This is a genomic window from Nocardioides sp. NPDC000445, from assembly GCF_040300245.1.
GTDB lineage: Bacteria > Actinomycetota > Actinomycetes > Propionibacteriales > Nocardioidaceae > Nocardioides.
On sequence record NZ_JBEPDH010000023.1, the window covers coordinates 1 to 56,074 of the forward strand.

General features: G+C 68.3%; 60 protein-coding genes and 1 tRNA gene (1 of these 61 cut by a window edge). 46 read left to right on the plus strand and 15 right to left on the minus strand.

Going from position 1 to position 56,074, the window contains the following annotated elements:
* Positions 1-88 precede the first annotated feature (88 nt).
* Genes mshC through ABT304_RS25455 form a run of 4 tightly spaced genes read right to left on the minus strand, consistent with a single transcriptional unit; the run spans position 89 to position 3,489 of the window.
* Entirely contained in the window at positions 89-1,321 is a 1,233-nt protein-coding gene (mshC, locus tag ABT304_RS25440; protein ID WP_350719478.1) for a cysteine--1-D-myo-inosityl 2-amino-2-deoxy-alpha-D-glucopyranoside ligase, read from the minus strand.
* Positions 1,322-1,353: 32 nt separating this feature from the next.
* Entirely contained in the window at positions 1,354-2,157 is an 804-nt protein-coding gene (locus tag ABT304_RS25445; RefSeq protein ID WP_350719479.1) for an SCO1664 family protein, read from the minus strand.
* The gene (locus ABT304_RS25450) at positions 2,144-2,749 is read right to left on the minus strand and encodes a DUF3090 domain-containing protein (protein WP_160023889.1); all 606 of its coding nucleotides are present in this window, start codon (positions 2,747-2,749) and stop codon (positions 2,144-2,146) included. Before ABT304_RS25450 ends, ABT304_RS25445 begins: the two co-directional genes overlap by 14 nt.
* Before the next feature lie 2 nt (positions 2,750-2,751).
* Positions 2,752-3,489 carry a histidine phosphatase family protein gene (locus ABT304_RS25455; protein ID WP_350719481.1) on the minus strand — a complete coding sequence of 246 codons (738 nt, stop codon included), beginning with the start codon at positions 3,487-3,489 and terminating at the stop codon, positions 2,752-2,754.
* Between the two features lie 69 nt (positions 3,490-3,558).
* Here ABT304_RS25455 and corA point away from each other — a divergent pair, with 69 nt between their 5' ends.
* Positions 3,559-4,539 (plus strand): magnesium/cobalt transporter CorA, encoded by a 981-nt coding sequence (gene corA, locus ABT304_RS25460; RefSeq protein WP_350719483.1) that lies wholly within the window; start codon positions 3,559-3,561, stop codon positions 4,537-4,539.
* A gap of 9 nt (positions 4,540-4,548) precedes the next feature.
* Here corA and ABT304_RS25465 read toward each other — a convergent pair whose 3' ends face one another.
* The 4 genes from ABT304_RS25465 to ABT304_RS25480 form a co-directional block, all read right to left on the minus strand.
* On the minus strand, positions 4,549-4,770 hold the full coding sequence (locus ABT304_RS25465) for a hypothetical protein (protein ID WP_350719485.1): 222 nt from the start codon (positions 4,768-4,770) through the stop codon (positions 4,549-4,551).
* A gap of 76 nt (positions 4,771-4,846) precedes the next feature.
* A complete protein-coding gene (locus ABT304_RS25470; RefSeq protein WP_350719487.1) occupies positions 4,847-6,028 on the minus strand; it encodes a hypothetical protein in 1,182 nt (393 codons plus the stop codon).
* A 5-nt stretch (positions 6,029-6,033) separates the two neighbouring features.
* Positions 6,034-7,290 (minus strand): threonine ammonia-lyase IlvA, encoded by a 1,257-nt coding sequence (ilvA, locus tag ABT304_RS25475; RefSeq protein WP_350719489.1) that lies wholly within the window; start codon positions 7,288-7,290, stop codon positions 6,034-6,036.
* Between the two features lie 19 nt (positions 7,291-7,309).
* Complete coding sequence (locus ABT304_RS25480; RefSeq protein WP_160023895.1) at positions 7,310-8,134, minus strand: undecaprenyl-diphosphate phosphatase; 825 nt, start codon at positions 8,132-8,134, stop codon at positions 7,310-7,312.
* A gap of 123 nt (positions 8,135-8,257) precedes the next feature.
* Here ABT304_RS25480 and ABT304_RS25485 point away from each other — a divergent pair, with 123 nt between their 5' ends.
* Complete coding sequence (locus tag ABT304_RS25485; protein ID WP_350719491.1) at positions 8,258-9,208, plus strand: aldo/keto reductase; 951 nt, start codon at positions 8,258-8,260, stop codon at positions 9,206-9,208.
* 17 nt (positions 9,209-9,225) lie between these two features.
* Here the strand turns inward: ABT304_RS25485 and ABT304_RS25490 are convergent, their stop codons facing one another.
* The gene (locus ABT304_RS25490; protein WP_350719493.1) at positions 9,226-10,356 is read right to left on the minus strand and encodes an RsbRD N-terminal domain-containing protein; all 1,131 of its coding nucleotides are present in this window, start codon (positions 10,354-10,356) and stop codon (positions 9,226-9,228) included.
* 153 nt (positions 10,357-10,509) lie between these two features.
* Between ABT304_RS25490 and ABT304_RS25495 the strand changes: the two genes are divergently transcribed.
* The 6 genes from ABT304_RS25495 (at position 10,510) to ABT304_RS25520 (ending at position 15,916) form a co-directional block, all read left to right on the plus strand.
* Complete coding sequence (locus ABT304_RS25495; protein WP_350719495.1) at positions 10,510-11,904, plus strand: flavin-containing monooxygenase; 1,395 nt, start codon at positions 10,510-10,512, stop codon at positions 11,902-11,904.
* The gene (locus ABT304_RS25500) at positions 11,901-12,731 is read left to right on the plus strand and encodes an SDR family NAD(P)-dependent oxidoreductase (RefSeq protein WP_350719497.1); all 831 of its coding nucleotides are present in this window, start codon (positions 11,901-11,903) and stop codon (positions 12,729-12,731) included. The genes ABT304_RS25495 and ABT304_RS25500 overlap by 4 nt, the downstream gene beginning before the upstream one ends.
* Complete coding sequence (locus ABT304_RS25505) at positions 12,728-14,140, plus strand: MFS transporter (protein ID WP_350719498.1); 1,413 nt, start codon at positions 12,728-12,730, stop codon at positions 14,138-14,140. Before ABT304_RS25500 ends, ABT304_RS25505 begins: the two co-directional genes overlap by 4 nt.
* 60 nt (positions 14,141-14,200) lie before the next feature.
* Positions 14,201-14,380, plus strand: a complete 180-nt coding sequence (locus ABT304_RS25510) for a DUF5703 family protein (protein WP_160028907.1) — start codon at positions 14,201-14,203, stop codon at positions 14,378-14,380.
* A gap of 46 nt (positions 14,381-14,426) precedes the next feature.
* The gene (locus tag ABT304_RS25515) at positions 14,427-14,984 is read left to right on the plus strand and encodes a histidine phosphatase family protein (protein ID WP_350719500.1); all 558 of its coding nucleotides are present in this window, start codon (positions 14,427-14,429) and stop codon (positions 14,982-14,984) included.
* An 89-nt stretch (positions 14,985-15,073) separates the two neighbouring features.
* Positions 15,074-15,916, plus strand: a complete 843-nt coding sequence (locus ABT304_RS25520; RefSeq protein WP_350719502.1) for a phosphotransferase family protein — start codon at positions 15,074-15,076, stop codon at positions 15,914-15,916.
* Positions 15,917-15,973: 57 nt separating this feature from the next.
* On the opposite strand, the gene ABT304_RS25525 is transcribed toward ABT304_RS25520, so the two are convergent.
* Complete coding sequence (locus ABT304_RS25525; RefSeq protein WP_350719504.1) at positions 15,974-17,302, minus strand: M20/M25/M40 family metallo-hydrolase; 1,329 nt, start codon at positions 17,300-17,302, stop codon at positions 15,974-15,976.
* A gap of 102 nt (positions 17,303-17,404) precedes the next feature.
* Here ABT304_RS25525 and ABT304_RS25530 point away from each other — a divergent pair, with 102 nt between their 5' ends.
* A complete protein-coding gene (locus ABT304_RS25530; protein WP_350719506.1) occupies positions 17,405-18,172 on the plus strand; it encodes a glycerophosphodiester phosphodiesterase in 768 nt (255 codons plus the stop codon).
* A 24-nt stretch (positions 18,173-18,196) separates the two neighbouring features.
* On the opposite strand, the gene ABT304_RS25535 is transcribed toward ABT304_RS25530, so the two are convergent.
* Positions 18,197-18,481, minus strand: coding sequence for a hypothetical protein (locus ABT304_RS25535; protein ID WP_350719508.1), 285 nt, complete (start codon positions 18,479-18,481; stop codon positions 18,197-18,199).
* Positions 18,482-18,678: 197 nt separating this feature from the next.
* Between ABT304_RS25535 and ABT304_RS25540 the strand changes: the two genes are divergently transcribed.
* The 3 genes from ABT304_RS25540 to ABT304_RS25550 all read left to right on the plus strand — a co-directional run bounded on the left by ABT304_RS25540 (position 18,679) and on the right by ABT304_RS25550 (position 21,081).
* A tRNA-Leu gene (locus tag ABT304_RS25540) sits at positions 18,679-18,764 on the plus strand.
* 425 nt (positions 18,765-19,189) lie between these two features.
* A complete protein-coding gene (locus ABT304_RS25545; RefSeq protein ID WP_350719510.1) occupies positions 19,190-20,134 on the plus strand; it encodes a DUF4326 domain-containing protein in 945 nt (314 codons plus the stop codon).
* Positions 20,135-20,136: 2 nt separating this feature from the next.
* Positions 20,137-21,081 carry an HNH endonuclease gene (locus tag ABT304_RS25550; RefSeq protein ID WP_350719512.1) on the plus strand — a complete coding sequence of 315 codons (945 nt, stop codon included), beginning with the start codon at positions 20,137-20,139 and terminating at the stop codon, positions 21,079-21,081.
* Between the two features lie 213 nt (positions 21,082-21,294).
* Here ABT304_RS25550 and ABT304_RS25555 read toward each other — a convergent pair whose 3' ends face one another.
* Positions 21,295-21,612, minus strand: a complete 318-nt coding sequence (locus ABT304_RS25555) for a hypothetical protein (RefSeq protein ID WP_350719514.1) — start codon at positions 21,610-21,612, stop codon at positions 21,295-21,297.
* A 95-nt stretch (positions 21,613-21,707) separates the two neighbouring features.
* Positions 21,708-25,250 carry a MobF family relaxase gene (gene mobF / locus ABT304_RS25560; protein WP_350719516.1) on the minus strand — a complete coding sequence of 1,181 codons (3,543 nt, stop codon included), beginning with the start codon at positions 25,248-25,250 and terminating at the stop codon, positions 21,708-21,710.
* Between the two features lie 317 nt (positions 25,251-25,567).
* Between mobF and ABT304_RS25565 the strand changes: the two genes are divergently transcribed.
* From ABT304_RS25565 to ABT304_RS25660, 20 genes are all read left to right on the plus strand, one after another.
* Positions 25,568-26,182 (plus strand): hypothetical protein, encoded by a 615-nt coding sequence (locus ABT304_RS25565; protein WP_350719517.1) that lies wholly within the window; start codon positions 25,568-25,570, stop codon positions 26,180-26,182.
* A gap of 500 nt (positions 26,183-26,682) precedes the next feature.
* The gene (locus ABT304_RS25570; protein ID WP_350719519.1) at positions 26,683-27,150 is read left to right on the plus strand and encodes a hypothetical protein; all 468 of its coding nucleotides are present in this window, start codon (positions 26,683-26,685) and stop codon (positions 27,148-27,150) included.
* A gap of 27 nt (positions 27,151-27,177) precedes the next feature.
* Positions 27,178-27,837, plus strand: coding sequence for an SAF domain-containing protein (locus tag ABT304_RS25575; protein WP_141780769.1), 660 nt, complete (start codon positions 27,178-27,180; stop codon positions 27,835-27,837).
* Positions 27,838-28,058: 221 nt separating this feature from the next.
* Positions 28,059-28,604, plus strand: coding sequence for a hypothetical protein (locus ABT304_RS25580; protein ID WP_350719521.1), 546 nt, complete (start codon positions 28,059-28,061; stop codon positions 28,602-28,604).
* Positions 28,605-28,681: 77 nt separating this feature from the next.
* On the plus strand, positions 28,682-30,118 hold the full coding sequence (locus ABT304_RS25585; protein ID WP_350719523.1) for a TadA family conjugal transfer-associated ATPase: 1,437 nt from the start codon (positions 28,682-28,684) through the stop codon (positions 30,116-30,118).
* Positions 30,115-30,987 carry a type II secretion system F family protein gene (locus ABT304_RS25590; protein WP_350719525.1) on the plus strand — a complete coding sequence of 291 codons (873 nt, stop codon included), beginning with the start codon at positions 30,115-30,117 and terminating at the stop codon, positions 30,985-30,987. The genes ABT304_RS25585 and ABT304_RS25590 overlap by 4 nt, the downstream gene beginning before the upstream one ends.
* Positions 30,984-31,880 (plus strand): type II secretion system F family protein, encoded by an 897-nt coding sequence (locus tag ABT304_RS25595; protein ID WP_350719526.1) that lies wholly within the window; start codon positions 30,984-30,986, stop codon positions 31,878-31,880. Before ABT304_RS25590 ends, ABT304_RS25595 begins: the two co-directional genes overlap by 4 nt.
* Positions 31,881-31,925: 45 nt before the next feature.
* Entirely contained in the window at positions 31,926-32,135 is a 210-nt protein-coding gene (locus tag ABT304_RS25600) for a hypothetical protein (RefSeq protein ID WP_218861830.1), read from the plus strand.
* Positions 32,113-32,517: a TadE family protein gene (locus tag ABT304_RS25605; protein ID WP_350719529.1), complete on the plus strand. Its 405-nt coding sequence runs from the start codon at positions 32,113-32,115 to the stop codon at positions 32,515-32,517. The genes ABT304_RS25600 and ABT304_RS25605 overlap by 23 nt, the downstream gene beginning before the upstream one ends.
* Positions 32,514-32,951, plus strand: coding sequence for a TadE/TadG family type IV pilus assembly protein (locus ABT304_RS25610; RefSeq protein WP_350719531.1), 438 nt, complete (start codon positions 32,514-32,516; stop codon positions 32,949-32,951). Before ABT304_RS25605 ends, ABT304_RS25610 begins: the two co-directional genes overlap by 4 nt.
* A complete protein-coding gene (locus ABT304_RS25615; RefSeq protein ID WP_350719532.1) occupies positions 32,948-33,370 on the plus strand; it encodes a pilus assembly protein TadG-related protein in 423 nt (140 codons plus the stop codon). Before ABT304_RS25610 ends, ABT304_RS25615 begins: the two co-directional genes overlap by 4 nt.
* A complete protein-coding gene (locus ABT304_RS25620) occupies positions 33,367-36,549 on the plus strand; it encodes an AfsR/SARP family transcriptional regulator (protein WP_350719534.1) in 3,183 nt (1,060 codons plus the stop codon). The genes ABT304_RS25615 and ABT304_RS25620 overlap by 4 nt, the downstream gene beginning before the upstream one ends.
* Before the next feature lie 67 nt (positions 36,550-36,616).
* Positions 36,617-36,916 (plus strand): hypothetical protein, encoded by a 300-nt coding sequence (locus ABT304_RS25625; RefSeq protein ID WP_350719536.1) that lies wholly within the window; start codon positions 36,617-36,619, stop codon positions 36,914-36,916.
* Between the two features lie 216 nt (positions 36,917-37,132).
* A complete protein-coding gene (locus ABT304_RS25630; RefSeq protein WP_350719538.1) occupies positions 37,133-38,572 on the plus strand; it encodes a helix-turn-helix domain-containing protein in 1,440 nt (479 codons plus the stop codon).
* Positions 38,573-38,582: 10 nt separating this feature from the next.
* Complete coding sequence (locus tag ABT304_RS25635; protein WP_350719540.1) at positions 38,583-39,515, plus strand: phosphotransferase; 933 nt, start codon at positions 38,583-38,585, stop codon at positions 39,513-39,515.
* Positions 39,516-39,603: 88 nt separating this feature from the next.
* Entirely contained in the window at positions 39,604-39,816 is a 213-nt protein-coding gene (locus ABT304_RS25640; RefSeq protein WP_350719541.1) for an albusnodin family lasso peptide, read from the plus strand.
* Positions 39,817-39,905: 89 nt separating this feature from the next.
* Positions 39,906-41,780: an albusnodin/ikarugamycin family macrolactam cyclase gene (locus ABT304_RS25645; RefSeq protein ID WP_350719543.1), complete on the plus strand. Its 1,875-nt coding sequence runs from the start codon at positions 39,906-39,908 to the stop codon at positions 41,778-41,780.
* Positions 41,777-42,520, plus strand: coding sequence for a lasso peptide biosynthesis B2 protein (locus ABT304_RS25650; RefSeq protein WP_350719545.1), 744 nt, complete (start codon positions 41,777-41,779; stop codon positions 42,518-42,520). Before ABT304_RS25645 ends, ABT304_RS25650 begins: the two co-directional genes overlap by 4 nt.
* Positions 42,507-43,097, plus strand: a complete 591-nt coding sequence (locus ABT304_RS25655) for a GNAT family N-acetyltransferase (protein ID WP_350719547.1) — start codon at positions 42,507-42,509, stop codon at positions 43,095-43,097. The genes ABT304_RS25650 and ABT304_RS25655 overlap by 14 nt, the downstream gene beginning before the upstream one ends.
* Positions 43,098-43,420: 323 nt before the next feature.
* Positions 43,421-44,338: a bifunctional DNA primase/polymerase gene (locus tag ABT304_RS25660; RefSeq protein ID WP_350719548.1), complete on the plus strand. Its 918-nt coding sequence runs from the start codon at positions 43,421-43,423 to the stop codon at positions 44,336-44,338.
* A 22-nt stretch (positions 44,339-44,360) separates the two neighbouring features.
* Here the strand turns inward: ABT304_RS25660 and ABT304_RS25665 are convergent, their stop codons facing one another.
* A complete protein-coding gene (locus ABT304_RS25665) occupies positions 44,361-44,516 on the minus strand; it encodes a hypothetical protein (RefSeq protein ID WP_350719550.1) in 156 nt (51 codons plus the stop codon).
* A gap of 159 nt (positions 44,517-44,675) precedes the next feature.
* Here ABT304_RS25665 and ABT304_RS25670 point away from each other — a divergent pair, with 159 nt between their 5' ends.
* The 7 genes from ABT304_RS25670 to ABT304_RS25700 all read left to right on the plus strand — a co-directional run bounded on the left by ABT304_RS25670 (position 44,676) and on the right by ABT304_RS25700 (position 49,803).
* Positions 44,676-45,635 carry a serine/arginine repetitive matrix protein 2 gene (locus ABT304_RS25670; RefSeq protein ID WP_350719552.1) on the plus strand — a complete coding sequence of 320 codons (960 nt, stop codon included), beginning with the start codon at positions 44,676-44,678 and terminating at the stop codon, positions 45,633-45,635.
* On the plus strand, positions 45,628-46,605 hold the full coding sequence (locus ABT304_RS25675) for a ParB N-terminal domain-containing protein (RefSeq protein WP_350719554.1): 978 nt from the start codon (positions 45,628-45,630) through the stop codon (positions 46,603-46,605). The genes ABT304_RS25670 and ABT304_RS25675 overlap by 8 nt, the downstream gene beginning before the upstream one ends.
* A gap of 113 nt (positions 46,606-46,718) precedes the next feature.
* The gene (locus ABT304_RS25680; protein WP_350719556.1) at positions 46,719-47,051 is read left to right on the plus strand and encodes a hypothetical protein; all 333 of its coding nucleotides are present in this window, start codon (positions 46,719-46,721) and stop codon (positions 47,049-47,051) included.
* 39 nt (positions 47,052-47,090) lie between these two features.
* Entirely contained in the window at positions 47,091-47,525 is a 435-nt protein-coding gene (locus ABT304_RS25685; protein WP_350719557.1) for a hypothetical protein, read from the plus strand.
* Between the two features lie 293 nt (positions 47,526-47,818).
* Positions 47,819-48,244 (plus strand): hypothetical protein, encoded by a 426-nt coding sequence (locus ABT304_RS25690; RefSeq protein ID WP_350719559.1) that lies wholly within the window; start codon positions 47,819-47,821, stop codon positions 48,242-48,244.
* 13 nt (positions 48,245-48,257) lie between these two features.
* Positions 48,258-49,415, plus strand: a complete 1,158-nt coding sequence (locus tag ABT304_RS25695; protein ID WP_350719561.1) for a M23 family metallopeptidase — start codon at positions 48,258-48,260, stop codon at positions 49,413-49,415.
* Between the two features lie 100 nt (positions 49,416-49,515).
* Positions 49,516-49,803: a DUF6112 family protein gene (locus tag ABT304_RS25700; protein ID WP_350719562.1), complete on the plus strand. Its 288-nt coding sequence runs from the start codon at positions 49,516-49,518 to the stop codon at positions 49,801-49,803.
* Positions 49,804-49,806: 3 nt separating this feature from the next.
* On the opposite strand, the gene ABT304_RS25705 is transcribed toward ABT304_RS25700, so the two are convergent.
* A complete protein-coding gene (locus ABT304_RS25705) occupies positions 49,807-50,295 on the minus strand; it encodes a DUF6933 domain-containing protein (protein ID WP_350719563.1) in 489 nt (162 codons plus the stop codon).
* 236 nt (positions 50,296-50,531) lie between these two features.
* Between ABT304_RS25705 and ABT304_RS25710 the strand changes: the two genes are divergently transcribed.
* The 7 genes from ABT304_RS25710 to ABT304_RS25740 form a co-directional block, all read left to right on the plus strand.
* The gene (locus tag ABT304_RS25710) at positions 50,532-50,840 is read left to right on the plus strand and encodes a DUF6112 family protein (protein WP_179657653.1); all 309 of its coding nucleotides are present in this window, start codon (positions 50,532-50,534) and stop codon (positions 50,838-50,840) included.
* Between the two features lie 17 nt (positions 50,841-50,857).
* Positions 50,858-52,156: a conjugal transfer protein TrbL gene (locus ABT304_RS25715; protein ID WP_350719565.1), complete on the plus strand. Its 1,299-nt coding sequence runs from the start codon at positions 50,858-50,860 to the stop codon at positions 52,154-52,156.
* Entirely contained in the window at positions 52,153-53,598 is a 1,446-nt protein-coding gene (locus ABT304_RS25720) for an SCO6880 family protein (protein ID WP_350719567.1), read from the plus strand. Before ABT304_RS25715 ends, ABT304_RS25720 begins: the two co-directional genes overlap by 4 nt.
* Before the next feature lie 188 nt (positions 53,599-53,786).
* A complete protein-coding gene (locus tag ABT304_RS25725) occupies positions 53,787-54,602 on the plus strand; it encodes a hypothetical protein (protein ID WP_350719569.1) in 816 nt (271 codons plus the stop codon).
* A 204-nt stretch (positions 54,603-54,806) separates the two neighbouring features.
* On the plus strand, positions 54,807-54,947 hold the full coding sequence (locus ABT304_RS25730) for a P-loop NTPase family protein (protein ID WP_350719570.1): 141 nt from the start codon (positions 54,807-54,809) through the stop codon (positions 54,945-54,947).
* Positions 54,948-55,141: 194 nt separating this feature from the next.
* Positions 55,142-55,549 carry a hypothetical protein gene (locus tag ABT304_RS25735; RefSeq protein WP_350719572.1) on the plus strand — a complete coding sequence of 136 codons (408 nt, stop codon included), beginning with the start codon at positions 55,142-55,144 and terminating at the stop codon, positions 55,547-55,549.
* Positions 55,550-55,707: 158 nt separating this feature from the next.
* On the plus strand, positions 55,708-56,074 hold the 5' portion of the coding sequence (locus ABT304_RS25740; RefSeq protein ID WP_350719574.1) for a putative type IV secretion/conjugal transfer ATPase. Its footprint extends 938 nt past the window's final position; 367 of the gene's 1,305 nt are visible here — the first part of the coding sequence; its start codon is at positions 55,708-55,710; its stop codon lies off the right edge, out of view.

Below are 56,074 nucleotides of genomic sequence, written 5' to 3' on the forward strand. Positions count from 1 at the left end.
TGCGCACCCCCGGCGGGCCGCCGTTCAAACACCCTCCCCCTCTCGGCCGACGTACGTGACGCCTCGACCGACCGGGGTGACGTCTCGGCTAGAGCTTGATGCCCAGCGCCGCGTCGACGACCTTCGCGATCGTCTCGCCGGCGAGAGCGTCGGAGGTCTCGGCGAGACCGCCCTCACCGAGGGTGGCGGCGACCCAGGCGTCGACGGCCTCGACCGCACGCGGGGCGTCGAGGTCGTCGGCCAGAGCGCCGAGGACCGTCTCGACGACCGGGGCCGCGGGAGCGCCACGACCGAGGGCTGCGGCCTTGCGCCACTCGGCGATCTTGTCGACGGCGTCGAAGAGCTTGGCGTCGGTCCACTCCCAGTCGTCGCGGTAGTGGTGGCCCAGCAGCACCAGCCGGATCGCCATCGGGTCGATCTCGGAGTTGCGCAGGGCGGAGACGAAGACCAGGTTGCCGCGCGACTTGGACATCTTGTGGCCGTCGTAGGCCACCATCCCGCCGTGGGTGTAGATCTCGGCGAAGTCCTTGCCGGCCGACCGCGCGTGAGAGCCGGACATCTCGTGGTGCGGGAAGACCAGGTCGGAGCCGCCGGCCTGGACGGTGAACCCGGCACCGAGGTGCTCCAGGGCGATCGCGGTGCACTCGATGTGCCAGCCGGGACGGCCGGGACCGTACGGCGAGGGCCAGGCCGGCTCGCCGGGACGCTCGGCACGCCACAGCAGCGGGTCGAGCGGGTCCTTCTTGCCGGCCCGCTCGGGGTCGCCGCCACGCTCACCGAAGAGCTCCAGCATCTCCGTACGCGACATCCGGGACTCGGCGCCGAACTCCTCGTCGACGGCCACCGAGGCGTAGACGTCCTCGTCGACCTTGTAGATCGCACCGGCCTCCTCGAGCTCACCGATCAGCGAGAGCACCAGCGGGATCGACTCGACCGCGCCGATGTAGTGCTGCGGCGGTACGACCCGCAGCGCCTCCATGTCCTGTCGGAACAGCTCGGTCTCGCGCTCGGCGAGCGCCTCCCACTCGATCCCGACCTTGTCGGCGCGCTCGAGCAGCGGGTCGTCGACGTCGGTGACGTTCTGGGTGTAGCCGACCTCGTAGCCGGCGTTGAGCCACGCCCGGTGGAGCAGGTCGAAGGCGACGTAGGTGTTGGCGTGGCCGATGTGGGTCGCGTCGTAGGGCGTGATGCCACAGACGTACAGCGAACGCCGCCCCTGACCCTCCGTCGGGACGACCGCGTCCCGCTGATGGTCATAGAGCTGCACCTCGGGCCCTTTGACGGACAGTTCTGGGACTTCGGGTGCAGACCATGCGCGCATGGGTGCAGCCTACTTGGCGGGGACCACCAGTCTCAGAAGGGCGGCCACGGGATGACATGGCGGTCGTACTCGGGCCGCGGGAAGACCCCCTCGGCGAGCAGGGTCTCGCAGCGCCGGCCGAGCGCGTCGACCTCCCGACCCGTCAAGTACGCAGCCAGCTCCCGCCCCAGCGCACCGTCGAGCCCCGAGTGGACCGCCCGGATGCCGGCGAGCTCCTCGTCGGCGAAGCCCTGCCCCCGCCATCCCCACAGGATGGTGCGCAGCTTCGGCTCCTCGTGGAAGGTCAGCCCGTGGTCGCAGCCGTATCGGCGCCCACCGGAGACCGGCAGGACGTGGCCGCCCTTGCGGTCGGCGTTGTTGGTGATCGCGTCGAAGACCGCCATCCGTCGCAGCCCGGGCGTGTCCTCGTGAGCCAGGGTGACGACCCGGTCCCGATCGTCGAAGCCGTCGAAGACCCGGAGGTAGCCGTCCGGCACCTCCCCCTCCGGCACGATGGTGACCGGCTCGACGCTCTCGTCGGCGTGGACCCAGCGCTGGATCATCCCCGGGCCGTGCGGCCCGTCGCCGAGCCAGGTCTCGGGGACCACCGACCATCCCAGCGTCTGCGAGACGAGGTACGCGGCGACCTCGCGGTGCGCGAGCTGCCCGTCGGGAAAGTCCCACAGCGGCCGCTCCCCCGCGATCGGCTTGTAGACCACCTCGGACTCGCCGAGCGTGGCCAGGAACGTCGCGTTGGAGGCCGTGGTCAGCCGCCCGACGAGCTCCAGCGTCCCCTCGTTCTCGGGGGCACTGCGAGCGATCTCCGGAGCCGGATCCACAGGCTCAGACCGGGTCACGCCGCTTGAACCCGTTCGCCCGGACACACAGGTGTCCCTCGGGGTCGATCGGGCTGCCGCAGAACGGGCAGTTGGGGCGTCCGGCGCCCAGCACCGCCTCGGCCCGCTTGACGAAGGCACGGGCGTTGCGCGGAGCGATCCGCACCAGGAGCACCTCGTCGGGCTCCGGCTCCTCCAGCTCGATCGCCGCCACCGCGTCCTCGTCGACCAGCTGGCCCGACTCATCGACCTCGGCGATGATCTCGGTCTCGCTGATCGGAAAGACCTCGAGGACGACCTTGTCCTCGTCGGGGTCCCAGGCCAGCGTCATCGTGCCGGCCCGGAACTCCTCCTCGATCGGCTGCTCCAGCGGGCCGTTGTCGTCGAGGTCGTAGGGAGCGATCGCCGGCACCACGGCGGGCGCCGACTTCATCACCTCGTCGAGGAGCTCGTCGAGCCGCTCGGCGAGCACCGTGACCTGCTGCTTCTCCAGGGCCACGGAGACGACTCGCGCTCCCTCACGCGCCTGGAGGAAGAACGTACGCGCCCCGGGCTCGCCGACGGTGCCGACGACGAATCGCTCGGGCGGGTCGAAGGCGTGCATCACAGGCATGGTCAAACCTTATCCAGACCAGCCTCAGGACCCGAGCCACCGCCCACGACCGCATCGTCGCTGCGACGGCGCGACGACTTGCGCCCCTTCTTCGCGGGCGGCTTCGGGGCCAGCCAGGACAGGTCGCCGGCATGCGTGTTCGTGGCCAGGACGGAGGGTCGCCCCTCGCCGTAGCGGACGACCGAGATCGAGGCCGGGTCGACGTGCAGCCGCTGGAAGAGGTCCAGGTGCATCCCGAGCGCATCGGCCAGGATCGACTTGATCAGGTCGCCGTGGCTCACGCACAGCCAGACCGCCGCGTCGCCGTGCGCGGCCGTGACGGCGGCGTCGTGGCGGCGTACGGCCTCGACCCCTCGGGCCTGCATGGCGGCCATCGACTCGCCGCCGGGGAAGGTGACCGCGGAGGGCTGGGTCTGGACCGTCTTCCACAGCTTGCGACGCGCCAGCGTGGTGATCTTCTCTCCCTGCCACTCGCCGTAGTCGCACTCGGAGACGCCGTCCTCGACGACGACGGTGGGCTGCTCGGCGCGACCCTCCAGGATCACCGACAGGGTCTGCTGGCAGCGCTCCATCGGGCTGGTCACCGCGAGCGCCAGGGGGACCGGCGCGATCCGCTCGGCCGCTCTGCCAGCCTGCTCCACGCCACGCTCGTCCAGCCTCACCCCAGGAAGCCGGCCGGCCAGGGTGCCGGATGCGTTCGCCGTCGTACGGCCGTGTCTCACCAGGATCATCGTCGCCACGACTGGCGACCCTATCCACACCGGTGAAGCCGTCCCACAATGCCGCGCAGCATGCCCTAACCTGACAACGTGATCGTCGACAGCGCTCTCTACCGCGGCGGTGCGCGCGACAGGATCGACTGCGCACCGCACGACTACGCCACGCTGCGCGGCGGCGTGAAGGACGAGGGCGACTTCGTCTGGCTCGGGCTCTACCAGCCCAGCCAGTACGAGCTCGAGGAGGTCGCGGAGGCCTTCGGGCTGCATCCGCTCGCCGTCGAGGACGCGCTGACCGCCCACCAGCGGCCCAAGCTGGAGCGCTACGAGGGCGGGATGTTCCTGGTTGTGAAGACGCTCTGGTACGTCGACTCCGAGGACGCCGTCGAGACGGGCGAGGTCGCCTTCTTCATCGGCCCCGACTACGTGATCACGGTCCGCCACGGTCGCGGAACCCGGCTCGCGCCGGCCCGTGAGCTGCTGGAGAACAGCGACGAGCAGCTCCTCAGCGAGGGTCCCTACTCCGCGGTCCACGCGGTGGTCGACTACATCGTGGACGGCTACGTGGACGTCGCCACCGAGCTCACCAAGGACGTCGACGAGGTCGAGACCTCGGTCTTCTCCGACCAGCGCACCCACGACTCGGCCCGGATCTACCGGCTCCGCCGGGAGATCGCCGAGGTACGCCGCGCGGTGATGCCGCTGCGCGAGCCGGTGCGCCGCTTCGCCAACGGCGAGGGCGGGATCGACCCCGACCTGCGCCCCTACTTCCGCGACGTCCTCGACCATCTCGCCTCGATCGTGGAGTCGATCGAGAATCTCGAGACGTTGCTGTCCTCCGCCTTCGAGGCCCACCTGGCGCAACTCTCGCTGCAGCAGAACGACGACATGCGCAAGATCTCGGCGGGCGCGGCGATGATCGTGGTGCCGACCCTCATCGCCGGGATCTACGGGATGAACTTCACCCACATGCCCGAGCTCGACTGGAGGTTCGGCTACCCGTTCGCGCTGCTGCTGATGGCTGGCGTGATCACCGGGATGTGGATCTTCTTCCGCAAATCCGGCTGGTTCTGACCCGCGTCGCTACCCTCTGCGCCACCAGCCGCGCTGCCGGTGCTCTGCCGCCTCGCGTGCACACTCCCGGAGCTCGTAGGCCACGGCTCGATACACGGTGGCCCACTGCTCCCCCGTGAGCCCGCCGACCTGAAGGTCGCTGCTCCGCGCGCTCAAGAAGACCTGTGCGTCTTCGACGTACTTCTCGGCTTTCGCTTCGAGCCACGCTACGTGGTGCGGGGTGGTACTCATTGCAGCCAGTCTTCCACGTTTGACCGTCCTGGCGCCGCGTGTCCGCCCTGCAATCCCGGTTTACGCCGTTTCGCGCCTAGTCGAGCTGCTTGACCGGACGGGCCTCGAGATGCTCCCGGTCGCACCACAGAGAGAGGTCGTCGGCGAACTCCGACTCGGCCTCGCCACCCTGCGAGTCGAGCTGCTCGCCCTGGTTCCACTCGGTGAGCATCGCCGCGTCGTCGTAGCCGGCCGGCATCCGCGGGCCCTGGTAGCGGACCGCGACGACCTCCTTCTCGCGCACCGAGATCATCCAGGCCCAGCCCGCGTCGTCGCCCTCGGCCGGCTGCCAGGCGAAGACCAGCGGGCCCCGTTCGCCCTTCGTGGTGACGCAGTGCTTACGCAACGCCGGCGCGGAGCAGGGCTCGCGGGTCATCCAGGCGGGCGGTGACGGCGCGGCGAGGACGTCGATGTCGGCATCCGGCATGCCCGTGAAGTCAGGTGAGGAGCGCTGCAGCAGCCGCCCTCCGATGGCGCCGGGGCCGAACCGCTCGCGCAGCGGGGACCGGATGACGCCCTGGTAGTAGCCGTAGCCACCCCGGCCGCCGACATAGGCCTGGGCGATGCCGTGGTCGGTGTTGGGCACCAGCTCGTACGCCTCGGGGTCGGGCTCGCCGCCCTCCCAGTCGTCGAGCTCCTCACCGAGGGCGAGGGTCGAGGAGGTCGCCTGGTAGCGGAGCCGTGGGTCCTCGACGACGGCGACCAACTTCTCGACGCTGATCGGCATGTCGAGCTCGCGGGGGTCGCCGGTGATCGTGGGCCCGGAGTAGCCGATCGAGGCGGTCTCGCCGCCGTCGCGCAGCAGCACGATCCCGACATTGCCGGGGTCCTCCTCGGGCTCCTCCTCGGTCCAGCGCAGCTGCATCTCGGCGTTCTTCACCTCGGTCGGCAGGTCGACGCAGTGCTGCCCTAGCTCGCGCCGGCATGCACCCTCCGCGGGCGGCTGAGCCGAGACGGCGACGCTGACCAGGTCGCCGTCGTACTCGCCGTCGGCGCCGTAGCGAAGGTCGACCGAGACCTGCTCGGACGGCGTGGACTCGTCGGTGTAGGAAGCGGCCCGGCTGGAGGTGTCGGTCGGCAGGTGCTCGAGCGCGACCGCTGCGACGGCGCGGTGAGTGATCCGGCCAGGATCGCCACCGGCGTCGACAGCCTCGCCGGAGCACGCCGAGACGATCACGGCGCCGACGACGGCGAGAGCCCCCAAGACCTTGGCTGACACGGGCATCAGTGCAGGAACGTGAACAGCGGTGAGTCGGGCTCGATCCGCTCGATGAGCAGGTCGCTGGCGCCCATCCGCTCGAGCAGCCCGTCGAGACCGTCGGCGGAGTCGAGGTCGATGCCGATCAGCGCGGGACCGTGCTCGCGGTTGGACTTCTTGACGTACTCGAAGACGACGATGTCCTCGCCGTCGGCCAGCACGTCGTCGAGGAAGCCGCGCAGGGCGCCGGGGGCCTGCGGGAAGGAGACCAGGAAGTAGTGGCGCAGGCCCTGGTGGATCAGCGCCCGCTCGAGCACGTCGGAGTAGCGGGAGACGTCGTTGTTGCCGCCGGAGAGGACGGCGCCGACACGCGAGGCGCCGCGCAGGTCGATCTGGCTCAGGGCCGCCACCGCGAGCGCGCCGGCGGGCTCGGCGATGATCCCCTCGGTCTGGTAGAGCTCGAGCATCTCCACGCAGATCGCGCCGACGGGCACGGAGACGAGCTCGTCGACGTACTCCTTGACGATCGGGTACGTCACCTTCCCCGCGGTCGCGACCGCGGCGCCGTCCACGAACGTGTCGAGCGTGTCCAGCCGAACGGGCCCACCGGCCTCGATCGCAGCCGCCATCGAGGCGGCGCCCGCGGGCTCGACCCCGATGATCCGGGTCTGCGGCCAGACCTCGCGCACCCAGGTCGCAACTCCCGAGGCGAGCCCACCACCACCGACCGGCAGCAGCAGCACGTCCAGCGGCTCGCCGATCTGGGAGGTCAGCTCGTAGCCGACCGTGCCCTGCCCGGCGATCGTGCGCGGGTCGTCGAAGGCGGAGACATAGGTGGCACCGAGCCCGCGGCCGAGCTCGTAGGCGAAGGCCGAGGCCTCGTCGTAGGTCGAGCCGTGCAGGGTGAGCGTCACATGCGGGCCGCCGAGGGCGGTGATCCGGTCGCGCTTCTGCTTGGGCGTGTTGGTCGGCACCACGATGTGGCCGGGCACGCCGAGGCGGGCGCAGGAGATCGCGACGCCCTGGGCGTGGTTCCCGGCGGAGGCACAGACGACACCTCGGGAGAGCTCCTCGGGCGTCAGCGAGCTCATCAGGTTGTAGGCGCCCCGGACCTTGTAGGAGCGCCCGAGCTGGAGGTCCTCCCGCTTGAGCAGGACGTCGGCGGCGTACCTCTCCGAGAGTCTGACCGAGCGTTCGACCGCCGTGCGCGTGGCGATCGTGCGCGCGGCGGCCTCCTCGATGGCAGCGGGTGTTACGGCAGGCTTCGAGCCGGACTCAGACACATCCGTGAGTTTGTCACGATCACCACTCGGTGAGCACACCCGCGCCGAGGAGTCCCAGAACCACGAGACCGAGGACGACCCGGTAGATCACGAACGGGGTGTAGGTGTTGTGGGAGAGGTACTTCAGCAGCCACGCGATCACGGCGTAGCCGAGGACGAACGAGACGATCGTGGCGACGATCGTCGGGCCCCAGCCGTAGAGGTTGGCGCCGTGGGTGATCTCGCCCATCTCGAACAGACCGGCACCGAAGACCGCAGGCAGCGCCAGCAGGAAGGCGTAGCGGGTCACGGTGGCTCGCTCGTAGCCGAGCGCGCGGCCCATCGAGATGGTCGCCCCCGAGCGCGAGACGCCGGGGATCAGCGCGCAGGCCTGGGCGCAGCCCATCAGGATCGCGTCGCGCCAGGACAGGTCGTCGAACTGCTTGCGGTTCGCGCCGATGCGGTCGGCGATGCCGAGGACGATGCCCATCACCACGAGCATCGTGCCGACGACGTACAGGCTGCGCAGGTCGTGCTCGATGATGTCCTTCATCACGAATCCGATCACCACGATCGGGATCGAGCCGACGATGATGAACCAGCCCATCCGGGCATCGGTGTGGCTGCGCAGCTCGGCGTTGAAGAGGCTCCGGAACCAGGTCACGATGATGTCGCGAATGTTGCGCCACATGTAGAAGACGACGGCCAGCTCGGTGCCGATCTGGATCACGGCGGTGAAGGCAGCGCCGGGGTCTCCCCAGCCGAGCAGCTCGGGGAAGATGCGCAGGTGCGCGCTGGATGAGATGGGCAGGAACTCGGTGAGTGCCTGAAGAATGCCCAGTGCGATCGCCTGCAGATAATCCACGGGCGGAAACTCTAAGGGGCATGTACGCAGCACCCGACCGCTGCCTCCCTCTCGGAGTGTCCGCCGTCACAGCACAGCGTGTCCGGCCCGGGCACGGCGGACGGCCCGGATAGATTGGGTCTCATGCAGAGCCGACTCCTCGGAGCCACTGGGCTGCGAGTCTCGTCTCTCGCCCTGGGCACCATGACCTGGGGCAGCGTGACCGACGAGCACGAGGCCCGTGAGCAGCTGGCCGGTTTCACCGAGGCCGGCGGCACGCTGGTCGACACCGCCGCGGGCTATGGCGACGGTGCCTCGGAGGCGCTGCTCGGCTCGCTCCTCGAGGAGCGTGTCGTGGGCCGGGACGACGTCGTGCTGGCGACCAAGGGCGGGATCACCTGGCGCGGCGGCAACCGGGGCGTGGACACCTCCCGCGGTGGCCTACTGACCGGCCTCGACGCCTCGCTGAAGCGGCTCGGCGTCGACCACGTCGACCTGTGGCAGGTGCACGTCTGGTCCCCCGAGGTGCCGCTCGAGGAGACGCTCACGGCGCTGGACATGGCGCTGAGCAGCGGCCGGGCCGCCTACGTCGGTGTCTCCAACTACAGCGGATGGCAGACCGCCCAGGCCGCGACGTGGCAGCGGGCCGTCCCGGGGCGAGCGACGCTGGCCTCGACGCAGGTGGAGTACTCGCTGCTGGCCCGCGACATCGAGTACGAGGTGCTGCCGGCCACCGAGGCGCTGGGAATGGGCCTGCTGGCCTGGTCCCCGCTGGCGGGTGGCGTGCTCACCGGCAAGTACCGCACCGGCATCCCGTCGCACTCCCGTGGCGCCGACCCGAACTTCTCCGCCCGGGTGGACGCCTACGACGACGAGCGCTCCCGCGGGATCGTCACCGCCGTCGCCAAGGCCGCCGAAGGCTTGGAGTGGACGCCGCTGCAGGTCTCGCTGGCCTGGGTACGCGATCGGCCCGGCGTCACCGCGCCCATCCTCGGGGCACGCACCGCGGCTCAGCTCAAGGAAGCGCTGCAGGTCGCCGACCTCACCCTCCCGCCCGAGATCGCGCTCGCTCTCGACGACGTCTCCGCGGTCTGACTCGTCGCCCAGAACAGCTAGGAGTCGCCCGCCCAGGCGCGGCACAGCCACCAAGCGGTGATCCCGCCGAAGGTGCTGTGCGGGTCGATCCCGGTGACGGCCGCGAACCGCTGGACGCGGTTGCGGACGGTGTTCTCGTGGACGTAGCGCGCGCGGGCCACCACCGAGGCATCGCGATCGGCTTCCAGCCAGGCGCGGACGGTGTGGGCCACCGCGTCGGCCGCGGCTCCGAGATCCTCGCGCGCCGACCGATGACGGGCCACGAGCGCAGCGGCGAGATCGGCACGCGAGAGCAGCGCGGCCACCGGAGCCACATCGCTGATGTGAGCCGGCCCGGACAGGCCGGTCGCCTCGGCCGCCGGGACGGCGGCCACGGCCAGCCGGTGCGCGACGCTGAGCTCCTCCGCCCCTACCGGGCCGGCGATCCCGACGACCAGGCCGGCCCCTCCGGAACGGAACGTCGGCAGGCTCGGCAGGACTGCGACCAAGGTGTCGCCGACCGTCGCGGCGAGGCCCGGCCCGCTGCCGTCGGTCAGCCGTCGCACCGCCGTGGTGGCTGCGGCGTCACCGGGCCGGGTGACCAGCACCCACAGCCCGGCCCCGGGGGTGAAGCCTCGCTCGGCGGCGGTCAGCGCGGCCACCGAACCACCCTCGAGGAGGCGCCGCATCGACTCCGCGTCGCGGTCCCAGGCGTCCTGGGGTCGAGGTGCCTCCCGGTGGGCGCGAATCAGTCGGGTACGCACGGCGTCGGCCCAGTCGTCGTACAGCTCCCGGGCGTCCAGCAGCCTGTCGGCGGGGATCCCGGCATCCTCGGCGAGCTCGCGGGTACGTGCCCAGATGGCGCGCTCCGAGATCCGCACCGAGCCGAGCACCACGTCGATCGGGATGCCCTGACGTGCCCGGTTGACGGCGAGCTGCTCGACGACGGTCAGCTCCGCCTCGGTCGGTGCGCGCCGGCCGGCCACGGCACGCCCGGCTGCCGTGAGGAGCACCCGGGTGTGACCGGTGATGTCCGAGACGGGCAGGGTGGCCGACTCCTCGACATGGCTTCGCACGGCGCTGAAGACCGCGGGGAGGAGATCGTCGTCGGCCAGCACCCGCTCGATGAGGTCGACGATCACCTCCCAGTCGCGCTGTTGGGTTCTCACGCCTCGATCTTCGCCCGAATTGTGGGTGGCCACAACATTGCTCCTCAGATCAGTGATCAGAGCCAGATGATTCGGCATTGACGCACCCTAAGGTTGTGGCGATCACCACATCGGACGTTTCGTCCGACAGGTTCGAACGAGGAGAACGTACGGATGAGGAAGACCGCCCGCGTCGCCGTCATCGGCGCCGGCGCCGCCGGCTTGGCGACGACCAAGGCGCTGCTCGACGTCGGGGCCGACGTCGTGACGTACGAGAAGGGCGACCGGCCGGGCGGTCTGTGGAACCAGCACAACAGCAGCGGTCTGTCGGCCGCCTACCGCTCGCTCCACCTCAACACCAGCAAGGGCCGGACCGAGTTCGCCGATCATCCGATGCCGTCGGACTGGGTGGACTACCCCTCCGCCGACCTGATGGCCGTCTACCTCGCCGACTACGCCGACACCTTCGGGGTGAGCGAGCGGATCCGGTACGGCTCGACGGTCACCCGTGTCGAACGCCAGGAGTCCGGTCCGCGACCCGGCACCTGGTCGGTGACCTGCGAGGACGGGGCGACCGAGCGGTACGACGCGGTGGTCGTCGCCAACGGCCACAACTGGGATCCACGTCGGCCCGAGCCCGGTTACCCCGGCACGTTCTCCGGCGTGCAGATGCATGCCCACGACTACCGCGACGCCGAGGTCTTCCGCGACCGTCGCGTACTGGTCGTCGGGATGGGCAACTCGGCGATGGACATCGCCGTCGACGCGTCCTACGTCGCCGCCTCGCCGGTGCTGCTCTCGGCCCGGCGCGGCGTCCACATCGTCCCGAAATACCTCTTCGGCCGCCCCGCCGACGCCACCGGAGGCGCCCTCGCAGGTCTCCCGTGGCGGGTGCGTCAGCGCCTCGCCGAAGCGATGTTGCGCATGGCCGTGGGCCGCCCCGAGGACTACGGTCTGCCGGCTCCGGCAGGTGGGCTGTTCCAGAACCACCCGACGATCAGCGACACGATCCTGCACCGACTCACCCATGGCGAGGTCGTCGCCCGCCCCGGCATCGAGCGGCTCGACGGCGGCCACGTGGTCTTCGCCGACGGACGCACCGACCAGGTCGACACGATCGTGTGGGCCACCGGCTACCGCGTGACGATCCCGTTCCTCTCCGAGCGCTGGCTCGGCCCGAGCGCCGAGAAGATGCAGCTGCACCACCGCGTCTTCCATCTCGACGACCCGAGCCTGGCGTTCGTCGGCCTCATGCAGTCCACCGGCGCCGCGCTGCCGGTCGTCGAAGCGCAGGCCAAGCTCGTCGCCGCGCATATCGGAGGTACGTACGCGCTGCCGGTGGATGCCGAGCGTCGCCGCATCGCGGACAGGGCACTGCGCGAGGCGCAGGCGCGCTGGGGCGAGAAGCGGCCGGCGATGCGCATCGACTTCGACGCCTACCTCGCCTCGGTGCCGGGCGAGCTGAGAGCCGGCCGGAGACGGCTCGATGCCGGCTCGGCGCCTTTCGAGCCGCGGCTGACCACACGCACCACCCCTGCCGCTCCTGTCACCGGCGAGGTTTCGTCATGAACCTGCGTGATGCCGCCGGTCTCCGCGTACTGATCACCGGTGCGTCCGGCACCTTCGGCAGGTCGATCGCCCAGGAGCTGACCTCGCGAGGGGCGCACGTCGTCGGGCTCGACGTGGCACCCCGCGACGACGACCCGATCCCCGTCATCGCCTGCGACCTGACCGACGACGACGCGGTTCCCACCGCCGTCGCCACCGCGCTGGGGCGGCTCGGCGGCCTGGATCTGCTGATCAACAACGCCGGGATCGGCGGTCCGGCGCCGGCCGAGCTGGCTCCGGGCGCGGAGGTCCGTCGTCAGCTCGACATCAACCTGCTCGGCACCTGGCGGGTCAGCGCCGCCTGCGTACCGGCCCTGGTCGCCTCGCGCGGCCGGGTGGTCATGGTGGCCTCACGGATGGCCGTGATGCAGCTGCCGCTCGCCGCGGCGTACGGCGCCTCCAAGCGCGCCATGGTCGCCTACGCCGACGCGCTCCGCCTCGAGCTCGGCACCCATGTCGGCGTCACCTGCGTCTATCCGTCGGCCGTACGCAGCCCCATCCACGACGCCACCGCCGCGGCCGGCCTCTCACTGGAGGGGATGAGCTCCTACGAGCCGCTCGAGGGCGTCGTAGCCACCGTGCTGCGCGCTGCCCTGTCCCGACGAGTCCGACGGGACCTGCCCACCACCCGGCGCGGCGCGGCCGAGTTCTTCCTCGCGCGCCATCTCCCCGCGCTCACCGATCGCATCGTGGCGCGCACCTTCTCCTCCCGGATCCGGTCAGGAGCGTTCGGCGCCGCCGATCTCGCTGCCGCGGCGGTCGAGCGCCACGCCGAGGTCGACGCGTGACCGTGACCGAGGAGGAGTCGCGGCACGCCGGGCGCGGTCCGCTGGTCCAGTACGCCACGGGTTCGCTCGGGATGGGCGCCTGGGTGACCGTCCCGGGACTGCTGCTGCTCTATTTCCTCACGAACACTCTCGGCGTCACGCCGCTGGTCGCGGGGCTGGCGCTGCTGGTGCCGAAGGTCATCGACGCGGTCATCCACCCACTGTTCGGGACCCTCTCGGACCGGGAGGCCCGCCGCCACGGCCACCGTCGCGGCATGATGCGCTTCGGCCTGCTCCTCGGGCTCGCCATGGTCGCGATGTTCACCGTCCCCGGAGGCATCCACGGCACACCGGCGGCGCTGTGGGTCGCGGGCTGGTACGTGGTCGGCAACGTCTGTTTCGCGGCGTTCCAGGTCCCCTACCTGACCACGCCCTCGGACCTCCGGGTCGGCTACCACGAGCGGACTCGCGTCTTCATGGTCCGGATGGTGCTGCTCACCGTGGGTCTGCTCGCCGCCGGCGTCGCGGCCCCGATCCTGGTCTCCGACGAGCAGCGCGGCAGCTACACCCGAATGGCGCTGGTCTTCGCGGTCGTGATGGTGGCCACGGGACTGGTTGCGATCCACGGGGTACGCCGCCTCAACGCCACCTGCGGATTCCGCGATCCCGCGGCGCACTCCCAGTCCGTCGCCGCCGACCTGCGGCTGGCCTGGGGTGACCGCGGCTTCCGGCTGCTGGTGCTCTCCTACCTGTTCACCGGCGCCACGACTCATCTGGTGCTGGCCGCGGTTCCGTTCTATGCCGAGCACGTGCTCGGCAGGTCGGGTCTGACCGCCGTGCTGATGGGGGCCTTCCTCGGCCCCGCGATGGTCACCTCGCCGCTGTGGCTGAGGCTCTCCCGACGCATCGGCAAGCAGCGGGGCCTGCTGCTGGCCCAGGCCCTGTTCGTCCTCGGCACCCTGACGCTGGTCGCCGGCGACCGGGTGTCCACCGTGTTGACCGTCGCGGTCGTCACCGTGCTCGGTACGTCCTTCGCCGGCCTACAGCTGCTGGCGTTCTCCATGGTTCCCGACGCCGTGGCCGCCGCGGAGCGGCGCGGGCAGTCGCGAGCCGGCGCGTACACGGGTGTGTGGACCGCGACCGAGGCGGTCGGCACCGCCGTCGGGCCGTACGTCTACTCCGCGGCCCTCGCCATCGGCGGCTTCGCGGCCGCCGTGGACGGGGAGCGCGTGCCGCAGACCGCGGGCGCGGTGGACGCCGTGCTCGTCGGGTTCACCGTCGTACCGGCGATCCTCATGGCCATCGCCTGGCTCATCCAGCGGCGATGCGCCCTCGACCACATTCCCCCGGTGGTCGAGGGCGCAGAATCCCTCGGCGAGCAAACGCCCGCGGAGGAACATCCCGTCCGGCACACTGGTTCTCCTGAGTAGTCCATCAGAAGGAGTGCTGCCTTGGCTCGAGCCGAACGCCGTCCGCCCCGCCCCGGAGTGATGTGGGAGTACGACAAGGTGATCTTCTCGCGTGAGTTCTCCCGCAACATCGTCACCAAGCTCCTCGTCGAGCGCGCCGAGCACGGCGGCTGGGAGCTCGACCGCGTCCGGATCACCGCCGACGGCACCCGCCGGGTGACGCTTCGGCGCAAGATCATCCGGCAGCGACTGACGGTCTGAGCGCGTCTCCGCGCCCCTCGCGCATTCAGATATTAGGGTCCTGCGGGTGATCCATCTCGTACGCCACGGCGAAGCCGCCGGCGGGGACACTGTCGACCCCGGCCTCTCCGACTTCGGCCGACGCCAGGTCCAGGCGCTCGCCAACCGACTCGCGTTCCGTCCGGTTCGGCAGGTCCTGCACGGCCCGAGCCGACGTACCTCCGAGACGGCCCGCATCCTCACCGAGAGCCTCGGCGCGGGACCAGTGGCCTCCGACCTCCTCGCCGACCGGACGCCGGTGCCGTCGGCGGAGCGTCGCGGCGACTACCCGACCCACCGTTGGGAGTGGTTCGAGGACGTACCGGAGGCCGAACGCGATCTCGACGGCACCGAGCTGACCGCCGCCTGGCACAAGCTCTGGTTCGAGCACCACGACGAGGAGATCGTGCTGGTCACGCATGCGTTCGTGGTCGCCTGGTTCGTACGCGAGGTGCTCAACGCCCCGCCGGCGACCTGGATGCGGATCGGCCCGATCGGCAACGCGACCCTGACCAGCATCGGACCCAACCTCGCGGGCGAACCGGTCGTGGAGACCTTCAACGCCGAGATCGTCCTGCCGATCTGAGCCAAGCGTCGCCCACAAGGCGACAACAACTCGGACATGAGCCCGCGACACGGTGTCGTGAGGCTTCGCCGCGCTGGCAGGATCCGCCCGTGATCTCGGCACTCGACACCCTGACCCCCGCCCAGCGCGACCTCCTCGACCAGTGGCTCCCCGGAGCCGAGGTGGTCTCCGACCGCAGCGCACTGCACCGCGCCGGCACCACCGCCCTCGTGCTCTCGGCCGGTGACGACCGTTTCCTGGTGAAGACCATGGCAGAAGGCGTACGCCACCTCGACCGCGAGCTCGCCGCCCACCGCAGCTGGCTGGCCCCCTGGACCGACGACGGCCGCGCGCCGAGCCTCGTCGAGGCCGACCTCGACGCGCGCATCATCGTGATGACCCACCTCGACGGCGAGCCGGCGAGCACCTCGGCCGCCATCCACGACCCGGAGATCTACCGCCAGGCGGGCGAGCTGCTCGCGACGTTCCACGGCCAGGCCAGCGTCGAGGACGAGGACTACGAGCCGGAGCTCGACGAGCGCGCTCTCGCCTCGCTGGACACGGCGGGCCTGGAGGCCGACCTCACCGAGCGTCTCCGCGACGAGATCACCTCGTGGCCGACCCCGACGACGGTGCTCGTCCCCACCCACGGCGACTGGCAGCCGACCAGCTGGGTCATCGATGGCGGCACCCTGCGCGTGATCGACTCCGGCCGCTTCGGCTTCCGCCCTGCCCTCTACGACCTCTCCCGGCTCTCCGCGCAGGACTTCGTCCGCAACGACACCTGCGAGAAGGCGTTCCTCGAGGGCTACGGCTCCGACCCCCGCGAGCCCGAGGCCTGGCACCGGCTCCAGGTCCGCGACGCCATCTCCGTCGCCGCCTGGGCCCACCGCACCGGCCATGCCGAGGTCGCCACCCTGAGCAAGGAAACACTCACCGCCCTCGTCCCCTGACCGAAAACCCCGTCGAGTCGGCTCGTTAGGACGAGCCGACTCGGCTGCTTTGTGGGGTCACACCTGATCGAGGAAACGGTCCATGACCCGGGCGCCGAACTTGAGCGCGTCGACAGGCACCCGCTCGTCCACTCCGTGGAAGAGCGCGGTGAAGTCGAGCTCCTCGGGCAGGCGCAGCGGCGCGAAGCCGTACGTCCTCATCCCGAGCCGCTTGAAGTGCTTGGCGTCGGTGCCGGCGGACATGAGGTAGGGGGCGACCAGCGCGTCGGGGTCCTCGGCGATCAGCGAGCGCTCCATGGCGGCGACGAGCGCGCCGTCGTAGGGGGTCTCCCAGGGCATCTGGTTCTGGTCGAACTCGATGTCGATCCCCTCACCGCACAGTTTGCGCAGCGTCTCGAAGAAGTCGTCCTCGAAGCCGGGCAGGAAGCGACCGTCGACGTGGGCAGTGGCCTCGGTGGGGATGACGTTGACCTTGTAGCCGGCGCTGGTCATGGTCGGGTTGGTGACGTTGCGCAGGGTGGCGCCGATCATCCGGGCAGCCGGACCGAACTCCTCCACCAGCCGCTCGGCGTTCTCGGGGGTCGGCTCCTCCCCCGCGATCTCGCCGACCGCGGCGAGCAGCGTCTGCATCGTCGGGGTCAGCTGCACCGGCCACTCGTGGGCGCCGATGCGGGCGATGGCGCCGGAGAGCCTGGTGATCGGGTTGTCGCGGTTGATCATCGAGCCGTGCCCGGCGGTGCCGCGGGCCGTCAGCTTCATCCAGGCCATGCCCTTCTCGGCGGCCTCGATGAGATAGAGACGGCGTCCCTTCACCGTGGTCGAGAAGCCACCGACCTCACCGACCGCCTCGGTGCAGTGGGCGAGCAGGTCGGCGTGGTCCTCGACAAGCACGTGGGCGCCCTTCATCCCGCCGGCCTCCTCGTCGGCGGTGAAGGCGAGCGTGATCGGGCGCTCCGGGATCCGCCCGGTGCGCTGGCGCTCACGGACGACCGCGAGCAGCATCGCGTCGAAGTCCTTCATGTCGACAGCGCCTCGACCCCAGACGCTGAGCCCTTCTCCCGGGACGTCCTGGATCTCGCCGGAGAACGGGTCGATCCGCCAGTCCTCCGCGGCAGCGGGGACGACGTCGAGGTGACCGTGCAGGAGCAGCCCGTCCTGCCGAGCGGTGGTCGAGCCTGTCGAGACCCCGCCCCACTGCGCGACAACCGAGGCCCGCCCGTGCTCCGACTCGTAGATCTCGGAGGAGATGCCGACCTCGTCGAGCTGTGCCGCGACGTACTCGGCGGCCTTCCGCTCCCCCGGGCCCGGGTCGTTTCCGTAGTTGCTCGTGTCGATGCGGATCAGGTCACGGCAGAGGTCGACGACCTCGGTCTCGGCGCTGGTCATACCGCCACCGTATCGACCGGGTGCGACAAACTGCCCCCTGACGTCCACCTATGCGCAACCTGAGGATTCGGAACGGTCTGTTAAATGAGTTTCCATGGGCGCATGCAGAAGCGTGCCCTCCTCTCCGCTCACCGCGCCGCCGCGCGTCAGTCGGGGCACCGTGACAACTCCTGGGAGTCGCTTCTGGAGGCCGTGCGGATGGAGGTCGACTACGTCGAGTTCGACGTGCACCGCACCCGCGACGGCGAGCTCGTCCTCCACCACGACAGCCACATCCGTGACCGCATCGGCCGCAGGGTGAAGATCGAGGACCGGACGTACGCGGCGCTTGCGCGGCTCGCGCCGTTCCGCCTGGTGCGCTACCGGGAGGCGCTCGAGCTGCTCGCCACCCACGGCAAGCACGCCCACATCGACCTCAAGTTCGCCTCGCCGCCGAACCACCTCGGGCTTCCGCACGAGATCGACGCCGCCGAGATCGCCCTCGAGGTGATGAACGAGAGCTTCATCGTGACCACGATGGTCGATGAGTCCGTACGCGTCCTGCGCGACTGGGCCGACCTCCGCTCCCCCTCGACGCTGGTCGGCCTCTCCCTCGGTGGCGTCGACTTCCGCCACCACCCGTTCAAGCTGCTCCGGCTGAAGCTCTCGGAGTTCTTCCCCGAGGGCCGCATCCGCCGCTGCCGCTCCAACCTCGTCGTCGTCGAGCAGCGCCTCGCCGACGTCTGGCTGCTGCGCTGGGCCCACCGCCGCGACATCAAGGTCCTCGTCTGGACCGTCGACAACCCCGGCCGGCTGCGCCGTTTCGTCTACGACAAGCGCGTCTGGATGGTCACCAGCAACCACCCGGCCCGCGCCCTGCTTCCGGCCTGATCCTGAACTGGAGTCGAGCGCAGCTCAGCGCCGCCGGCGCGACTCCTCATCGAGCCGACGAGCAGCCTCCACCTCAGCCGTGCTCGGACTCGGTCCAGCTGCGTCTCCCAGCGAGTCCAGGCTCCCAGCCTGAGCTCGCTCCTCCTCTGCCTTCGTACGCCCGACCGCACCGACGCCGTCATAGGGCACCCCGTCGCCGTCGAGATCGGTCGCACTGTCACCGCGACCCTGGCGCACCGCCAGCACGACACCGATCCCGAGCGACACGACGATTGCGAGGAACACGATCATCACCATCAGAGAGAGCATGAAACCCACCTCCACCAGTCTCGAGGGCTTGTTTCCCCCGCCGCCTCCAGCGTGCCCCACGCATCCACCTGGGTCCACCTCATAGAGCTGGATCCCGCGCTCACCACGGGTTTCTCTCGTTCCCAGGCAGCACCCCGTGTGGAGGGCTACCCCGATTCGGTGCCGGAGCGGCGTCCTGATAATGTTCTTCCTGTTGCGCGCGGGTGGCGGAATAGGCAGACGCGCTAGCTTGAGGTGCTAGTCCACGTATTAGTGGGTGGGGGTTCAAGTCCCCCCTCGCGCACGCAGTGAATGGTGGCCCTGACCTGGGGAAACTCAGGCGGGGCCACTCTTCATTTCAGCCTGTTCGGGCACCGTTCGGGCACATCGGCTGGCACGGATCCGCTGTTGAACTGTCCGTTCCAGCGTATCCGACACCTACGAGTGTCCGCCTCCACGGCATTGCCGGGGCCACCCAGCGCTGTCGAGATTGCGGGCTTCCTCTGGGCTCAACCTTGATCCAGTGGCCGGCGCCTCTTCCCATGCTCGCTTCCCAATTTCTGATCCGCTGCTCGCCGGCCGAACTCGTGCAGTCGCGGTGGCGACGCTCGGGAGACAGCCTCGATACGGCCGAGCAGGCACGAAGGCGAGCTTCGCGAATTCGTCACGCGCAAGCAGCCGCTCCGCTACCTTGGATGGCACGAACTGCAACGTGGTTGGAGATCCCCCATGACCGCCGTCGCGATCAACGACATCACCGTCGTCGACAGGCACAGGACCGACCTGGGCGACCTGGACGGGCTCGCGCGCTCGATGAAGGAGCTCGGACAGCTCCAGCCGATCGTCGTAACGACGAACCTCAGACTTGTGGCTGGCGGGCGACGGCTCGCCGCCGCGAAGTCGCTCGGCTGGCTTGAGATCGACGCGAAGATCGTCGACAACCTGTCCGAGGCCTCAGATCTCCTCCGCGCCGAACGGGACGAGAACACCTGCCGACAGGCGTTCCGGCCAACCGAGGAGCACTCGCTGTACGCCGCGCTGGTCGCGTTGGAATCCCAGGCGAGTGGCGAAGACCCCATATCCTCTGCTCCGTCGACCAAGGCGAAGGCGTCCATCGCCGAGATCGTCACCGGCAATCCCGGACGGCACCGGACGCTCGAGAAGATCGGCGAGGTCAAGGAGCTGGCTGGAGACGCCGCGCCTTCAGATCGCGTTCGCGAGGCCGCACGCGAAGCGCTCACCGAGATCGACCGGACCGGCAACGTGACAAGCGTCTACAAGCGCGTGAAGCTGGCCGAGAAGGCCGCCCGCGACGCACAGAAGTCCGCTTTTGAGGACTGGTCGGACGATGAGCTTCGCCTGCGTGATGATCTTCAAGGCGGGCGAACCGTCGTCGTCAGCTACCGCGAACACCATGCCCATCTCGTTTCTTGGGCGCTTGCCCAAGGTCTCCTCGAGCCGATCGATCGGCGCAGCGAGTGGGGCAACCCCTTCGAGCTCCCCTACGACGGCGACCGGGCAACGGTCGTTTCCAACTATGCCGAGCACTATCTCCCCCACAAACCGTCTCTGCTCTCCAGAATCACCGAGTTGCGCGGACGGGCACTCGCTTGCTGGTGTGCGCCAGATGCCTGTCATGGAGACGTGTTAAAGGTTCGTGCCGAGGAGCCGTAACCATGATCTTGGACGACTTCATCATGCTCGGTACCACGGTTCCGGAACCGAGCAAGGATGGCCGCGTGTTCGTCTGCTCTGCAGGAGTCAGTCCCGAGATGAAGCGGTTGGTCCGCATCTACCCCCTCGCACGTCGGTCGATCCCCAACCGATGGCGGATGTACCGCACCCCTCTGGAGCGGAATCCCCGCGACAACCGTCACGAGTCCTTCCAAGTCCGAGGCGACCGCGAACTCGGTCGCCACAACTGGATCAACACAAGATTCGAAGAGGTCCAGCGCGAAGTCACTCGCGGAAAGCGCGCCGCGCTTCTTCAGCCCTTCGTTCAGGGCAGCATCCAGCAGGCGAACTCCAAGCGGATCAGCCTAGCCGTGCTCCAGCCAGATGACTTCGACCTCTACTTCCGGAAGAACGAGGATGCCGACAAAGACGAGCAATTGACGCTTTTCGACACCGGCGAGGAGAACGCACACGCCCAAGGTCCGAGACGCTTCGAACTGATGCCGCGTCTTCGGTTCCGAGACGAGGGTGGCCCGCACGACCTCATGCTTCGCGACTGGGGAGCGTTCGAGCTCCAGCGCAAACACGGGCCTGCGTACTTCAGGGACAACCTCGCCAGCGCGCTGAACCTCACCCCGTCGTCATCACTGCTCGTCGGCAATATGAACAATCGCCGGACCACGTGGCTCGTCATCTCAGTCCTGAACGGCATCCGGGAGGAGCCGACCCTCTTCGATCCGCCCACGCCAGACATCGTGATCCCTGCCCAGGTGAAGCGCGAGGTGTTCATCCGCGACCAATACAGGTGCGTCGACTGTGGCGCCGACGACCGCGTCGACGTCGTACCGCTGAGTACCGAGCCAGTCGGCCGACTGCTCTTGGGCGGCGCCGAAGAGCTGACGACGCGATGTCACTCGTGTATCACCGGCCTGGATCCCCTCGTTTGAGGGCATGCAGGCACTCCTGGCCTCCCGCAAGCGTCGAGACCGCCCGGACGACAATCTGGGCGCCGTACACCTTTCCTGGCTCGACTGGCGCCGTGACCACCCATGCACCTTTACCCGCGTGGAGACGGTACCGCCGAAGCGCCTGGCACGAGCCGTGGACCGCTGAAGGACCGATGAACTCAGACCAGGCGATGCCCCTGCGGTGATCTCGGACTACGCACGCGCCAGCACCGTACGGAGGCCGCGAATCGGGGCGAAGATGGCCAGTGCGCCGAATTTGCATGCGTCAACGAAGCAGACGAGGGCCAGCACAAGCGTCCACTGCGAGGCACCCTCCTCAGCGAGCATTGTCGTCAGCTTGGCGGCCCAGAGGTACGCAGGGACTGCAACGAACCCCACAGGAATCGCCCACTTGAGGCGCCGCGGACTGCTGAGGTAGGCGATGGCGATGTTGGACGGGGCGTACGCCTTGACGTACCCGTGGATGGTGGCGACGGTGCGCCAGATGAGCAAGAAGAGAATCGTGAGCATGGGTCGGCCTCCGTTCGGAAACAGGCGTTGCGGTCCACGATCCGGGTGGTCGCTGGTTGACGTACTGGCCTGTGGATAAGCGTTCGCTGAGGCGACTATCTGAGGACCGGATGCGGCAACTCGGCGGTCTGTGCTCGCTCTATCGACGCGGTCGCTGAGAGTGTTGCGGCCCGACGCTGTGCGGTGATGGCACGGCGACGATCGGATCGCTCCGCTTCGCTTCGGACACCTGGACCGAGTGGGATGTTGCTAGTGATTTCATAGCGGTCGCGGTACGCGGCGATCGTCGCAACTGAGCGGGTCCACTCGCGGCGGGCTGTCGGTGACGTCGGCGGTACTCCGAGGCGCCGTGCCCAAACAGGGCGCTCGATTGCTGCGGCCTCAGCGAGTACGGTGGCTCGTGATTCGATGAGGCTCTTGCGCTCGTCGAGTGCATGCCGCGCTACCAACGGCATGGCGCCAACTGCTTCGGGGATCATGCCGGCGATGAAGCGCTGGGATGACGTGGCCGCGCCGTTGCGGGCTGGCTTCGTGGTCGTCGCGAGACGGAGTCGGTGCTGGAGTACGGCGGCGATGTCATCCGCGTCGCCGAGGTCGCGCTGTGCGACGAGCCGTGGGAATAGCCGGTCGATCGCGTGACCCGACGCCTCGGCGCGCCGCAGGGACCCCGTCAGAGGCCCGAAGGCGTCACCGACGATGACCTCGTCGGCCTGCGCTTCAGTTAGACCCGAGCGGCGGATGAGGTCGATCCAGCGGTCGCGTTGGGCGACGGCTGCGATGGTGTCGTACTCGGCTGCGAGCTGGGCGATGGAGCTCCAGGTGTCGTGTTCTGCGGTGATGGTCTGGTGGGCGGAGAGTTCGGCGCTGGAGTGTTGGATCACGCCGCAGAGGACGGTGCGGGCGTTCGTCTCGCCGTCGTCGGGATGGCCGACGTGGACGTCGTCGGGCTGGTCGAGGGCGACGTAGGCGGTGTTGGCCTCCCGGCCACGAGTCATGGAGACATACAGGTTCTCTTTCGTCGTTCTGGAGGAAGCGAGGACGTGGGCGGTGTCTACAGTGATGCCTTGGGCTCGGTGGGCGGTGATTGCGTACCCGAGGTCGACGTGCTCGGCTACGTAGTCGGCCGGGAGCACGAGTGTCGCGGCATGACCGGTCTGGCGAGAGATGACGAGGGTGCCGTCTTTGCCGACGTCGTCGATGCGCCAGCGATCCCCGTTGCGGACCCAGACGCCGCACAGCGAGCGGAGGCGGCGGTCGTTGCGGCGGGTGATCACAATGTCGCCGACTGAGGCGGGTTCGCCGCTGGCAAGAGTGACTTCGCGGGAGGATTGGGTCTGGCCGGTGAGGATGCGTTCGGCTCTTGCCCGGGCGTTGAGAGCGTGGACGGTTTCGGTGGTTTCGGTGACGAGGACGCTGGCTTGCCCGTCGGCTTGGTCGTTCCGCCAGGCGGTGTAGGCGGCTTCGAGCATTTCGTCGGTGGTGCCATCGCGGAGGCGGTCGTGTCGGGCGTAAGCGGTGATGGCCTCGAGGCGACCGGCACGGAGGGCGAGGCTCGTCTCGCGTTCCCACTCGTTGCGGAAGCGGTGGACCTCGGCGAGTTCGGGGACGTCTGTTCTGGCGGCGGCGAGAAGGGTGAAGGCGCCGCCGGCATCGACGGGCGGGAGTTGTGCCCAATCGCCCACCAGCAGGACCTTCGCGCCGGCGATGGCGGCAAGGTTGGTGATCTGGTCGAGGGTGGTGGTGTCGGCCAGGGTGGCTTCGTCGATGATGACGAGCTGGCCTCGATGGAGGCGCACGTTGTCGGCGGCGTGCTCGTAGAGCCATTTCGCGGTGTTCTCGCAGCGGATTCCGAGGTCTCCGGCGAGTACGTCGGCTGCGGCTGCGGAGGGGGCGAGGCCGACGACGCTGCCTCGGCCGTGCTCGCGCCGCCAAGCGGTGAGGAGGGCGTGCATGGCGGTGGTCTTCCCGGCGCCGGCTGGACCGACAAGGACGTCAACCAGTCTGCCGGAGGTGGCGATGGATTCGAGAGCGTCAGCTTGGTTGCGGGTGAGGCGGCGGCCCTGATGAGTGCGGCGTACGGCCCGGGCGATCGTTGCCGGGCTCAGCCTCGGGGCTGTGCGGGATTCGGCGCGTTCCAGGAGCCGATCCTCGGCCGCCATCACTGCGGTTGATGAGTAGTTGGTGGCGTGGCGCGGCCGGAACACCGACGTGCCGTCTTCCCTCCGGAACTCAGGCGGGCTCGAGCTCAGTTCGGGCGGAGTCAGCGCGACCGAGTGGCCCTCGGCCGCCTTGACGATCTTGCTGACGACGGCTTCGCGTTCGGCGGCGTTGGGAAAGCGCCAGTGCATGGTCTGTCGGGAGGCTTCTGCCCAGAGGTTCCAGTGGCGCCAGGTCGACCGCTTCCGTTCGACCTCGGCCACGACACTGCGGCCGATCTCTTCGATGAGCTCAGCCGGAATCTGCTCGGCCCTCACGATCGCCGGGCGGCAAGGCCGCGTCAAGCCGCGCGCCCAGGACATCGAGTCGCTACGAAGGACCTGTCCTGCGCGGAGGCGCCACTCGGCGGACAGGTCGAGCAAAGACCGCAGTTGCTTCTTGGGGCGGGTGGCAAGGGTCGCTCGGGCGCGGAGGGCAACGATCGTGGCGTTGCTGGGGCGGCGGCCATGCTGTGCGACGTACTCGTCGATCATCCGGTTCTTCTCCACCTCGATGGCGCGGGACCGGTTGGAGAACTCCTTGATCAGCGTCTCGTCGACGCCGGCGATCTCCCACTGTGGGTTGCGGTCAGCGTCCCGCCCCCGCTGCTCCCAAGCGAGTCCGAAGGTTCCGGTGATCCGATCGGCGAGCACGGCGTTGTAGTGCGCGGAGACGGCGGTGACCGCGGCGTGCATCGGCCGGCTGTCGAGGCTTCGCCAGCGGCCGTCCAGCACTGCTTTGACCTTGTTGGAGACGACCACGTGGGTGTGAAGCTGAGGGTCGCCGGAGCGCGAGTCCCAATGGTCGAAGGCGACCGCGATGATGCCCTCAACGCCGACCTGCGAGACGGCACCGTCGGCATTGGCAACCCCGGCCCTTGTCGCGGCCACCTCGCTCTCCATGTAGTCGATGACGTCGGCGACCGCCGCGTGGTGCGCCGCCAGGAGCAGTTCCTGGGTGTTCGCATCGGCCACGCCCCACAGCACTGAGACCGACTTGGGGACGCTGAAGGTGAAGTCGTACGCCGCCACCGCCCGCCGTCCGGACTGGGCTGCCTCCTCGGCCTCGATCCGCGCCGTCTCCGTCGCTCGATCGTCGTCGCTGAGGTTGGAGTCGAGGTGGCGTACGCGGTCAGCGATTCGCTCCTCGGTCGGCGTGTATTCGGGGTACGCCCGGCCGAGCGGGTCGCCGGTCACCGGGTCACGACCAGCGCCGATCAGAAGCGCGAGCTGCGCCTCGGTCACCTGGGCAGCCTGCCTGATCCTGCCTCCGCCGACGCCCGGTAGCCCAGATCCCATCCACCGTCCCGGCGGGGTGCCCGCTTCGGCGTAGTAGCGGGTCAGTGGCGTGGCCAGCGCTCGGTTGCCGTCGCCGGCCGCCACAGTCTTCAGGAGATACTTGTAGCCGTCGCCCGCGTGCATCACCCGCATCGACACCACCACGGCGCCCCTCCTCTGGCTCCGGGATGCGTGTCAGCATCCCACTCACCACTGAGGTGTCCTCGATCTGCCAATCGTGTGCTGCCGTGAAGGGCGCAGGGGGGACCTGGGAAGGTCGGAGCACCTTGGAGCGATGCGGGCTGGGCCAGAGAGGGCATCTGATGAGCGAGCTCGGCGAGTGTCCGCGAACAGCTGCAAACAAAGATTAGCGTTGCAATTTGGGTAAAGGTCAGTGAAGACTGAGGACCAGACTGCGTCGCCGCTGGGCACCAGCGCGACGCATTCTGCGTCCTCCAGCCGGAGGAAGCAGGTACCCCACCATGAGGATCGCGGCAAGAACCTTCAGCGTCACGACAGCAGTTCTACTGTTCGCCGTCGCTACTTCTTGCGCCCAATCACCGGACGGGACGGGTCCGACGAGCAAGCCGGATCCGTCGTCGAAGGAGCCGATTTCGACGGCGCCGGAGTCTCAGGAGGATCGCGCCTCGGCCGATGCGGAAGACGCTGTGCGGGCATTCTTCAAGACGGTCGATGAGCTTCAGCAGGATCCTGACAAGGATCTTGAAGGACTGACGAACGTTGCGATCGGCGTCCAGCTCAATGCCCAGAAGCTGTCGATCGAGCAGCTCCGGAAGGCTGGCCAGCATCAGACCGGCAGTACCGACGTCGCTGAGATGAAGGTGCAGTCGGTGAGCCTGGACAACTCCGACCCGAAAGCCGGGAAGGTACCGACGGTAACGGTGGATGCCTGCTGGGATGTCGCCGACGTTGATGTGGTCGACAAGAACGGGAAGTCGGTGGTGAGTCCGGATCGGCCGGATGACGGCTGGACCCGTTTCACCGTGGCCAACTACCACTGGTCCAAGAATCCGAGCGGCGGCTGGCGCATCGCCAACGGCCAAGACCTCGAGCAACCGTCATGCAAGGCTTCCTGACACGCGCATTCATCATCGTCCTCCTCGCGGCGGGCGCAACTCTTCTCGGCACCGGCACGGCGTCGGCCGACACTCGATGTCAGCAGACCAACAAGTCGACCGGCGAGTGCATCCTCTGGGTTGAGACCGGATCGCCTGGTGGCGGCGCTGGCGGATCGGGTGGTGAGGGGAAGCCGGCTGGGTCGACCAGTGGACCGAAGGACTCCGGCTCGGGGAACAGTTGCTACTGGGACCCGGCCAAGCAAGGAGTTGCCGGACCACCGGCTGGTCCGGTGCCGTGCACATCGCCCTATGGCACCTGGAGCAATGACCGCAACTGTTACGTGGAGGCGTACGACCCTCCTCCCCCACCGGGTGACCCTGCTTGGGAGGGACACGAACCCGATGACGGCGCGGTCTACAACTGCTACCAGCCGCAGACGTCTCTGCTGGTGACCTTCTGGTCCCAGACACCCCCAGAGGCTGCGGAGGCCGGACCATCGCCACGTGAGGTCGCGCTGATGGCGATCGAGAAGATGAACCTTCGAGCCATCGACATCGGGATCACCCCGGAGGCCGGCGATGACCGCGTCGGGCTGGTCGGGATGCCGGTGTGGCTATGGGTGAACGACCCGGGTCCGTCCACGTTCGGTCCGGCGACGGCGTCAGCGTCGGCCGGTGGGATCACGGTGTCCGCAACGGCGCGGGTGCACGAGATCACCTGGGACATGGGAGATGGCACGCAGGTCGTGTGCCGGAGCGCGGGGACGCCGTACGAGCCGAGGTTCGGCAAGCGGAAGTCGCCGAACTGTGGCCACGTCTATGAGAAGTCGAGCGCGCATCAGCGCGGCGAGAAGTACACCGTGACGGCGACCTCGGACTGGGTGATCACCTGGGCCGGCGCGGGACAGACCGGAACGATCCGGCTGGGCGGCCTGGCCCGTTCGGTCGACATCACGGTTGGGGAAGCGCAGGTGCTCGTGAGCTGAGGCCCGTGAGCAGGAGAGGGACCACCGATGACCAGCACCACAGTACGCAGCGACCGAGCCACGCCGTCCGAGGGCCCGAAGGCGTTGCCGCCGCCAAAACTGCGCCGCCGGCCGTGGCTATCGGTCGCCGCCGCAGCCGCGATCGCGCTTGGCGCGTTCGGAGGCACGTGGGTCTGGGCGGCGACCACGGACACGGTCGAGGTGCTGGCGGCCCGTACGACGATTCCTCGCGGTGCGCTGATCACGCACGACGACCTCGAGCGGGTGCGGATCACCACCGACCCAGCTCTTGCTCCCCTTCCGGCGAACGCTCTGGATGACGTGGTGGGCAAGCGAGCGGCGTACGACATCTTGTCCGGGGGTCTGATCACTGCTGAGGCTGCGACGGATGACCCGGTGCCCGGCGAGGGGAAGTCGGTGGTCGGGGTGGCGCTGACTCCGGCGCAGGAGCCGGGGGTGGCGCTTCGCAGTGGGGATCTCGTCCGGGTCGTGGTCGCTCCGGCCGTCGGCGAGGAGGTGCCGAGCGGTACGCCGCAGTTCTCCGAGGCGGAAGTCGTCGAGTCCCACCGCGGCGAGGATGGGACGCTGGTGGTCAGCGTGATGGTGCCGCATGCCGAAGCGACGCTGCTGGCAGCACGTGCTGCGAGCGGCAACGTGGCGCTCGTGCTCGACTCCGGGGTCGAGTGATGGCGGTCATCGCACTCGCATCGGCAGGCGGATCACCTGGAGTCACGACCACGAGTCTCGGGCTCGCGTTGGCCTGGCCACGCCCGGTCCTACTCGTCGACGCGGATCCGACCGGAACCGCCGGGGTGTTGTCGGGATTCTTCCGCGGTACGTGGGCACCCGAGCTGTCCTTGATCGACCTGGCGCTGAGTCCCCTCGGTGTCGCTGACGCTCTACCAACGGTGGCGCAGAGACTGGAGGGCACCTCGGTCTCGATCGTCGCTGGCATCCGCGATCACGCACAGGCAACTGGCCTTCGAGATCTCTGGGCTCCGCTCGCCGAGGCGCTGGCTGACTTGGAGTCGACGGGCCAGGATGTGATCGTGGACGGCGGCCGGCTCGGGCTTCCCGGTTACCCGGAACCGCTGCTCGATGCCGCGGACCTGACCTTGATGGTGACGCGCTCGCCGCTTCCGGCCCTGGCCGCGGCGCGTACGTGGTCGGCGACGGTACGCCGCCAAGACTCCGGATGGCGGAACCCTGGCGCGCTCCTGATCGGTGAGGGCCAGCCCTATAAGGCGGCCGACGTCGCCAGGGTGATCGGCCTACCGGTGATCGGAGTACTGCCGGACGAGCCGGAGGCCGCTGCGGTCTACTACCGCGGTGCCCATGCACCAGCCCGGTTCGAGAACGGGACGTACGTCCGCTCTCTGATCGCACTGACAGAGGTCGTCCAGGCAGCCGTCTCCCGCGCCCGCAATCAGCTGATCGAGGAGGTGGCTCGATGAACGACCACCGCCCGCGGACGAGCAACATCGAGCCGCCGGATCCGAGTCGGTTGCCGCTGTTCGCGCCGCAACGAACCATGCCAACATCAACGGCACAGCGGAACGGTCACCGGGTGGGGTCCGGGCCGCTCGCTTCCTCCGAGACTGGTATCGGTTCTGTCGAGGTTGACTGGTCGCTGGTCGCTGCGCTCCGCGCTCAGGCTTCGGAGCAGCTGAGCCAGGCGGTGGCCGCTGACGGCGTACGCCTGGACAAGGAGTCGCAGGAGGAGCTGGCCAAGGCGATCGTGCTGGACCTGATCGAGGCCGCGATGGCGGACGACATGGACGTCGGCGCGCCGACCTGGACCGCGGCGAAGCAACGCGCGGTCTTCAAGGCGGTGCTTGACTCGCTCTTTCGACTCGGCAGGCTGCAACCGTTGGTAGAGCGTGAGGATGTCGAGAACATCCTGATCACCGGGTGTGACGAGGTCTTCCTCGAGCTCGTCGACGGGACCCTCCTCGCCGGACCACCAGTGGCGGATTCGGATGAGGAGCTGATCGAGTTCCTCGTGTTCCTCTCCTCTCGAGGCGAAGGGTCCTCGCGGCCGTTCTCGCCGGCGCGACCGACGTTGCATCTGACCTTGGGTGAGTACGCCCGCCTCGCCGCCGTGGCCTGGCGGATGCCTCGACCCTCCATGGTTATCCGCCTGCACCGCATGGTCAATGTCACCCTCGATGACTTGGTGGACATGCAGATGCTCACCCCTGTCGCGGCCTCGTTCCTCCGCGCCGCCGTCAGAGCCCGGGAGTCGATCGTCGTCTCAGGGGTGCAGGGAGCTGGCAAGACAACCCTCGTCCGTGCGCTGTGCAACGAGATCCCGCCACGCGAGGTGCTCGGCACCTTCGAGACCGAGTACGAGCTGTACCTGCACAAGCTCAAGACCCAGCACCCGATCGTCTACCCGTGGGAGGCCCGACCGGGCTCGGGCGAGTACGGCCCCGACGGACGCCAGGCTGGTGAGTTCACCCTGGACGAGGCGCTGTATGACTCCTTCCGGTTCAACCTGTCGCGCCAGATCGTCGGCGAGGTCCGAGGCAAGGAGGTCTGGCCGATGATCAAAGCGATGGAGTCCGGCCCCGGCTCGATCTCGACCACTCACGCCTCCGATGGCGTCGCGGCCCTGCGCAAGCTGGTCACCTGCGCCATGGAGGCCGGGCCTCACGTCACTCACACGCTGGCCACCGCCAAGCTCGCCGCAACCCTGCGCCTGATCGTCCACCTGGAACTGCACACCACCCAGATTGCCGACGGCGAGTGGCAGCGCACCCGCCGAGTCGCAGAGATCGTCGCGGTCGAGCCCGGCGAGCATGAGCTCGGGTACGCCACGACCCCCGTCTTCACCACAGACTCCGCCACCGGGATGGCGACGCCTACGACCCTTCCGGACAGGTATCGTGCCCTCGCCGCGTATGGGTTCGACTATGCCGGGTACCTCGCGACGCAGACTCCCTACCGCCCGGACGGTGTCTCATGACGCCGCTCATCCCAGCGATCTCCGGAGCACTGATCGTCGCCGGGGTCATCGGGCTCATCGCCGGTTTTCGCCGCGTGCCGGTTGCCGAGCGGGTCCCGACCCGGTCGAGGTCGTTGAACCGGATTCGGTCCCTCTCCCGCCAGACTCGCCTGTTGCTCGCTGCCGGGTTCATGGCCGGCGTGCTCGGCTGGCTGGTGACCGGCTGGCTGCTGGCCCTCGTCATCGGTCCGGCGGCGGTCATCGGACTCCCCTACCTCTTGGCCACCTCGCCCGCCAAGGCACGCATCGCCCGCCTCGAAGCGCTCGAGGAGTGGTCCCGGTCCCTCTCGGGCGTGCTCACCGTCGGGGTCGGCCTGGAACAGGCACTCATCGCCACGCTGCGCTCCACCCCAGCACCGATCGCTGGCGAGGTCGGGCGCCTCGCAGCTCGCCTGCGTGCCCGGTGGCGTACTGAGGATGCGCTCCGGGCCTTCGCCGATGAGCTCGACGACGCCACCGGTGACCTGGTCGCGGCGAACCTCATCCTGGGCTCCCGTCGCCGTGGGGCTGGTCTCTCGGCCGTGCTCGACTCGCTGGCCGAGTCGGTCGCTGCCGACGTACGCGCTCGGCGTCAGGTCGAGGCCGACCGTGCCAAGCCGCGCGCGACCGCGCGGTGGGTGACGATCATCAGTGCCACCGTGCTGCTGGTCCTGGCGCTCTCCGGCGGCTACGTCGAGCCGTACTCCACCCCGCTCGGCCAAATCATCCTGACCATCCTGCTCGCTGCCTACGCCGCGCTGCTGGTGTGGATGCGCCGGATGGCTGAGGGCAAGGCACCGCCCCGAATCCTCGGCAACCGCCGCGAGCTCACGAAAGCTGAGCTGTCATGACCGGTCTGCAGATCATGATGGCCTCCGGCGCGCTGATCGGGCTCGGCATCGTGCTGCTGCTGGCCCGCGTACTGCCGGCGCATCCCGATCCGGTCGACGCGCTTGACCGGCTCGCTGCCAAGGCGGCACCGACCAGGGCGGTTGCGGCTCCGGCGAACCGGACGGAGCGGCTCGGCACCTGGGCGATCCGCGCTCTCCCGCCGGCGATCTGGGTGCGTACGCCAACGCGCGAGCTCGCGCTCCTACGGATCTCGCTGGCTCGGTTCTACGGCGAGAAGATCATCTTCGCGGCACTCGGGCTGGTCATCGCGCCCCTGTTCGCGGTCTTCCTCTCACTCATCGGCCTCGGGCTCCCTGTCGCACTCCCGGCCATCGGTTCGATTGCTCTTGCCGTGGTGATGTTCTTCATCCCGAACTACAACGCGATCGACGATGCCCGTGCAGCCCGGCTGGAGTTCACCCGGGCGCTGGGGGCCTATACCGAGCTGGTCGCGCTCGAGCGCAACAACGGTTCCGGTGTACGCCAGGCCATGGAGGCCGCTGCCGAGATCGGCGACTCGTGGGTATTCACCCGGCTGACCGAGGAGCTCACCCGCTCACGCTGGTCCGGCCTACCACCCTGGGAAGCGCTCCATGCATTGTCGGAGGAGCTCGGCCTTCCCGAGCTCGATGACTTCGCTGACATCATGCGCCTCTCCGGTGAAGAGGGCGCGGCGGTCTACTCGACCCTGCGCGCCCGCTCAGCTGCGATGCGCACCGCCATGCTCAACGACGAGATCACCGAGGCCAACGCCGTCGGTGAACGCATGTCCATCCCCGGCTCACTGCTCGGGGTGGTCTTCATGGGGCTGCTCCTGGCTCCATCACTGCTCCGGATGGTCATGCCCACCTGAGACGTACGAAAGGGCTCGCCGACACACGAAACGAGATATCTCCTCATGCACCGACTCATCACCTTCATCCTCGGACTCATCCTGATCGGCCAGCACCACCTGGACGTGGCCATCGAGGGTCGCCGGCGGCGCGACGAGCGCGGCTCGGTGACGATCGAGAACGTTCTGTGGGCCGTCGCCGTGATCGCGATCGTCGCCATCGTCGTCGCCGCGATCAGGACCTTCGTCACCAATGAGTCCAACAAGATCAGATAGGCACCGCCGGGCTCGCGACGAACGAGGCGCCGCCTCGATCGAGCTCGTCATTCTGCTACCCGCCCTGTTCGCGGTCATGTTCCTCGGAATGCAGGCCGCGCTCTACTACCACGCCCGCACGATCGCGGTTGCCGCTGCACAAGAGGGTGCCCGAGCGGCCGGCGCAGAGGGCGCGACCTCAACCGACGGCAGGCGATCGGCGCGCGCCTATCTCACCGACGTCGGTGGAGACGCACTGAGGTCGAGCCGCGTCAGCGTCACCCGGACCGGGACGACAGCCACGGCGACAGTCACCGGGCGGAGCCTGAGCGTATTGCCCGGGTGGCAGCCTCGAGTTCGGCAGTCAGCGAGCGTGACCGTCGAAAGGCTCACTGCGCCATGACCTCGAGACGACGAGATGAGCGTGGATCCTCCGCGATCGAGGCAGCCATCGGCGTACCTGCCTTCGGTCTCTTCGTCGGCCTGATCATCTTCGGTGGACGTATGGCCGTCGCGCACGAGTCGGTGCAGTCGGCCGCAGCAGAGGCCGCGCGTGCGGCTTCGATCGCCCGGTCCTCCTCCGACGCGACGCGAACCGCGACCGACGCGGCACGGGCGAGCCTCAAGAGCCAAGGGATCAACTGTCGTAGGGTCGCGGTTCGAATCGACACCCGGGCATTCCAGACAGCCGTCGGGGAGCCGGGGGCGGTGGCCGCCACCGTCACCTGTCGCCTGGATCTGACCGACCTGTCCGCGCCCGTGCCAGGGAGTCGCACGATTCGGGCCACGATGTCCTCGCCAGTTGACACCTGGCGGGAGCGAGGTGATTCACGATGAATCACTTCCGCGATGAGCGCGGTTCGGTCACAGCCTGGATGGCGACCGGAGCCTTCGTCATGGCCACTCTTGTCGGGCTGGCCGTCGACCTCGGTGGGCAGGTTCACGCCCAGCAGCGAGCCCACGATGTCGCCGCCCAGGCAGCGCGCGCCGGCGCCCAGGAAGTGCAGGCGGCCCCCGCCGTGCAGGGCCGGTACGCCCGGATCGACACCAGTGCCGCGCGCCAGGCAGCCCAGGCGTATCTCTCCGCCGCCGGCATCTGGGGCACGGTCTCGATCAGTAACGGCGACCGGATCGTCGTCGAGTGCCGCGACACCTACCGCACCAAGTTCCTCGGGATCGTCGGGATCACCAGGGTCACGGTCCATGGCGAAGCGACCGGCCACCTCGTACGCAGCCTCGGAGGTAACCAGCGATGATCACCAGGCTCCGCGGACTCGCCGCCACCCTCGCCCTTGCGCTCTTCGTCATAGGCGGTCCAATCTTCCTTGTCTATGCCCGGTCGCTGCCTGACTTCAGCGCCTTCACCTGGGACCGGCTCCAGGACCGCGACGATGGCACCGTGGCGCTCGCGGTCATTTACGTCGTGTGCTGGGTCTGCTGGGCGCTGTTCACCATCTCGGTATTCGTGTCCGTTGTATCGATGCTGCGAGGGATCCGGGTCCCTTGCCTGCCGGGTCTCAGCCTTCCTCAGGGTGCAGCGAACCATCTCGTCGCCTCCGCCGCGCTTCTGTTCATCAGCGCACCCGCAGTGACGCAGACCATGACCGCGCCCCCGGCGGACGCGTACGTCCCTCAGGACGTGCCGGTCCAACTCGTCAGCGATCCCTCAGGCGACCACGAACCACGCAACCGGACTGCCGCCGAGCATCCCACAGAGCACAACCCACAGGCGACATCCTCCGGCGAGACTGTGGCCTACACCGTCAAGCGCGGCGACAGCCTGTGGCGGATCGCGGAGAAGCACCTGGGCAGCGGTGAGCGGTTCAAGGAGATCGCAGCCCTGAACACGTACGTCCTCTCGAAGAATCCCGACTACCTCGAAGCAGGTCTCGTCCTTCGTCTTCCCGCTCCCGCGAAACCGGCCGAGAACACCGACGCCGGCGACGACACTTACGTCGTTGAGCCGGGTGACACTCTCTCGGAGATCGCCGAGGAGGAGTTGGGGGATGCCGAGAGATACCCCCAGATCTTCAACGCCTCCACCAACACAGTTCAGCCCGACGGCGCTCGGTTGACCGATCCTGATCTGATCCACCCAGGCTGGACACTGAAGCTCCCCACGACAACGAAACCCCAGGTCAGGAAGGGGGGATCTCCCACAACACCGCCTCCGGTCTCGCCCACCCCGTCGGCATCCCCCACCCCTGAGACATCACCACAGACGTCACCTTCGACATCCCCCTCACCCGTACCGGCAACGCAAGCACCCGACGACGCGAGTGACGACGCCTCCCACACTCCCGCCTGGGTGCTCCCCGGGCTCACCGGTGCCGGCGCGGTCCTCGCCGGCCTGGTCTTCCTCGCGCTGCGCTCCTACCGACGCACCGCGCTCCGCTTCCGCCGCCCGGGCCACATCCTCTCCGCTCCTCCAGAGATCACCGACGTGGCCAAGACCGCTCAGTTCGCCGGCAGCGTCACCGGCCCGAACATCCTTGGCCTCAACCACCTTCTCGAAACGCTCGAGGAGACGGCGGACTCGATGCCAGCGCTGACCTGGGTCGCCCTCGGAAAACGCACCGCGACCCTGCACCTAACGGAGAGCGCGCACCTTCCAGACCCCTGGACCGGCGACGGAACGATCTGGACGGCCCCGCTGCCAGAGAACCCACCCGATCCCGAGTACGCCTGCCCATACCCCCTCCTCGTCGGGATCGGCTCCAACGACAGCGGCGACCACGTCCTGCTCAATCTCGAGGAACTCCCCTACATCACCGTCACCGGCGACCCTGCCAGGAAGGCAGCGTTCGCGAGATATGTGACCGCCGAGCTCGCCTTCAACCCCTGGTCGATCGTCGCCACCGTCGACACCTTCGGTGAGGCCTCTCAGGTCACCTTCTGGTTCGACGACCTGTCAGGAAATGACCAGGGCCGGGCCAGCCACCACGCGGCCCAAGACGACCGCTTCGTGTCCGAACTTGCCCAAGCACTCGACCCCAAGTTCGCTCAGTCAGAGATCGACACCTACCACGCCGTCATCGCGAGCAGCGACCACGCCGACCTGGCCCAACAGGCGGCCGAGATCATCGCGGCGTACCCCTCCAGATCCGGCGCTGCAGTCCTTCTCTTCGCAGACACCGCCCCACCAGGGAGCACCCCTATCGACCTCACCCACGACGGACGCCTCCACCTGCCGGCCCTGGACCTCGACCTGATCGCGGCCGGGCTCACCGAATCCGAAGCGGCGGCCTGTGCCACCCTCTTAGCTCTCGACCCGGTCCCCGACAACACCACGGTGCCCATCTCCAGGAGCGCGAACGACCAGAAGACCACCACCGACGAAGCCGGCGCACTCGTCCCCGATCAGACCGAAGCGCGCCCCGTCGACCAACCAGCTGGACCCGATTCACTCCTGCCGAAGGAAACCAAGCAGTACGTCGCGGCCGCGGCCACCACGACGGTCGACATCGACCAGCTGGCTCCCGTCACGACACACCCACGTCCAGACCTCCCGGCGGATGCCGAGGCCGCCGATCTGAACGCGCCTACGGACCCTGATGCTGCCGCATCCGAAGAGGACGGTGTCGGAGGCACCGCCGACGACGATGCGACCCTCAACAACACGGTCGACAGCTGGTATGACGACGACTGCCCCTACCCCCGCCTCACCCTCCTCGGCCCGCTGGCCGCCCGAACCCACGGCGACCACAAAGCAGTGGCCCGGCGACGCCCGTTCTACCTCGAGCTCCTGACGTACCTCGTCCTCCACCCGCAGGGTGTCACCGGCGCCCAGATGGCCGAAGACTTCGGCCTCAAGATCCAGCGCCTGCGCACCGACATCGCAGAGGTACGCAAGTGGCTCGGCACCAACCCAGACACCGGCGAACTCCACCTGCCCAAAGCCGACACGACCGACGCCACCGGCTCCCGCGGCTCGTCCCTCTACCGGGTCGATGGCGTCCTCACCGACTGGGATCTCTTCAAACGACTCCGCGCCCGCGGTCAACGCCGCGGTGCCGACGGCATCGAAGACCTCATCGCCGCCCTCGACCTCGTCACGGGCGAACCCTTCACCCACCTACGCCCCGCCGGATGGGCCTGGCTCAACGACCTACGCACCAACGACATCGCCCAATGCGCCATCGTCGACACCGCCCACATCGTCACCGCCCACGCCTTGGAGAAGCACGACACCAACCTCGCCCTCGTCACCGTCGAGATCGCCACCAAGGCGTCCCCCTACGACGAGATCTGCCGTCTCGACCTCGCCCGCGTCAAAGACGCCACCGGCGACACCATTGGCGCCGAGGAGATCGTGCGTCGAGAGGTCTTCAACCGCACCGATGATCACCAAGGCCCGATCGAAGATTCTGCCAGAACGAGAGCAGTCGCTACCGAGGCCGGCTGGATCCGCAGGGACGGCCAGCCAGGTTCTTGACGCGAAAGGAGTTCAAGCCGAACGCCCGTCGAACATTCGTTCGACTTGGTGATCTACACTCGTTGCCATGGCGATCCCACCCAAGAACGACAGATGGCCGCCATACCGCCCCGATCAGCAGCGCCTCGTCTTCGTACGGCAGCAGGGAAGACTCCGCCCCCGCCTGGGCCTCGTCATCACCTGGCCGATCGCCGGCACCGGAAACCGCTTCCTCGTCGCCTACTGGGACGACGGACCGAACGCCGGCGTCCGGATGGCCTGGCTCAAACGACAGCAACTCTCTCCGATCAAAGTGGACCCCAACTGGCTCGACGGCCCAGCACCCTGGAAGACCGACAGGGACGTCCTGCGCTACCGAAGCAGATGACCCGCTAACTGGCCGCGCCATGTCGTCTGGAGACCCCAGCCGCAAGGATCGTTCACGGAGAGGCCATCCGGCCGGGGACGTCATGACGTCAAGCAGCAAGAGGCCATCGAGACACGTAGACGATGCGGACAGAAAGCTTGTCCGCATCCGCTGACCCTTACAGACTCCGTCATGTCGTGTTTTAAGTATGCTCTTGAGGTCTCGGAAGGGGGCGGCGTGGGGCAGACACCGAAGGAGCTGAACCCGTTCGAGTCCGCGCGTGCGTTCTTCGGGGCAGAGCTGCGGCATTGGCGGACGCAGCGGGGGCTGTCGCAGGCTGCACTCGGTCGGGTGACCCATGACAGCGCTGCCCTCATTGGCCGGTTCGAGAAGGCGGAGCGCTGGCCGAGCCGCGCCGCAGTCCTTCGGCTGGACGAGGCGTTGGAGACGTCCGGGGCCCTGGTGCGGATCTGGGACAGAGCCGATCAGGAGGCCCAGCGGCCGCACGACGGCGGGAGGACAGCTCAGGTCGACACCGGCCTGGGGCTGGAGTGGCACACCGACCTGTCGACGACGGCTAGCACCGTGGCCGCACTCTGGGCTGGGGACGCCGCCTTGGAGTCGATTCCTCTGCAATGGCTGCCGTCGGCCGACGACGGAGCACTGCTGCGCTGGCACCTGGAGCAGGCACGACCGGCACCGACCCTGCGGCCTTCGGGCGGGCCAGCTAGATCTGATCGCCCCGGAGGACGCCGACGCCTCAGCCTGCTCGACGTGGAGGCCGTCGCTGCCATGGGGAGCGCGTTCTCGAAGGCCGACCACCAGCTCGGCGGCGGCTACGCGAGGTCGACGCTCGGCCATTACCTGCGCACCACGGCGCGCCCGCTGCTCTCGGCGGAGTGTGACGGGAAGGTCCACCGCCAGCTGCTCACCACGACCGCGAGACTCTGCGACCTCGCGGGCTTCATGTCGTTCGACTCCGGCCATCAGGGCCTGGCCCAGCGCTACTTCGTCCAGGCTCTCCGCCTGGCGCGGGCGGTCGACGATGAGGCCCTCGGTGCACACATCCTTGGCGACATGACCATGCAGGCGCTCCATCTGGACGCCCGCGCACAGGCGGTCGCACTGGGCGAGGCCGCTGCCGAAGCCGGCCGCCGGTCGGGTTCGCACATCGTCGCGGCGCGGGCCAGCGCTGTGGCCTCGAGAGCATTCGCCCGCTCATCTGACCCCGTCGCCGCGGACAGAGCGATGAACGACGCCGAGCGCTTCCTCCAAGCCGGTGCGAGCGACCGAGACCCGGACTGGATCGGGTTCTTCAACACCGACCAGCTCTCCACCGAGTTCCTCTACTCCTCCTCCGACCTCGGGAGGACCGCGCGAGTGGAGCAATACGCGGCGACCTTGCTCACCACGGCGTCCTCGTCGGCGATGCAGCGACGCCAGGTCCTGGTCACAGCGACCATCGCCGCGGCGTTCCTCCCGTCTCCCCAACGCGACGGCCACGCCGATCCGGTGCGCGCCCTGGAGGCCCTGCGCCGGGTCCTGCCGTTCATCGCCGGAGTGTCCAGCGCCCGCGCGCTGGCGGCCGTGAACGCCGTCCGAGGGCAGCTCGCCGGTCACCTCGACCCGGACCTGCTCAGAGGGTTCGAGTCCGACCTTCATGACGTGATGCTGTAGAGAGGAACCCGTGGTCGACCTCACCGACGCCGAGCTGCGCGACGCCCTGTGCGAAGCATCGGAGCGCGCCTCGCTCTCCGCCGAGGGGGCACGGATCATCCACCACTACTCGAACGCGGTGTTCCTTCTCCCCGCCGAGGAAGCCGTGGCGAGGATGACCCCTGAATCCCGTTCCGTCGCGCAGATCGAGACCACCCAGCACGTCGTCCGACGGCTGTGCGACGACCACGGCTTCGGCGCGACCTCGCCGATCGCGGGCACCGCTCCCACCGTGGTCCGGCCTCGCCAGGGTGCACCCGGCCTGACGGTGAGTTTCTGGCACTACTACCCGCAACCGGAGTCCGCCGAAGCCTTCGACTCGGCCCATCTCGGCTCGCTCCTGCGGGATCTGCACGCCCTGCCCGAGCCGCCGCTGGCGCTCCCCCGGTGGCGGCCGCTCACCTCGCTGCGCAACGTCTTGACCTCAGAAGGCCCTTACGAAGGCCTCAGCAGCGCGGAGCGTGAATGGCTGCTCGAGGAGGTCGAGTCCGTGACCGAACGGGTCGACAGGTACGACTGGCCGCTGGGGACGGGGTTGATCCACGCCGACGCGTGGGCGGGGAATCTGCTCTGGGACGTCACCGCGAGCACTGGGCCGCGGGCGATCCTCGGCGACTGGGACGGGGTCAGCATCGGTCCGCGAGAGATGGACCTGATCCCGACCTGGCACGCGGCGACCCGCTATGGCAGGGACAAGGCCTGGATCGAGCGGTTCGTCGACGCCTACGGCTACGACCTGAGCGAGGAGCCCGGCCTGGACCTGCTGATGCGGATGCGCGACCTGGTCCAGCTCTCCGGGCCACTGCGGCGTGCCAACCGGTCTGCTGCGCACCACGCGGCGCTCCGCGAACGGTTCGACGCCATCCGCGCCGGCGACACCGCCATGACCTGGACAGGGCTCTGAGGCAAGCGCGCTTCCCTCCTCGCATCGATGCGGACAGGAACGCTGTCCGCATCGAACCCCTTCCGCCGACTGCCTGATGACGGGCCCAATGGAACTGCCCCGGCCGAACCGCTGCGGCAAAGGAACCGTCTACATCAACCAGTCGAAGGAGACCGACATGTTCGAGAACGACCGCACCCAGCCCGTCGAACGGCGCACAGACAGCGATCACGTGAAGGTGATCGAGCTCGGCGACGCTGCTGAGCTCACCCTGGGCAGCGGCGGATCGGGCAGCGAGGACAAGCGCCGCCAGTACAACTGACGCCTGCCATGCACCGGGGAGGGCCTGCCCTGCGGGCCCTCCCTGCCCGGTCCGCGACTCTTCACGAAACGAGGTTGAGCATGTTCTGGATGGCCGGCTACATTGGCAACCACTCACGGCCCCGCTCCCCGCTCGGCGCACGCCCGATCGCCGCGAAGGGGACATCGATCGTCTGGGCAGTGGACGAGCACGGGACCCACGCGTCAGCAGCGCAGCAGTACCGCCTGGTCCGCGACCGCGCACACGACCTGATCCTCATCGGGACGACTTCGGTCGCCGACGCCGAACTCACCGCGGTCGCGGCCAGTTCGGTCCCCGACAATGTGACCTGGCGATGGCCCGGTGCCTACGCGGTCGTAGAGCAGACCGAGTCGCACCTCTCGGTCTGGTCGGACCTGGCGACCGCCGTCCCGATCTACACCTGCCTCGCCGACGAGGGCGTCTACTGGTCGACCACCGCCCGGGGCCTCGCAGGTCTCGCTAGTGACGGCGAGCACCGTCTCGACCTCGAGCGGGTCGCGGGCGAACTCCATGCGCCCGGCACGCCGAGGCTCTTCGGGGAACGCACGTACTTCGATGGCGTACGCCTCGTCCTTCCCGGGCACCGCTACATGTTCGGCCGCAGCGGCACGGCCTGGCGCAGCCGCATGTGGGTGCCAGGAGAACGGCACGGCTCGGAACCGAGCGGCCCGGCCGGTCTCCGGGCCGAGCTCACTGCAGCGGTCAGATCGCGGGTCGAGAACGCGATCGCTCCGAGCGCGGACCTATCCGGCGGGCTCGACTCGACCGCGCTGACGCTCCTAGCGGCCAGAGCCCTGGCCCACAGCGGGCGCAGGATCTCGGCCTACACGGTCCACGAGCCGTCAGCCAACGCAACCGGAGAACCGACCGGGGACCTTGCGCACGCGCTGCGAGCTGGGCAGCACCCGGGGATCGAGCACCATCTCCTTGCCCTCGACGGCGCTCATCTCCCGTACGGCCGTCTTGACGGTCTGCCGGCGACCGACGAGCCCGCGCCGTCGGCCAGGGCCTACGCCAGGTTCGCGTTCCAGCTCAACGCTATGCGCGAGCGCACAGCCACGGACTGCCACATGACCGGCGACGGCGGCGACACGGTGCTCATGACGTCAGTCGCGTGGATCGCGGACGCGATCACCCACCGACGCTTCGCCGTCGCTGCAGCCGAGGCACGCAGGCTCGCGAGGCTGCGGCGCACGGCCCCGGCAGAGGTGCTCCGCGCGGCAACGGACCTCCTCCGCCATACCCCGGAACAGGGCCTGGCGGCAGCCGCCGCCTGGTGGCACTCAGGGCACGCGACCAAGACCCAGCGCTCCGCGGCCGCTGCATGGCTGACGCTCGCGGCACCGCCGCCGTGGGCGACTGGGCAAGCCAGGCTCCACGCAGCGGCCCTGGCGAACGTCGCCCCCGCCCTGCCGCACGCCCGCGGTGCGCTCACAGCGCACGCGATCGTCCACGACACGGCGGAGGTCGGCAGGACGGCCCTCTCCGACGCCCAACTGGCAGCGCACCATGGCGTGCCGTTGCACAATCCTTTCGTCGACTCTCGCGTTCTGGCCGCCGTGCTGAGCATGCCGGTCGCCGCGATGCCGCGCCCGAGCGAGTACAAGCCGCAGATCCGGGAAGCACTGGCCGACGTCTACCCGCCCGAGCTGGCTGCCAGGACCACCAAGGGAAGCTTCACATCCGACTACTTCGCCGGGCTGCGGACCAACCTGTCTCCTCTGCTTGACCTCGCCGACGGACGACTGAGCGAACTGGGACTCGTCGACGTGGACGCTCTGCGTGCCTCGCTCCGGGCCGGCGCGGCCGGGGCCACAGGAGCAGCCGTCTGCCTGCCCCAGCTCGACACCGCGCTCGGCCTGGAGAGCTGGCTGCGCGCGCTGGAACGGACCGCGGTCGTCAGGTGGGAACGTCAAGCAATCCCGGCCGGGGCGATCTCATGACAGCCACGACCATCCCGCCGGACGGTCCTGATCTGTACGCCTGCCGCTTCGCGGACACCGCCCTGGTGGTCGACTACCGCACCGGTCAGGTCAGTCTGCTCACCATCGGACGCGAGGGGGAGGCGGGTGCCGGATCACCTGCCGTTGACCGTCCCCTCACCGATCGAATCCGCGACCGGCTCGGACTGAGCAGCCGTGTAGCCCGTTCTGTGCGCGTGGTAACCGGCAAGACTTCCGCCCTGTCGTTCGGCGCAGATGAAAGCGAAGCCGGCCTGGCAGAGAACAAGAACGTCAACCCGACGCCCGTGGAAGTCATCGCCTCGGCAGTTGCCCTCGCGGCAGTACTCCTCCTGAAGGCATCCGGACCCCGAGAGCGCAGGATGCGCCGGCTGACCGTCCTTCTCGGCGGCGTCGCTCTTCTCCGTCTCCAGATGGCGACCGTCGCCGAAGCCGAGCGGGGTGTTCTCCTCATCAGACGGATGGGACGCTGGATTCCTGGGCGTGTCGCGTGCCTGGAGGAGTCTGTCGCGGCCACAGTGGCACTTGCGCTGCTCGGCAGGTCGGTCACGTGGTGCCATGGCGTCGCTTCCGATCCCGTCAGACTCCACGCCTGGGTCCAGACACGAGATGGCGACACCGGCATCCCCGTAGCCGAACCGACGTCCACCGGCCGCTACACGATCCTCCGCACGATCCCCGAAGACCCCGACCACGAAGGAGCGCACTATGACCAACACTGACCTGTGGCTGACTCACGACGGCGTCGGGCTCGGACCGCTCCGCGCCGACCTGCTCGAGACCTATTGGAAGTGGGAGTCGAGCCTGCGCGTCATGGCCGGCTACGGCCGCCTCAACTCCGAAACTCTCTCCGAGAGGTCCGCTGGGCTGGAGTCGCAGCTGCGTCACTCCGATTCCCAGGCTCGATTCACCATCTATCAAGAGGAAGACGGCGGCGAGTGGCAGCCCGCAGGCAGCTCATCTCTGGCCCTGGACCACCGCTACGGCACAGCCGAGTTCTTCATCTACCTCGGCGATGAGGCCGTCCGCGGCCGCGGCATCGGCACCACCGCCACCATGATGACGCTCGACTGGGCCTTCCACGTCGCCCAACTCCGATCGGTTTACCTCTCAGTGATCGCGGAGAACACAGCCGGAGTGCGGGCCTACGAGAAGGCTGGTTTCAAGGTGATCGGCACCCGACGCCAGTCCTCATGGTGGCTCGGAAGACCCGCCGACGAGATCCTCATGGACGCCCTTCCAGAGGACTACACGGGTCCGAGGTTGGTCGAGGCTGCGGTGATGGGTGACCGCCGGTGATAGTAGTTCCCACGGTCTAGCGCCACTCCGCGATGACTCCCGAACGAGTCCTCAAACGCCGCACTACTGAACCCCTTCTTCCCGCGCTGCCGACAGGATCACAGATCAACTGTCAGCTATCCCGGCAGCAGTTCCGGTCACCGGTGCCATGAGACATCAGAGTTCACAAAGACTCTCCGGCAGTTGCGGCAATCCTCCGCCGCGACCTCCGCCGCGACTTCTTGGGGGATGTCATCTGAACTGCGGAAACGCTGAGATACCCCCATCATTCCCCCGGCCTAGGGGTATGAGTCGGGTGATGGGGGATGTCCATCGTGGAGGGCATGAACATCCCATCCATACCCGCCGCAGCACGGATCGCCGAGGCGATCCGGGAAGCGCAGTCCCAGCAACTGCGTGACGCAGCGTTGATTCTGGCTGATGCCGGCGTACCGGTCTTCCCGTGCTCCCCGTGCGGCAAGCAGCCGCTGACCCGCAGCGGGTTCCATGCCGCCACCACCGACCCTCGCCAGGTCGGGCGTTGGTGGCTGCGCTCCCCCGCCGCGAACATCGGGATGCCGACCGGCACCGCCTCCGGCGTCGTCGTGGTCGACGTCGATGTTCACGCCACCGGCAACGGGTTCAGCGCCTTCGCGCGGAGCGAGCGTGCCGGGATCACCTCTCAGTGGTCGTTCCTGGTCCGTACGCCCTCGGGTGGCATTCACGCCTACTTCACCCCCGCTGGCGAAGACCAGCGCAACTGGCAGGCCAACGGGACCCACGTCGACTTCCGCGGCGAGGGAGGATACGTCGTCATACCGCCCTCACAGGTCCGTGGCCCGGGCGACAACACACGGTCGTACGAACTGATCGCGATTGCCCAGCATGGCGACAAGCCGCTCGACGCCGACCGACTCCGAGACTTCCTCGTCCCACCACGTCAGGTGCGTGAACCGGTTGGGATGCCCGCTCGCGGGGCGCGCCCTGACCGGCTGGTCGCGTGGATGGCCAACCGCCCCGAGGGCACCAGGAACAGCAGCCTGTTCTGGGCAGCGTGCCGGATGGTTGAAGACGGGCAGCGCTACGACGCCACGCTCTCGGTCCTCGGCGATGCCGCCCGGTCGGCGGGGCTGGGTGAGCACGAGGTGGAGTCGACGATCCGGTCGGCCTACCGGATCGCGTCCCGACTCGGTCCGGGGAGCCGCTTGGGCCCTACCCAGGCCCGCACGGCGACAGCGAGCAGTGAGGCGGTGGCGCTGTGAACAGCGGAGTCTTCTACCGGCGTCACGCGATGCCGCCACGCCAGAAGCCGGTCGACATTCCCCCGGCCGAGGTCTCCAAACTCGCCATCCACGGCGACCCCTCCCAGCAGACAAGCGAGCCCGCACCCGAGCGCGACCAGAACGCGGTGCGGTGGGTGCGGCCCAGCGAGTTGCCCACGATGGTCGCCAACCGCTATGTACGCCGCCTCGTGGGCGCGAACGAGGCTGCTGTGCGGCAGGCGCGTCAGCTACCGCGGCGTGCGATAGCGCGTGTGCGCATCGCGAGAACGCAATCCGCCAGCAACACTGCGCCAGACCGACTGGGAGGGATCGGGCAATGAGCTTCGTCGACTCCGAGGGACTGCGGTCCCTGCTCTTCCGGCTCTACGGCGCCGGCCCCGACGCCTGGCGCGACGATCCCGAGGTCGCTGAACTGATGGCGTACACAATGGAGAAGTACGGTGCGCTAGCCCGCCGCCACGGTTTCGAGCCCGCAGACGCGGCTGCTGCGGCGTACGAGGTCCTTCGGACCCGTCCCGTCCGGAAGGCCGAGGATCCGTGGGCGGTGGTCACCCACGCGGTTCAGATCACGATGATCGCCGAAGACCGCGCCGCCGGACTGCTCTGTTCGGAGGCTCGCGTACGGAAAGCTGACCTGGCTGGGTTCCACGATGCCCAGCGTCTCAGCGACCGCGAGCATTCCTTGGCCGACTACCACCTGGCCTTCCAGGTCCCGCCCGCCCACGATCTCGCCATCCTTCTCGCTGATGCCGAGCGGGCGAAAAAGGAACAGGAGAAGGAGAACGCAGCCAAGGCTCGCCGAGATCACGAGGCCCACGAGGGCGGCGGGGAACCTGACGACGACACCGTCGGAAACGACGATGGGCCGGTCGAGGACGGGTCCGAGAAGGAAGCGCCGAACGCGTTCTTCGCGCTCGACCAGATCGTCGAGATCCTCGTCGAGTTCGGCTGGCCGGAGCAGACTGCACGTGCTGCGATGGAGTACATCGGATCGCGGCTGATGATGTCGGGCACCAGGCAGGCGGCGTACGAACGCCTGCGCCGCGAACGCCAGCCATGGCTCCGGTTCGACCTCGACCTGGAAGTCTGGGGGACGCTCCTGCGGGCGGTTCTGGGCTCACCGGACCCCGACCGTGCCAAGACCCTCACCGGCAAGGGCATGTGGTGGAGGTTCTGCAAGGGCCACGAGACCGAGCAGGTCCTCGCCGACACATCCCTGCGCCGGGCACTGGTGACCTCAGCGCGCTACGTCCGCCGGCGGAGATCTCATGTCTGATCTCGGCCACTTCGAGCTCGAGCGGACCCTTGACTCGATCGCCATCGGCGTACGCCACCGCAAGGACCTCGGCGACTTGGCGACCCTGAAGGAGTCCATCGAGAGCCTCGGCCTGCTCCAGCCCATCACCGTCACTCCCGACGGCACACTCCTGTGCGGACGCCGACGGCTGGAGGCGGTCAAGGAACTCGGCTGGCGGACCGTGCGCGTCTGGGTACGCTCCGGGATCTCCGACGAACTCAAGGGGCTGATGGCGCTCCAAGACGAGAACCTGCTCCACAAGCCGTTCTCCCCCACCGAGGCTGAGACGCTCTACCGGGAACTCAAGAAGGTGCTCGCCGAGGACGCCGCGCGACGTCAGGAGGCGACGCGTTTCGGCGCCGACCCCACTGCCGGCATCGGGGTGGAAGACGGTGCTGATGAATCATCAGCACCGTCAGGGGCTGGTTACACCCGCAATCAGGCGGCCACGCTCGTCACCGGAGCCAACTCCCACCAGCGTCTCGAACGCATCGGCCGGATCAAGGACGTCGCTGACGACCCCACTCGACCGGCGCATGTACGCCAAGTCGCTAGCGAAGCTCTCGACCAGATCGACCACGGCGCACCGGTCTCTTCGACGTACGAGCGAGTCATGGACCTCGCCCGCCAAGCCGACGCCGACCCTTCCCTCCCCGACCTCGACGCCCTCGCCGAAGAAGCACTCAAGCGGATCTCCGCGCCTCGTACGCGACGTACGAACCCGTCCGGCACCCCGCGCAAGTCAGAGTGGTCAACGCGATCCTTCGTCCTGATGTGGACCGACCTGGACGGCTGGTGGACCCACTATGACGCCGCTGAGATCGGCGCCGACCTCAACGACGGCGACTGGGAGCTCCTCGAGCGGATGTACGGCGAGCTCGACGCATTCGTCGAAGCCGCTCGCCGGGCTCGCGAATCCAAGGTGCCAGCGGGCACGGCTGCGTCCTAGAATTCGGAGCATGTTGCTGTGCAGACCACGTGACGCCGGGTTCATACCCAGGCGGCGGTGACCTACCTGCAATCCCGCGGGATGGACGCCGTCGCAGGAATCCGGAGCGTCACGTGTCCCGTACCGACAAGACCCAGCCTTTCCGCGTCCGTCTGTGGGATGGCACTCTCACCCGCGTCGCTGTTCACGACCACAGCGACGGCGCCTGTGATCTTCCTGCGACCTATCTCGACGACCTCGCCCAGTACGCCACCGATGGAGGTCGCTTCTCTCGCGGCTCCTGCTACTGGGCCATGCGCTTCACCGGCACCATGGCGTGCTGTTGCGGAATGTGCCACGACGCCGCTGGCCTTCGCGCCGAGCGCCGCGCCGATCGTCACCGCACCCGCCGTGAGCTCGCCGACCTCGTGAAGGAGGCGAACGCCGGCTCGCACGATCTGGACTAACGAGGCGATGGAGCCGGCGCCTGCGGGCACCTTGCCCCCATGAACACTCCCACGAACGAACGTGCCTCAGGCACCGCCGGGGCCCTTCACCTTCAGGTCCGCTACGTCGGCGATAGCCCCGAGGAGGGCGGTGGATTCCGCCGCAGTTACCGCTACCAGATCGACGACACCGACTCCCCCGACGGCCCCGTCGTCGGCACGGACCTGTACTCCGGAGTCGGCGCTCCCATCGACGCCCGGGCCGCGTTGGCCACCCTCGTTGCGTTCGTCTCCGCTGCTGGTGAGGCTTACGGCCACACGATGCGTGGCGGACAGTCTGAGAACCATCATCTGCTCCGCCGAGGTATCGCTGAGGCGGCGTACATGAACTCTGATGAGCTCCAGGTCCTCGCGATGGACCTGGAACAACTCTCCACGCGATCCGCTCAGGCCAACACGCGGTCGACACCTCGGCCGGACACGCCGACCCTGTAAACCTCGGGGGTCACGGCGCACCTCTCCTGCAACCCACTCATTCAGGAGAAGTGATGCGAACCCGGACCTACGCCGCCCGACATCGGCGACTCCCCCTTGCAGCTGTCCTTGTCGGCGGCCTCAGCGCCGTGCTCTTCATTTTCAGCGGCATTCTGATCGCGACCACCGACGACGCACACGCCCCGAACCAGCGCCCGAGCCAGGCCCCGGAACCGCTGACATCTCCGCCCTCGGATGAACCATCAAGCGCAGGTCACGATGAGGCTCGGGCTTTCGCGATCGAAGCGGCACAAATGGTCTTCGACTGGGACACGACCACCTCCTCGAACACCGACGGCTACTTCGCACGTCTCGTCGCAATCGCCGACCCAGGCGGAGTCGAGTCCGACGGGCTGGTGGCTGACCTGACCACCTACCTGCCGAACCCGGAGGCGTGGCGCGAACTGCGGGCGTACGAGACCCGTCAGTGGCTCGAGGTCACCTCCGCCATGGTGCCCTCCACCTGGGAGGCAACCGCTCGCGAAGGCGAGGCGTACGGGCTCGAGCGTGGCACGACCGCGTACACGATCACGGGGATCCGCCACCGCGCCGGCACCTGGAACGGCGAACCGGTCACCAGCCGCCACCGGGTTAGCTTCACCGTCTTCATCCTCTGCGTGCCGCGCGAACCATCCTGTTACCTGCTCCGGCTCTCCCGGCTCGACCACCCGCTGCCGTAGAAGGACCGACGAGATGCGGAAGGTGCTCATCGGGGTTGTCGTCTTCATGGTCCTGATCGCTCCGGCTGCCCAGGCAAGTGCCCTTGCGGTCGCCGTGACTTTCGCTGCCAAGCCCACCTCGAGCTGCGGCCTCGGGGAGACTGGACCTGTCCCCAACAGCCTCACCGCCACAGCGGCAGACGGGGTGAAGATCCGTCTGGACCGGACCCAGCTCACCCACGCCGCGACCATCGTGAAGGTCGGTGGACGTACGCCCGGCGTCGGACGGGATGGCGTGCTCGTCGCATTGATGGCCGCGCTGACCGAGTCCAGCCTCCGGATGCTCGCCAACGCCAGCGCCTGGCCGCAGTCCGCGAGGTTCCCCAACGACGGCAACGGTGGCGACCACGACTCGCTCGGCCTTTTTCAGATGCGACCCCTTGCCGGGTGGGGAACCGTGGCCGAGCTCATGAACTCCAACTACCAAGCACGCGCCTTCTTCGGCGGCCAAGACGGGCCGAACCACGGCTCACCCCGCGGCCTGCGCGACATCCCCGGCTGGCGCAGCCTCCCCAAAGGCGCCGCGGCGCAAGCCGTGGAGGTCTCAGCCTTCCCGGACCGCTACGCCCGCTTCGAACCGGTCGCTGAGCAGATCCTCGACGCACTGACCGTCCGCACGGACCGCGCCACCAGCTCCCCCGACGTCCCCGAGACCGGCCGAGTCGTGTTCCCGCTCCCCGCCCGATCCTGGACCGCAACCAGCCCGTTCGGGATGCGAACCGACCCGGTCACCGGCACCCACACCCTGCACACCGGCTCCGACTACGCCGCAACCAACGGCACTCCCATCCTCGCCGCCGCCGATGGCATCGTGGTCTTCGCAGGCGACGTGACCTCAGGCTACGGCCACCTCATCCTCATCAAGCACACCGTCAACTCCGCCACGGTCCACTCCGGATACGCCCACATGTACGCCGCCGGCATCCATGTCCGCAAAGGACAGCGTGTGACCGCCGGTCAGCACATCGCCGACGTCGGCACCGACGGCAAGTCCACCGGCCCACACCTCCACTTCGAGATCCGGCCCGGAGGCGCGTACGCCTCTCCCGTCGACGCCAACAACTGGCTCACCGAACACGGCGCGGCCAGCCGCTCAAAATCCACGTCCGAGGAACTTTCTGAAAGTTGCTGACAACCCCTGGGGGTATGATGCATCATTCTCTTGCCCCGCTGGTGACCCGAGACGCCAGCGGGGTTTCTCCTTCCCGGGCACAGTCGCCCACCTGCTGGCCATGAGCCCCACTCTCACCCGTGGACAGGTCCACCCAGACCTCGGCGCGATCTCCGGGACTGGGGATCTGCGCGACATCGTGGGAGCACTTCTCACCTACGGTTTACTGCTCTCGGTCGCGATGCTGATCATCAGCGCAATCACGTGGGCTATCGCATCTGGGGCGGGAAGCTGGCATGGCGCCTCGCGGGCGAAGGTGGGTGTGCTCGTGGCTCTCGGTGGCGCGGTCCTCACAGGGGGCGCGCTCGCCTGGGCGAACTGGCTTCTCGGGATCGGAGCTCGGCTGTGAGCATCAGCGCTGAGCCGCGACAAACGCCGCCAGCTCAGCCTCGGGACGTACGTGCTTCTTGAAGAGCGGTCCGCACGGAACGCGGGCCAACTCCTTCGACAGTTGAGGCAGGTCGGGGACACCATCGCGACGATGGTCGGCGAGGAAGATGAAGTCGTTCATTGACCCGACCACGCCGCGATCAGCGGTCGGACCGACTCGTACCTCTTTCATCTGCTCGATCTCGGCATCGATGATCTCCGGTGGCACGCTCTGGTCGATCAGAGCCTCAGCGATCACCTCCGCGATGCGGCCCGGCAGGCCTTTGGCAGGAGCAAGCGGGGTCAGGACCGGGAGCAGCGTGCGCGCGTTGACCAGGATCGCGGTCTGGGGACGCCACGGCAGAAAATTCGCGTACCAGTCACCGAGCAATGTCGTCGACGTCTCCCCGTCCACTGGCGGCAGACCGCCGATGCGATCGCGCAGCTTCTTGGTCGCACGCAGAACGAGCATGGAGCAATCATCTCCGATCGTCGTCTGAGTCCAGACGCGACGCCACGATCCCCTACCGCTGACATACGACCCAGCCGTCGTCACTACCGGGCGGGGGGCTCCAGTAGGAGACCGCCCGGACCGCACGACGTAGTGACAGCACGCCCGGAAGTGGCTTCACCGGCGATTCGTGAGCATCACGGGAAAGCCAACCCACCTGCTGGGCATCCAGCCCCTTCTCACTCGTGGAGCTACCCGTGAGCATTCACCCGCCGACCTATAAGGGTCCTGCGGCTCAGATCGACATCAGTCCGAACTCCAGCGGCCTGCCCGGCATCGCCGAGCTACGCGAGATCGTCGGCGCGACGATGACGATCGGCCTGATCCTCGCCGTCCTCGCCCTGATCATCTCCGCAGTTGTGTGGGCCCTGGGATCGAACACTTCCAACCCTCACCTGGCCGGCCGCGGCAAGCTCGGGGTCCTGATCGCCCTCGGCGCCGCGATTGTCTGCGGCGCCTCGGTCAGCCTGGTCAACTTCTTCTGGAACGTCGGCCAGGCCGTCTGAAAGACGAGGAGCGAGCGATGGGTCTGTGCGACGTACCCGGCGTCAACGAGGTCTGCAACCAAGCCTCCGAGGCCACCACCAGCGCCATTAAAGGCTCCTTCACCTGGCTCGCGACAGCGATGGGTGAACTGGCCAAGGCGGTGTTCGAGATGACCTGGAAGGTGCTCGACGACACGACGTATGTCGAGGTGACCTCCAGTGGCTACACACGCGTCTACAACCTGATCTTCGGCATCGCGCTCTTGATCATGATCGGGTTCTTCCTGCTCCAGGTCATGGCCGCGATGATCCGCCGCGAACCGGCCGGCCTGAGTCGAGCCGCGCTCGGCCTGGGCAAGTCGATCCTCGGCTCCTTCCTCGCCCTCGCCCTGGTCGGCACGGCACTGGAAGTCACCGACCGGCTCTGCATCGGCATCGTCCACGCCGCCGGCACGAACATGAGCGAGCTCGGCGACCGGATCGCCGTCCTGGTCGCGGTCGGCACCGTCGCCGGCGTCGCCAACCCCGGCGCCGCAAGCCTGGCGAGCGTGTTCCTCACCAGCCTCGCCGTCGGAGCGACCTTCTTCATCTGGATCAGCCTGCTCGTACGCAAAGCCCTCCTGCTCGTCGCGATCGTCTTCGCCCCCGTCGCCCTCGCCGGCTCCTCGTGGGATCACGCCCGCGCGTGGGCCGGACGATGGGCTTCGTTCGTGATCGCACTGATCCTGTCCAAGCTCGTCGTCGTGGTCATCTTCCTCATCGCCAGCACCCAGGTCTCTGCACCGATCGATGCCGATCTGAAGTCGCTGAGCGAACCCCTCTCCGGCATCGTGCTCCTGCTCGTGGCCGGGTTCGCGCCGTACATCGCCTATAAGGCGATCAGCTTCATCGGCTTCGACATGTACCACGCCATGTCCGCCGAACAAGAAGCCAAGAACGCCCTCAACCGCCCCGTCCCCCTTTCCGCCCGCTCGCCCGGGATCCAGCCTCGCAAGGTCCTCGATGAAGGTGGCGGAGGAGAATCGGCCGGTACGCCGCCAGCAACCCACTCGCCGAAGCCAGGCTCGAGTTCGACCGTCGTGGAGGGGCCAACCACGGAGATAGCCCCCATGACGCCCGAAGCGGCGGCGCCGGAGACATCCACAGCCGTCGCGGGTCCAGCCGCTGCCGCCGTGGCGGGCGCCGAACTCGTGAAGTCGTCAGCAACCGCCGGACAGCGGACTGGCCAGACCATCGGCGGTGCCACAGAGGAACAGGCGGCCGCCGGTGACGGCGCTCCACCACCTCGCGTGCCCATGCCCCACACCGCCGACCCAACCCCGGGTGACCAGCGATGACCACCGACCTCGCACCGGTCAAGTTCTCCCGCCTGTCCCGCCGCGGCGTACTCCTCGGCCTCTCCCCCAGTCAACTTGCCACAGTCGGCATCGCGGCGGTCACGCTGGTCATCACCCTCTACGCTGGCGGCACCTCCGCCCGCGCCATCGCAGTCCCGGTCATCGGCGCCTGCACGGCCCTCTCGTTCCTGAAGGTCGGCGGACGACCCGTGGTTGCGTGGCTACCGATCGGTACCGTGTGGCTCCGGCGCTCGATGACCGGGCAGCTCGACTACCGCCGCGACGTCACCCGCCCGCGTCAGGCCGGAACCCTCGCCCTCCCCGGCGACGCCGCCCGCCTCCAGCAGTGGGAGGACGCCGAGACCGGCGCCGTCATGGTCCACGACCCTCACGCCGCCACTCTCACCGCGATCGTCGCGGTCACCCACCCGGCCTTCGTGCTCCTCGACCCCGCGGAACAACAGCGCCGCGTCACCGGCTGGGGCCGCGTACTCGCCACCGCCTGCCGCTCCGGACGCCTTGCCGCCGTCCAGGTCACCGAACGTACGCTGCCCGACTCCGGCAAGAGCCTCACCGAATGGTGGGAGACCCACGGCACCGACGACGACACCTGGGCCGCCCGCACCTACGCCGAACTCATCGACCGAGCCGGTCCCGCCTCCGAACGCCACGCCACCACCATCTCCATCGCCCTCGACATGCGCGCCGCCTCCCGAGTAATCCGAGCCGCCGGCGGTGGCCGCAAAGGCGCCGCCGCTGTGCTCCGCCAAGAGATGAGCACCCTCACCGCGGCGCTGCGCTCGGCCGAGCTAACCCCTGAGGGCTGGCTTACCCCTGCCGACCTCGCCGTCGTCCTCCGCTCCGCCTACGACCCTGACGCCGCACCCGCTCTCGAGCGCCACCCCGACCTCGGCCGCGACCTCACCCAAGCCGGCCCGATCGCAGTCTCCGAAAGTTGGGGATCGCTGCGCTCCGACTCCGCCCACCACGCCGTCCTCTGGGTCAGCGAGTGGCCACGCTCCCAGGTCTACCCCGGCTTCCTCGCACCCCTCCTACTCACCTCGGGCATACGCCGCGCCCTCACCCTCTATTACCAACCGCTCCGCACCGACACCGCCGCCCGCGACATCCGGAGAAAGAAGACCGAATACGTCTCCGACGCCACCCAACGCGCAAAACTCGGCCAGATCGAAGACGCTCAGCAAAGCGCCGAATACCGCGATGTCCTCCAGCAAGAAGCCGAACTCACCGCCGGCCACGGCATCCTCCGCACCACCGGCCTCATCACCGTCACCGCCCCCGAAGAGCACGAACTCGAGAAGGCCATTGCCACCATCGAGCAAGCTGCGATCCAGGCCTCCTGCGAACCCCGTCGGCTCTGGGGTCAGCAAGCCCAGAGCTTCGCCGCCTCCCTACCACTCGGCCGTCGGCTCGGATCGTGATCATTCTGGCGGGAGCGCGTGTTCAACGATCCAACATAGGCGCCAGTTCAGGCTCAAACAGCGTGAGGGATCTGCTCGGAATGACTTCCAATTGCGTTGTCCGCGCAATACGCTGCGGCTACTCGGCGAATCGGCCGTAAGAACATCGCTGAACTCTCGGACAGCCTTGCCCAGAGAGTAGAGGTTTGATGAACGACGACTTCCCGGCCTGGCTCAGTGTGCTGATCCGGCTATGTGCCGCCGCAGCCGGATTCTGGGGGCTGTGGTGCATCTGGGTGGGATTTTTCGGTGGGACGATGCCGATCATTGGCTTTTCGACCGACGGAAGCCTGCTTCTCGGGTTGTTCATGCTGCTCATCGGCGAACCGATCCTCTTGACGGTCGCTTACTGGGCCTTCGTTCTCGTGTTTCTCCCCCTGGCGCTACTCATAGGCGCTGTCCAGAGCCGGCGCCCAGCCGGTCGAGTTGAGTCCTGGGGTCCGCACGAGTCAGTTGCTGTCACGGAACTGCCCGCTCTGCCCAACGTGCCGGTCTCAGGTACCCAGACGATCGCGCCCGCAAGTGCGAGGCCTCAGAGTAACGTCGATTGCTCAAGACCACCCATGGCCCGTCAGGCCAAATCGAAGGTGAAGATGCCCCCGGTGACCTATGGAGCCGGTTCGCTCGAGCATGAACTCGGCATCATGCTGACGAGCAAGCACTCCAACGGCTCTTGGCAACTAGGCCCGGCTCAGGATGAACTTCAAATGGGCGGTGAGGTGATCTTGCAGGCAGATCTCACAGACCGGGTGTACGTAACAGTGACGTCGAGTCAAGGCTGGTGGTCAGTCAAGTACTTCGACGTGGAGCGCGACTTCGAGCAGGCACTTGAACGGGAGGCGACCGGCCGGAACGAGCGGCCCCGCCCCTTCCTGGAAGCCCATCCCGGGCGCACAGGAGAGGTTTCACCCGCACAGGTCGCTGACGCCATCTACGACAATCTTCCCGCCAAGTACCGGTCTTGAGGCTCAGTCGTTGGCGTTCGCAGAGCCCGGCCTGCAACAGCGGCCGAGGCGTCCTCTGCGCAGCCTGCCCTCATTGTTCTTCGTCTGACTCCGTGAGCGGACTCGGTTGGAGATGAAACCAACCAGGAACGGCGTGCCTGACCAGGTGAGAACGCGTTCAGAATTTCGTCTCGGGCGACGGCGCCAACGGCACCGGGAAGAATCGTGTTGCGCAACGCTGGGATCTGGATCGTTGACGAGCCGACCAGCGCGATCGATGCCGAGGGCGAACGGGAGGTCTTCGCCGAACTCCTGGCCAACCCCGAGGACCCGGATCACCATCGTCGACACTCCCACCGTGCCTAGACCTGGCGCGGCATAGACCGCATCTACATCTTCAACGACGACCACATCGTCCAGACCGCCACCTCGACGAACTCCTCAAACCTCCCGGCCGGTTCGCCGAACTCTTCGCCGACCAAGTCTGGGCCGCGTGGCGTCAATGCTGGAGTCGAGGTGGCACCTGCCTGCTGACCACCCTTTCAAAGCAGGAGGACACGATGCCGACCTTCAACGACCCGACCAACGACGCCGAGGAAGCCCGCCAAGCACTGCGCGGCCTCGCACACGTAACCCGCAACCTCGAGGACCCCTCAGTGGTCTACGACCTGCTGGGCGCCCTCTCCCAAGCGATCACCTCGATGGGGCAGACGCTCAACCAGATCGGCGGCTTCCACGACACCCTGAAACGGCGCGACATCCGGCCCGTCGTGGCCGACAGCTCGCGGGCTGGATACAGCGCCTCCTACCAGGTGTCGTGGGAACTCCACCGGGCCGCCGAGATGACCCGCCAGATGGCCAAAGTCGTCGACCACGCCCACGAGATCGAGGCCAGAATCGCCTATTCACGTCCCGTCGAACAGACCGCTCGAACCAACAGCACCCCCGGCAACGGGATCACGCTGTGAGCCGAGGGGAACGGATCCACGCTGCCACGCTTGTTTCTCCTGCCCACGAGCGTCGGCGAGACCGCAAGAAGCGACGCCGTGCCACCGCCCAACTGCTTTCCGACTGGCACACACGGAACCGCGCCGCCGACCTCGCGGATGTCGAGCACGAGCCGCCGATGATCGGTCGAGCAGGTGAGGCTGGACCGGCCATGCTGCGTACGCCCGGACGACTCCGCGTCCCGAAGCACCAAGACACCTCCGCAACCTGGGGCGGCGCGTACCCCTTCCTCGCCGAGGGCGGACTCGGCGCCGACGGCGTCTTCGTCGGCCAGGACCTCTACTCCGGCAGCTCGTTCGTCTACGACCCCTGGGTCCTCTACGCCCGCGGACAGATCACCGCCCCCAACGTCGTCCTCGCCGGAATCGTCGGCTCCGGGAAGTCATCACTGGCCAAGAGCCTCTATAGCCGGTCCATCCCGTTCGGGAGACGCGTGTACGTCCCCGGCGACCCCAAAGGCGAACACACCCCTGTGGCCGAAGCCG

Excerpts from the sequence above, each read along its gene's own strand:
- ABT304_RS25590 (WP_350719525.1), top strand. The coding sequence starts at position 30,115 with ATGACGCCGCTCATCCCAGCGATCTCCGGAGCACTGATCGTCGCCGGG.
- ABT304_RS25685 (WP_350719557.1), top strand. The coding sequence starts at position 47,091 with ATGAACACTCCCACGAACGAACGTGCCTCAGGCACCGCCGGGGCCCTT.
- ABT304_RS25700 (WP_350719562.1), top strand. The coding sequence starts at position 49,516 with ATGAGCCCCACTCTCACCCGTGGACAGGTCCACCCAGACCTCGGCGCG.
- ABT304_RS25585 (WP_350719523.1), top strand. The coding sequence starts at position 28,682 with ATGCCAACATCAACGGCACAGCGGAACGGTCACCGGGTGGGGTCCGGG.
- ABT304_RS25550 (WP_350719512.1), top strand. The coding sequence starts at position 20,137 with ATGATCTTGGACGACTTCATCATGCTCGGTACCACGGTTCCGGAACCG.
- ABT304_RS25650 (WP_350719545.1), top strand. The coding sequence starts at position 41,777 with ATGACAGCCACGACCATCCCGCCGGACGGTCCTGATCTGTACGCCTGC.
- ABT304_RS25525 (WP_350719504.1), bottom strand. The coding sequence starts at position 17,302 with ATGACCAGCGCCGAGACCGAGGTCGTCGACCTCTGCCGTGACCTGATC.
- ABT304_RS25605 (WP_350719529.1), top strand. The coding sequence starts at position 32,113 with ATGAGTCCAACAAGATCAGATAGGCACCGCCGGGCTCGCGACGAACGA.
- ABT304_RS25645 (WP_350719543.1), top strand. The coding sequence starts at position 39,906 with ATGGCCGGCTACATTGGCAACCACTCACGGCCCCGCTCCCCGCTCGGC.
- ABT304_RS25620 (WP_350719534.1), top strand. The coding sequence starts at position 33,367 with ATGATCACCAGGCTCCGCGGACTCGCCGCCACCCTCGCCCTTGCGCTC.
- ABT304_RS25535 (WP_350719508.1), bottom strand. The coding sequence starts at position 18,481 with ATGCTCTCTCTGATGGTGATGATCGTGTTCCTCGCAATCGTCGTGTCG.
- ABT304_RS25450 (WP_160023889.1), bottom strand. The coding sequence starts at position 2,749 with ATGCCTGTGATGCACGCCTTCGACCCGCCCGAGCGATTCGTCGTCGGC.
- ABT304_RS25610 (WP_350719531.1), top strand. The coding sequence starts at position 32,514 with ATGACCTCGAGACGACGAGATGAGCGTGGATCCTCCGCGATCGAGGCA.
- ABT304_RS25570 (WP_350719519.1), top strand. The coding sequence starts at position 26,683 with ATGGCGATCGAGAAGATGAACCTTCGAGCCATCGACATCGGGATCACC.
- ABT304_RS25510 (WP_160028907.1), top strand. The coding sequence starts at position 14,201 with ATGTGGGAGTACGACAAGGTGATCTTCTCGCGTGAGTTCTCCCGCAAC.
- ABT304_RS25735 (WP_350719572.1), top strand. The coding sequence starts at position 55,142 with ATGCCGACCTTCAACGACCCGACCAACGACGCCGAGGAAGCCCGCCAA.
- ABT304_RS25670 (WP_350719552.1), top strand. The coding sequence starts at position 44,676 with ATGAGCTTCGTCGACTCCGAGGGACTGCGGTCCCTGCTCTTCCGGCTC.
- ABT304_RS25640 (WP_350719541.1), top strand. The coding sequence starts at position 39,604 with ATGGAACTGCCCCGGCCGAACCGCTGCGGCAAAGGAACCGTCTACATC.
- ABT304_RS25485 (WP_350719491.1), top strand. The coding sequence starts at position 8,258 with ATGCAGAGCCGACTCCTCGGAGCCACTGGGCTGCGAGTCTCGTCTCTC.
- ABT304_RS25600 (WP_218861830.1), top strand. The coding sequence starts at position 31,926 with ATGCACCGACTCATCACCTTCATCCTCGGACTCATCCTGATCGGCCAG.
- ABT304_RS25625 (WP_350719536.1), top strand. The coding sequence starts at position 36,617 with ATGGCGATCCCACCCAAGAACGACAGATGGCCGCCATACCGCCCCGAT.
- ABT304_RS25615 (WP_350719532.1), top strand. The coding sequence starts at position 32,948 with ATGAATCACTTCCGCGATGAGCGCGGTTCGGTCACAGCCTGGATGGCG.
- ABT304_RS25715 (WP_350719565.1), top strand. The coding sequence starts at position 50,858 with ATGGGTCTGTGCGACGTACCCGGCGTCAACGAGGTCTGCAACCAAGCC.
- ABT304_RS25465 (WP_350719485.1), bottom strand. The coding sequence starts at position 4,770 with ATGAGTACCACCCCGCACCACGTAGCGTGGCTCGAAGCGAAAGCCGAG.
- mshC (WP_350719478.1), bottom strand. The coding sequence starts at position 1,321 with ATGCGCGCATGGTCTGCACCCGAAGTCCCAGAACTGTCCGTCAAAGGG.
- ABT304_RS25655 (WP_350719547.1), top strand. The coding sequence starts at position 42,507 with ATGACCAACACTGACCTGTGGCTGACTCACGACGGCGTCGGGCTCGGA.
- ABT304_RS25555 (WP_350719514.1), bottom strand. The coding sequence starts at position 21,612 with ATGCTCACGATTCTCTTCTTGCTCATCTGGCGCACCGTCGCCACCATC.
- ABT304_RS25575 (WP_141780769.1), top strand. The coding sequence starts at position 27,178 with ATGACCAGCACCACAGTACGCAGCGACCGAGCCACGCCGTCCGAGGGC.
- ABT304_RS25705 (WP_350719563.1), bottom strand. The coding sequence starts at position 50,295 with ATGCTCGTTCTGCGTGCGACCAAGAAGCTGCGCGATCGCATCGGCGGT.
- ABT304_RS25595 (WP_350719526.1), top strand. The coding sequence starts at position 30,984 with ATGACCGGTCTGCAGATCATGATGGCCTCCGGCGCGCTGATCGGGCTC.
- ABT304_RS25695 (WP_350719561.1), top strand. The coding sequence starts at position 48,258 with ATGCGGAAGGTGCTCATCGGGGTTGTCGTCTTCATGGTCCTGATCGCT.
- ABT304_RS25660 (WP_350719548.1), top strand. The coding sequence starts at position 43,421 with ATGAACATCCCATCCATACCCGCCGCAGCACGGATCGCCGAGGCGATC.
- ABT304_RS25675 (WP_350719554.1), top strand. The coding sequence starts at position 45,628 with ATGTCTGATCTCGGCCACTTCGAGCTCGAGCGGACCCTTGACTCGATC.
- ABT304_RS25690 (WP_350719559.1), top strand. The coding sequence starts at position 47,819 with ATGGTCTTCGACTGGGACACGACCACCTCCTCGAACACCGACGGCTAC.
- ABT304_RS25565 (WP_350719517.1), top strand. The coding sequence starts at position 25,568 with ATGAGGATCGCGGCAAGAACCTTCAGCGTCACGACAGCAGTTCTACTG.
- ABT304_RS25500 (WP_350719497.1), top strand. The coding sequence starts at position 11,901 with ATGAACCTGCGTGATGCCGCCGGTCTCCGCGTACTGATCACCGGTGCG.
- ABT304_RS25495 (WP_350719495.1), top strand. The coding sequence starts at position 10,510 with ATGAGGAAGACCGCCCGCGTCGCCGTCATCGGCGCCGGCGCCGCCGGC.
- ABT304_RS25720 (WP_350719567.1), top strand. The coding sequence starts at position 52,153 with ATGACCACCGACCTCGCACCGGTCAAGTTCTCCCGCCTGTCCCGCCGC.
- ABT304_RS25530 (WP_350719506.1), top strand. The coding sequence starts at position 17,405 with ATGCAGAAGCGTGCCCTCCTCTCCGCTCACCGCGCCGCCGCGCGTCAG.
- ABT304_RS25545 (WP_350719510.1), top strand. The coding sequence starts at position 19,190 with ATGACCGCCGTCGCGATCAACGACATCACCGTCGTCGACAGGCACAGG.
- ABT304_RS25725 (WP_350719569.1), top strand. The coding sequence starts at position 53,787 with ATGAACGACGACTTCCCGGCCTGGCTCAGTGTGCTGATCCGGCTATGT.